The sequence below is a fragment of the Streptomyces sp. NPDC037290 genome, assembly GCF_055603245.1.
On record NZ_JBVJVZ010000010.1, the window covers coordinates 55915 to 112975 of the forward strand.

The 57061-nt window shown below is 71.1% G+C and carries 49 protein-coding genes and 5 tRNA genes; 21 read left to right on the forward strand and 33 right to left on the reverse strand.

The window, feature by feature from the left end; genetic code table 11:
• Nucleotides 1-138 precede the first annotated feature (138 nt).
• The 7 genes from rnc to ACZ7HQ_RS29785 form a co-directional block, all read right to left on the reverse strand.
• The gene (rnc, locus tag ACZ7HQ_RS29755; protein ID WP_470996307.1) at nt 139-996 is read right to left on the reverse strand and encodes a ribonuclease III; all 858 of its coding nucleotides are present in this window, start codon (nt 994-996) and stop codon (nt 139-141) included.
• Between the two features lie 8 nt (nt 997-1004).
• Nucleotides 1005-1178, reverse strand: a complete 174-nt coding sequence (gene rpmF, locus ACZ7HQ_RS29760; RefSeq protein WP_003951102.1) for a 50S ribosomal protein L32 — start codon at nt 1176-1178, stop codon at nt 1005-1007.
• A gap of 2 nt (nt 1179-1180) precedes the next feature.
• The gene (locus ACZ7HQ_RS29765) at nt 1181-1834 is read right to left on the reverse strand and encodes a YceD family protein (RefSeq protein WP_470996310.1); all 654 of its coding nucleotides are present in this window, start codon (nt 1832-1834) and stop codon (nt 1181-1183) included.
• A gap of 128 nt (nt 1835-1962) precedes the next feature.
• Entirely contained in the window at nt 1963-3024 is a 1062-nt protein-coding gene (locus ACZ7HQ_RS29770; RefSeq protein WP_470996312.1) for a cell division initiation protein, read from the reverse strand.
• Nucleotides 3025-3081: 57 nt separating this feature from the next.
• Nucleotides 3082-3561 (reverse strand): pantetheine-phosphate adenylyltransferase, encoded by a 480-nt coding sequence (gene coaD, locus ACZ7HQ_RS29775; protein ID WP_470996975.1) that lies wholly within the window; start codon nt 3559-3561, stop codon nt 3082-3084.
• 26 nt (nt 3562-3587) lie between these two features.
• Nucleotides 3588-4175, reverse strand: a complete 588-nt coding sequence (gene rsmD, locus ACZ7HQ_RS29780; RefSeq protein ID WP_470996314.1) for a 16S rRNA (guanine(966)-N(2))-methyltransferase RsmD — start codon at nt 4173-4175, stop codon at nt 3588-3590.
• Between the two features lie 71 nt (nt 4176-4246).
• Nucleotides 4247-7471: a helicase-related protein gene (locus ACZ7HQ_RS29785; protein WP_470996978.1), complete on the reverse strand. Its 3225-nt coding sequence runs from the start codon at nt 7469-7471 to the stop codon at nt 4247-4249.
• A 169-nt stretch (nt 7472-7640) separates the two neighbouring features.
• Here ACZ7HQ_RS29785 and ACZ7HQ_RS29790 point away from each other — a divergent pair, with 169 nt between their 5' ends.
• Entirely contained in the window at nt 7641-9479 is a 1839-nt protein-coding gene (locus tag ACZ7HQ_RS29790; RefSeq protein ID WP_470996317.1) for an HSP90 family protein, read from the forward strand.
• Between the two features lie 48 nt (nt 9480-9527).
• Nucleotides 9528-12830, forward strand: coding sequence for a tetratricopeptide repeat protein (locus tag ACZ7HQ_RS29795; protein WP_470996320.1), 3303 nt, complete (start codon nt 9528-9530; stop codon nt 12828-12830).
• A 7-nt stretch (nt 12831-12837) separates the two neighbouring features.
• Here the strand turns inward: ACZ7HQ_RS29795 and ACZ7HQ_RS29800 are convergent, their stop codons facing one another.
• Entirely contained in the window at nt 12838-14577 is a 1740-nt protein-coding gene (locus tag ACZ7HQ_RS29800) for a DAK2 domain-containing protein (RefSeq protein ID WP_470996322.1), read from the reverse strand.
• Nucleotides 14578-14831: 254 nt separating this feature from the next.
• Here ACZ7HQ_RS29800 and rpmB point away from each other — a divergent pair, with 254 nt between their 5' ends.
• A complete protein-coding gene (gene rpmB, locus ACZ7HQ_RS29805) occupies nt 14832-15017 on the forward strand; it encodes a 50S ribosomal protein L28 (RefSeq protein WP_009190838.1) in 186 nt (61 codons plus the stop codon).
• A gap of 148 nt (nt 15018-15165) precedes the next feature.
• On the opposite strand, the gene thiD is transcribed toward rpmB, so the two are convergent.
• Both thiD and ACZ7HQ_RS29815 read right to left on the reverse strand, forming a co-directional pair.
• Complete coding sequence (gene thiD / locus ACZ7HQ_RS29810) at nt 15166-15981, reverse strand: bifunctional hydroxymethylpyrimidine kinase/phosphomethylpyrimidine kinase (RefSeq protein ID WP_470996325.1); 816 nt, start codon at nt 15979-15981, stop codon at nt 15166-15168.
• Nucleotides 15978-16943, reverse strand: coding sequence for a thiamine-phosphate kinase (locus ACZ7HQ_RS29815; protein WP_470996328.1), 966 nt, complete (start codon nt 16941-16943; stop codon nt 15978-15980). Before ACZ7HQ_RS29815 ends, thiD begins: the two co-directional genes overlap by 4 nt.
• A gap of 246 nt (nt 16944-17189) precedes the next feature.
• Between ACZ7HQ_RS29815 and ACZ7HQ_RS29820 the strand changes: the two genes are divergently transcribed.
• Nucleotides 17190-17423 (forward strand): Lrp/AsnC family transcriptional regulator, encoded by a 234-nt coding sequence (locus ACZ7HQ_RS29820; protein ID WP_003997603.1) that lies wholly within the window; start codon nt 17190-17192, stop codon nt 17421-17423.
• 20 nt (nt 17424-17443) lie between these two features.
• Nucleotides 17444-17962: a DUF3515 domain-containing protein gene (locus ACZ7HQ_RS29825; RefSeq protein ID WP_470996332.1), complete on the forward strand. Its 519-nt coding sequence runs from the start codon at nt 17444-17446 to the stop codon at nt 17960-17962.
• 10 nt (nt 17963-17972) lie between these two features.
• Here the strand turns inward: ACZ7HQ_RS29825 and ACZ7HQ_RS29830 are convergent, their stop codons facing one another.
• The 3 genes from ACZ7HQ_RS29830 to ACZ7HQ_RS29840 all read right to left on the reverse strand — a co-directional run bounded on the left by ACZ7HQ_RS29830 (nt 17973) and on the right by ACZ7HQ_RS29840 (nt 21012).
• Complete coding sequence (locus ACZ7HQ_RS29830; RefSeq protein WP_470996335.1) at nt 17973-19130, reverse strand: D-alanine--D-alanine ligase family protein; 1158 nt, start codon at nt 19128-19130, stop codon at nt 17973-17975.
• A 104-nt stretch (nt 19131-19234) separates the two neighbouring features.
• Nucleotides 19235-20245 carry an NAD(P)H-dependent glycerol-3-phosphate dehydrogenase gene (locus ACZ7HQ_RS29835; protein ID WP_470996338.1) on the reverse strand — a complete coding sequence of 337 codons (1011 nt, stop codon included), beginning with the start codon at nt 20243-20245 and terminating at the stop codon, nt 19235-19237.
• On the reverse strand, nt 20242-21012 hold the full coding sequence (locus ACZ7HQ_RS29840) for a lysophospholipid acyltransferase family protein (RefSeq protein ID WP_470996341.1): 771 nt from the start codon (nt 21010-21012) through the stop codon (nt 20242-20244). The genes ACZ7HQ_RS29835 and ACZ7HQ_RS29840 overlap by 4 nt, the downstream gene beginning before the upstream one ends.
• Before the next feature lie 153 nt (nt 21013-21165).
• Here ACZ7HQ_RS29840 and cofC point away from each other — a divergent pair, with 153 nt between their 5' ends.
• Nucleotides 21166-21804: a 2-phospho-L-lactate guanylyltransferase gene (gene cofC, locus ACZ7HQ_RS29845; RefSeq protein WP_470996344.1), complete on the forward strand. Its 639-nt coding sequence runs from the start codon at nt 21166-21168 to the stop codon at nt 21802-21804.
• A gap of 77 nt (nt 21805-21881) precedes the next feature.
• A complete protein-coding gene (locus ACZ7HQ_RS29850) occupies nt 21882-22085 on the forward strand; it encodes a hypothetical protein (protein WP_470996349.1) in 204 nt (67 codons plus the stop codon).
• Nucleotides 22086-22168: 83 nt separating this feature from the next.
• Here the strand turns inward: ACZ7HQ_RS29850 and ACZ7HQ_RS29855 are convergent, their stop codons facing one another.
• The 4 genes from ACZ7HQ_RS29855 to leuC all read right to left on the reverse strand — a co-directional run bounded on the left by ACZ7HQ_RS29855 (nt 22169) and on the right by leuC (nt 25482).
• Entirely contained in the window at nt 22169-22819 is a 651-nt protein-coding gene (locus tag ACZ7HQ_RS29855) for an HU family DNA-binding protein (protein WP_470996352.1), read from the reverse strand.
• Between the two features lie 136 nt (nt 22820-22955).
• On the reverse strand, nt 22956-23186 hold the full coding sequence (locus ACZ7HQ_RS29860; RefSeq protein ID WP_470996355.1) for an SCO5555 family protein: 231 nt from the start codon (nt 23184-23186) through the stop codon (nt 22956-22958).
• 272 nt (nt 23187-23458) lie between these two features.
• A complete protein-coding gene (gene leuD, locus ACZ7HQ_RS29865) occupies nt 23459-24052 on the reverse strand; it encodes a 3-isopropylmalate dehydratase small subunit (RefSeq protein ID WP_470996357.1) in 594 nt (197 codons plus the stop codon).
• A 5-nt stretch (nt 24053-24057) separates the two neighbouring features.
• Nucleotides 24058-25482: a 3-isopropylmalate dehydratase large subunit gene (leuC, locus tag ACZ7HQ_RS29870; RefSeq protein ID WP_470996360.1), complete on the reverse strand. Its 1425-nt coding sequence runs from the start codon at nt 25480-25482 to the stop codon at nt 24058-24060.
• Between the two features lie 198 nt (nt 25483-25680).
• Between leuC and ndgR the strand changes: the two genes are divergently transcribed.
• The gene (ndgR, locus tag ACZ7HQ_RS29875) at nt 25681-26397 is read left to right on the forward strand and encodes an IclR family transcriptional regulator NdgR (protein ID WP_365883002.1); all 717 of its coding nucleotides are present in this window, start codon (nt 25681-25683) and stop codon (nt 26395-26397) included.
• Between the two features lie 76 nt (nt 26398-26473).
• On the opposite strand, the gene ACZ7HQ_RS29880 is transcribed toward ndgR, so the two are convergent.
• Entirely contained in the window at nt 26474-26983 is a 510-nt protein-coding gene (locus ACZ7HQ_RS29880; RefSeq protein ID WP_470996363.1) for a DUF4188 domain-containing protein, read from the reverse strand.
• Between the two features lie 81 nt (nt 26984-27064).
• Between ACZ7HQ_RS29880 and ACZ7HQ_RS29885 the strand changes: the two genes are divergently transcribed.
• A complete protein-coding gene (locus ACZ7HQ_RS29885) occupies nt 27065-27709 on the forward strand; it encodes a MerR family transcriptional regulator (protein WP_470996366.1) in 645 nt (214 codons plus the stop codon).
• Nucleotides 27710-27758: 49 nt separating this feature from the next.
• On the opposite strand, the gene ACZ7HQ_RS29890 is transcribed toward ACZ7HQ_RS29885, so the two are convergent.
• From ACZ7HQ_RS29890 to ACZ7HQ_RS29915, 6 genes are all read right to left on the reverse strand, one after another.
• Nucleotides 27759-27831 (reverse strand) — tRNA-Glu (locus tag ACZ7HQ_RS29890).
• Between the two features lie 28 nt (nt 27832-27859).
• Nucleotides 27860-27931 (reverse strand) — tRNA-Gln (locus tag ACZ7HQ_RS29895).
• 21 nt (nt 27932-27952) lie between these two features.
• A tRNA-Glu gene (locus ACZ7HQ_RS29900) sits at nt 27953-28025 on the reverse strand.
• A gap of 29 nt (nt 28026-28054) precedes the next feature.
• Nucleotides 28055-28127 (reverse strand) — tRNA-Glu (locus ACZ7HQ_RS29905).
• A 21-nt stretch (nt 28128-28148) separates the two neighbouring features.
• Nucleotides 28149-28220, reverse strand: a tRNA-Gln gene (locus ACZ7HQ_RS29910).
• 90 nt (nt 28221-28310) lie between these two features.
• Nucleotides 28311-29042, reverse strand: coding sequence for an HAD family hydrolase (locus ACZ7HQ_RS29915; RefSeq protein WP_470996369.1), 732 nt, complete (start codon nt 29040-29042; stop codon nt 28311-28313).
• A 41-nt stretch (nt 29043-29083) separates the two neighbouring features.
• Here ACZ7HQ_RS29915 and ACZ7HQ_RS29920 point away from each other — a divergent pair, with 41 nt between their 5' ends.
• Nucleotides 29084-29368 carry a type II toxin-antitoxin system RelE family toxin gene (locus tag ACZ7HQ_RS29920; protein ID WP_470996371.1) on the forward strand — a complete coding sequence of 95 codons (285 nt, stop codon included), beginning with the start codon at nt 29084-29086 and terminating at the stop codon, nt 29366-29368.
• Between the two features lie 67 nt (nt 29369-29435).
• On the opposite strand, the gene gltX is transcribed toward ACZ7HQ_RS29920, so the two are convergent.
• The 3 genes from gltX to ACZ7HQ_RS29935 all read right to left on the reverse strand — a co-directional run bounded on the left by gltX (nt 29436) and on the right by ACZ7HQ_RS29935 (nt 32414).
• Nucleotides 29436-30920 (reverse strand): glutamate--tRNA ligase, encoded by a 1485-nt coding sequence (gene gltX / locus ACZ7HQ_RS29925; RefSeq protein WP_470996374.1) that lies wholly within the window; start codon nt 30918-30920, stop codon nt 29436-29438.
• A complete protein-coding gene (locus tag ACZ7HQ_RS29930; protein WP_470996376.1) occupies nt 30913-31698 on the reverse strand; it encodes a fumarylacetoacetate hydrolase family protein in 786 nt (261 codons plus the stop codon). The genes gltX and ACZ7HQ_RS29930 overlap by 8 nt, the downstream gene beginning before the upstream one ends.
• Before the next feature lie 521 nt (nt 31699-32219).
• Nucleotides 32220-32414, reverse strand: coding sequence for a hypothetical protein (locus ACZ7HQ_RS29935; RefSeq protein WP_470996379.1), 195 nt, complete (start codon nt 32412-32414; stop codon nt 32220-32222).
• Nucleotides 32415-32982: 568 nt separating this feature from the next.
• Here ACZ7HQ_RS29935 and ACZ7HQ_RS29940 point away from each other — a divergent pair.
• The 10 genes from ACZ7HQ_RS29940 (at nt 32983) to ACZ7HQ_RS29985 (ending at nt 48019) form a co-directional block, all read left to right on the forward strand.
• Nucleotides 32983-36792 (forward strand): sensor histidine kinase, encoded by a 3810-nt coding sequence (locus tag ACZ7HQ_RS29940; protein ID WP_470996381.1) that lies wholly within the window; start codon nt 32983-32985, stop codon nt 36790-36792.
• Nucleotides 36793-36801: 9 nt separating this feature from the next.
• On the forward strand, nt 36802-37215 hold the full coding sequence (locus tag ACZ7HQ_RS29945; RefSeq protein WP_023546525.1) for a roadblock/LC7 domain-containing protein: 414 nt from the start codon (nt 36802-36804) through the stop codon (nt 37213-37215).
• A 112-nt stretch (nt 37216-37327) separates the two neighbouring features.
• Nucleotides 37328-37726 (forward strand): DUF742 domain-containing protein, encoded by a 399-nt coding sequence (locus tag ACZ7HQ_RS29950; RefSeq protein ID WP_009190816.1) that lies wholly within the window; start codon nt 37328-37330, stop codon nt 37724-37726.
• Nucleotides 37707-38282: a GTP-binding protein gene (locus tag ACZ7HQ_RS29955; protein WP_184970470.1), complete on the forward strand. Its 576-nt coding sequence runs from the start codon at nt 37707-37709 to the stop codon at nt 38280-38282. The genes ACZ7HQ_RS29950 and ACZ7HQ_RS29955 overlap by 20 nt, the downstream gene beginning before the upstream one ends.
• Before the next feature lie 389 nt (nt 38283-38671).
• On the forward strand, nt 38672-41887 hold the full coding sequence (locus tag ACZ7HQ_RS29960) for a sensor histidine kinase (RefSeq protein ID WP_470996384.1): 3216 nt from the start codon (nt 38672-38674) through the stop codon (nt 41885-41887).
• A 10-nt stretch (nt 41888-41897) separates the two neighbouring features.
• Nucleotides 41898-42311, forward strand: a complete 414-nt coding sequence (locus ACZ7HQ_RS29965) for a roadblock/LC7 domain-containing protein (protein ID WP_004983065.1) — start codon at nt 41898-41900, stop codon at nt 42309-42311.
• A 97-nt stretch (nt 42312-42408) separates the two neighbouring features.
• Nucleotides 42409-42978, forward strand: a complete 570-nt coding sequence (locus ACZ7HQ_RS29970; protein ID WP_470996387.1) for a DUF742 domain-containing protein — start codon at nt 42409-42411, stop codon at nt 42976-42978.
• Nucleotides 42959-43540 carry a GTP-binding protein gene (locus ACZ7HQ_RS29975; protein WP_026248371.1) on the forward strand — a complete coding sequence of 194 codons (582 nt, stop codon included), beginning with the start codon at nt 42959-42961 and terminating at the stop codon, nt 43538-43540. The genes ACZ7HQ_RS29970 and ACZ7HQ_RS29975 overlap by 20 nt, the downstream gene beginning before the upstream one ends.
• Nucleotides 43541-43813: 273 nt before the next feature.
• Nucleotides 43814-45643, forward strand: coding sequence for a serine/threonine-protein kinase (locus ACZ7HQ_RS29980; protein WP_470996390.1), 1830 nt, complete (start codon nt 43814-43816; stop codon nt 45641-45643).
• 30 nt (nt 45644-45673) lie between these two features.
• Complete coding sequence (locus ACZ7HQ_RS29985) at nt 45674-48019, forward strand: ABC transporter ATP-binding protein/permease (RefSeq protein ID WP_470996393.1); 2346 nt, start codon at nt 45674-45676, stop codon at nt 48017-48019.
• 10 nt (nt 48020-48029) lie between these two features.
• Here ACZ7HQ_RS29985 and ACZ7HQ_RS29990 read toward each other — a convergent pair whose 3' ends face one another.
• Nucleotides 48030-48860, reverse strand: a complete 831-nt coding sequence (locus ACZ7HQ_RS29990; RefSeq protein WP_470996396.1) for a hypothetical protein — start codon at nt 48858-48860, stop codon at nt 48030-48032.
• Between the two features lie 112 nt (nt 48861-48972).
• On the opposite strand from ACZ7HQ_RS29990, the gene ACZ7HQ_RS29995 reads away from it, so the two are divergent.
• Complete coding sequence (locus ACZ7HQ_RS29995) at nt 48973-50367, forward strand: sigma-70 family RNA polymerase sigma factor (protein WP_470996398.1); 1395 nt, start codon at nt 48973-48975, stop codon at nt 50365-50367.
• 27 nt (nt 50368-50394) lie between these two features.
• On the opposite strand, the gene ACZ7HQ_RS30000 is transcribed toward ACZ7HQ_RS29995, so the two are convergent.
• The 5 genes from ACZ7HQ_RS30000 to ACZ7HQ_RS30020 form a co-directional block, all read right to left on the reverse strand.
• Nucleotides 50395-52044: a serine/threonine-protein kinase gene (locus ACZ7HQ_RS30000; protein WP_470996401.1), complete on the reverse strand. Its 1650-nt coding sequence runs from the start codon at nt 52042-52044 to the stop codon at nt 50395-50397.
• A gap of 128 nt (nt 52045-52172) precedes the next feature.
• A complete protein-coding gene (locus tag ACZ7HQ_RS30005) occupies nt 52173-52364 on the reverse strand; it encodes an acyl-CoA carboxylase subunit epsilon (RefSeq protein ID WP_470996406.1) in 192 nt (63 codons plus the stop codon).
• A 57-nt stretch (nt 52365-52421) separates the two neighbouring features.
• Complete coding sequence (locus tag ACZ7HQ_RS30010) at nt 52422-54017, reverse strand: acyl-CoA carboxylase subunit beta (RefSeq protein WP_470996409.1); 1596 nt, start codon at nt 54015-54017, stop codon at nt 52422-52424.
• Between the two features lie 154 nt (nt 54018-54171).
• On the reverse strand, nt 54172-56475 hold the full coding sequence (locus tag ACZ7HQ_RS30015) for a polysaccharide lyase 8 family protein (RefSeq protein WP_470996412.1): 2304 nt from the start codon (nt 56473-56475) through the stop codon (nt 54172-54174).
• Between the two features lie 34 nt (nt 56476-56509).
• Complete coding sequence (locus ACZ7HQ_RS30020) at nt 56510-57025, reverse strand: hypothetical protein (RefSeq protein ID WP_470996414.1); 516 nt, start codon at nt 57023-57025, stop codon at nt 56510-56512.
• Nucleotides 57026-57061: the final 36 nt, after the last annotated feature.

Below are 57061 nucleotides of genomic sequence, written 5' to 3' on the forward strand. Positions count from 1 at the left end.
AACCAAGCGGGGGAGTCCGCCCAGAACGCCTTAAACTGGGGAAAATTGGGATGTGAGACCCCCGGCAGGAGGGGGGGGGGGATCGGACCCCCCCCCTCGCGGGAAAGGGGGGGGCGGGCCCCTCGGTACTGCTGTGGATCAGGCGGGGGCGGAGGACGACTCGCCGTCCTTGACGGCTTCCTTGGCCTCCTCGTCGGCCTGCTGGGCCTCCTTGGCGGCCTTGGCGCGCTCGTCCGCGGCGGCCTTGATGGCGCGCCAGGCGGACTCGGCGGCCTGCTGCTCCGCCTCCTTCTTGCTGCGGCCGGTGCCGGTGCCGTACGAGACGCCTCCGACGCGGGCGGCAGCAGTGAAGGTCTTCTCGTGGTCGGGGCCGGTCTCCGTGACCAGGTACTCGGGCACGCCGAGTCCTTCGGTCGCGGTCAGCTCCTGGAGGCTGGTCTTCCAGTCCAGGCCGGCACCGAGGTTCGAGGACTTCTCGATCAGCGGGTCGAAGAGCCGGTGCACCAGCTCGGACGCCGCGTCGAGGCCCTGATCGAGATAGACCGCGCCGATCACCGCTTCCAGGGTGTCGGCGAGAATGGACGCCTTGTCCCGGCCGCCCGTGCCCTCTTCACCGCGGCCGAGCCGGATGAAGGAGCCCAGGTCGAGGCCACGGCCGACCTCCGCCAGCGCACGCGAGTTGACCACCGCGGCCCGCAGCTTGGCCAGCTGGCCTTCGGGCAGGTCGGGGTGGGTGCGGTACAGCGTGTCCGTCACGACGAGGCCGAGGACGGAGTCACCGAGGAACTCCAGCCGCTCGTTCGTCGGCAGACCGCCGTTCTCGTACGCGTAGGAACGGTGGGTCAGCGCGCGCACCAGAAGGGCGGACTCGAGCTGGTAGCCGAGCCGCCCTTCCAGAAGCGTGTGGGACGAGGCCGTGTTGTCCGCCTTCTTCTTGGCGGGTGCGTCCGCCTTGGCGTCTTCCGCCTTCTTGGGACTGGACACAGTGCCTCTCACCAGCCCGCTCAGACTTCGAGGACCTGGCGCTTGTTGTAGGTGCCGCAAGACGGGCACGCGATGTGCTGCTGCTTGGGCTCGTGGCAGCGCTCGCACGCAACCAGGGTGGGGACCGCAGCCTTCCACTGCGACCGGCGGTGGCGCGTGTTGCTGCGCGACATCTTCCGCTTCGGAACAGCCACGGCTACTTCTCCTGCTTCTCGTCGGCGCGTGCTGACTGAGGCGCGCCGCCGCTCATCTCGTCCTTCTCGCCGTCTTCGAGTGAACCGGCGAGTCCCTGCAAAGCCGCCCAACGGATGTCGACGGCGTCGTGGTGGTGGTCCGGGTCGTCCGCGAGCCGCGCTCCGCACTCGGAGCACAGGCCCGGGCAGTCTTCCTGGCACACCGGCTGCATCGGCAGTGCGAGCACCACCGCATCGCGCAGCAGAGGTTCGAGGTCGAAGAGTCCGTCCTCGAGGAAGAACCTGTCCTCGTCGTCCTCGGCGTCGTCGCCCGGTTCCGCGATCACACGGCCCCGGTCGTCGGCGTCAGGGTACGAGAACAGCTCCTGGAAGTCCGCTTCGAGCTCCAGCCCGACCGGCTCCAGACACCTTACGCACTCCCCCTCGGCCTGTGCACGGGCGGTGCCTGTGACGAGCACCCCTTCCATGACCGACTCGAGCCGGAGTTCGAGCTCCACCGGGGCGCCTTCCGGCACTCCGATGACCCCCTGGATGCCGAGATCGGCGGGAGCGTCGATCGTGCGGGTCAGGCGCTGCAGCGCGCCAGGACGCCGACCCAGCTCGTGCGTGTCGAACACGAGGGGGTTGCGGTGGTCGAGGCGGGCGTTGGAAGCCATTCCTGCTTTCGATCTTCGAACTCGGAGGGCCGCCGCCCGTTGTTCGGGGCAGCGGTGATCGCGGACGTACACGCGACCGAAGAGCCAGGATACTGGACCTTTCGCTCAGGGCCCAATCCGGTTCGTGGCTACAGGCCCCGGCCCTGCTCGTAGGCGCGCAACTGCTCCGCGCTGATCATGCTGGTGTCGAAGAGGCTGGTCTCGTCGAGAGCGTAGCCCTGCTGGGGCTGGTGCTGCTGGGCCTGCTGGGACTGCTGGGGGTCGTAGGCGGCCTGCTGGGGCTCGTAGGAGCCCTGGTAGGCGTAGGGGTCGGCCTGCTGGTAGCCGTACGGGTCCTGCTGGCCGTAGGCGGGCTGCTGCGGGAAGCCGGCGTAGGGGTCGGGCTGCTGCTGGTCGTACGCGTAGGCCGGCTGCGGCTCGTACGACGGCTGCTGCGGCTGCCGGTCCGGGCGCTCGGCCGAGGTGTCCTGCTCGGCCAGGGCCGCGAGGTCGGCGAGGTAGTCGGCGTCGCTGGAGTGCTGGAAGGTCGTGGAGTCGTCGGCGAGGGCGCCGAGGTCGTCCGTGGCGATCCGGCCGTGCAGCTTCTGCCGGCCACGGCCGACGGCGTCCAGGGTCTTGGCCAGTACCGCCTCGAAGGCACCCAGCTTGGCGTCGACGTACTGGTCGGCGTTGTGGCGCAGGGTCTCCGGGTCGTGGCTGCGCTCGGGCGCGTCCTCGTCCTCGTAGCCGTTCTCGTCCAGGCCCGGGCCGGTCCCGAGGAGCTTCTCGCGGCCACGGCCGACGGAGCCGAGCGTCTTGGTGAGGACGACCTCGAAGTTGGCGAGCTTGGAGTCGACGTAGTCGTCGGCCTCGGCGCGGATCTCCTCGGCCTCCGCGCGGGCCTCGGCGAGGATCCGGTCGGCCTCGGCCTGGGAGCGGCGGGCGATCTCGGTGTCGGAGATCAGCGAGCCGCGCTCGGCGTGCGCGTTGCCGATGATCCGCTCGGCCTCCATGCGGGCCTGCTCGACCATCTGCTCACGGTCGCCGATCAGCTCCTGCGCCTGTGCGAGGGAGCCGGGCAGCGCCTGGCGCACCTCTTCGAGCATCGCGAGCAGCTCGGCGCGGTTGACCACGCACGACGCCGACATGGGCATGGACCGGGCGCCGGAGACCGTGGAGACGATCTCGTCGAGCTTCTTCTGCACGTCCACCTGTGCTCGCCACTCTCTACAGCCGGGTTGGAGACGGACGGGACGACTGTAGTCCCATCAGTCCTTGCGCAGACGCTTGTTCAGGGCCTCGAGCACCGGGGACGGCACCAGATGGGAGACGTCGCCACCCCAGGCGGCGACCTCCTTGACCAGGGAGGAGGAGAGGAAGCTGTAGGTGGGGTTGGTGGGCACGAACAGCGTTTCGACGCCGGTGAGGCCGATGTTCATCTGCGCCATCTGCAGCTCGTAGTCGAAGTCGCTGACGGCGCGCAGGCCCTTCACGATGGCGGGGATGTCGCGCTGCTTGCAGAAGTCGACGAGGAGGCCGTGGAAGGCCTCGACCCGGACGTTGGCGTAGTCGGCGGTGACGTCGCGGATCAGCTCGATCCGCTCGTCGATCTCGAACAGGCCCTTCTTGGACTTGTTGATCATCACCGCGACGTAGACCTCGTCGTACAGACGGGAGGCGCGGGCAATGATGTCGAGATGTCCGTTGGTGATCGGGTCGAACGACCCGGGACAGACGGCGCGGCGCACTTGTGATCCCTCGCTCTCCGGTCCGGTCATCGTGCGTCTTCGCACGTAGAGGCGGCGCGACCGTACCAAAACGTTCCCTCGCCGTAACGACGGGACCGGATCGCCTCGAAGCCGTCCGGCCACTGGAATTCGCCGCCTCTGGTGCTGCGCTCCACGGTGACGAGCGCTTGCTCAGCGAGCCAGCCTCCCGAGCGGAGTGTGAGGAGAATCTCCCGAAGATCGTGATCGGTGACAACGTACGGGGGGTCGAGGAAGACGAGGTCGTACGGCTCTTCCGGTGCCGGTTGCCTGATGATCTGTTCCGCTTTGCCCGCCCGCACCTCGGCGCCGGGAAGGCCCAGGTTCTTCACGTTTTCGCGCACGACTCTCGCTGCGCGGGCGTCGGCTTCGACGAGGAGGGTGTGGCCGGCGCCCCGGGAGAGGGCTTCGAGGCCCACGGCACCCGAGCCTGCGTAGAGGTCGAGGACGCGTTCGCCGTCGAGGGGGCCGCCCAACAGGGACTGCCAAGTGGAGAAGAGACCTTCGCGGGCACGGTCCGACGTCGGCCGGGTTCCGGTGCCGGGGGGTACGGAGAGGCGCCGTCCGCCGGCCCGGCCGGCGATCACGCGGGTCATGTGGGGTCCTTCTTCGTGGGCGGCTTTACCGTTCATTGTGGCTGGTCGCGCTCGCGGGGAGGTACTCACCTCTAGCCCTTTTCCAGGTACTGCTCCCGCTCCTCGTCCACCAGCGCGTCCAGGGCCGTGCGCAGGCCCGGAAGGCCGGTCAGGTCCGGATCCGCCGTCACCACCGTCATCGCCTCCTGTCGCGCCTCCGCGATGACCTCCTCGTCCTCGATGACCGCCAGGACGCGCAGGCTGGTGCGGGCGCCGGACTGGGCCTGGCCGAGGACGTCGCCCTCTCGGCGTTGTTCGAGGTCGATGCGGGAGAGTTCGAAGCCGTCGAGGGTGGCGGCGACGGCGTTCAGGCGCTGGCGGGCCGCGCTGGCCTCGGGCATCTCGGAGACCAGGAGGCACAGGCCGGGGGCCGAGCCCCGGCCGACGCGGCCGCGCAGCTGGTGGAGCTGGGAGACGCCGAAGCGGTCGGCGTCCATGATGACCATCACGGTGGCGTTCGGGACGTTCACGCCGACCTCGATGACCGTCGTGGCGACCAGGACGTCCGTCTCGCCGGCCGCGAAGCGGCGCATCACCGCGTCCTTGTCGTCGGGGTTCATACGGCCGTGGAGGACCTCCACCTTCAGACCGCGCAGGGGGCCGCGGCCCAGCTGGTCGGCCACGTCCAGGACCGCCAGCGGCGGGCGCTTCTCCGCCTCGTCCTCGGGGGACTTCCGCTTCCTGGGGTCCTCGTCCTCGTCGCCGATGCGGGGGCAGACGACGTACGCCTGGTGGCCGTTCGCGACCTCCTCGCGGACCCGCTCCCAGGCACGGGTGAGGAAGTGGGGTTTGTCGGCGGCCGGGACGACGTGGCTGGCGATCGGGGAGCGGCCGGCGGGGAGCTGGTCGAGGACGGAGGTCTCCAGGTCGCCGAAGACGGTCATGGCGACCGTGCGCGGGATCGGGGTGGCCGTCATGACCAGCAGGTGCGGGGGCTGTTTGCCCTTGCCGCGCAGGGCGTCGCGCTGCTCGACGCCGAAGCGGTGCTGTTCGTCGACCACGACCAGGCCCAGGTCGTGGAACTGGACCTTGTCCTCGATCAGGGCGTGCGTGCCGATGACGATGCCGGCCTCGCCGGTGACCAGGTCCAGCAGGGCCTGGCGGCGGGCGGCCGCCCCCATGGAGCCGGTGAGCAGGACGACCTTGGTGGCGTGCTCGGCGCCGCCCAGCATGCCTCCCTCGGCCAGCTCGCCCATCATCTCGGTGATGGAGCGGTGGTGCTGCTGGGCGAGGACCTCGGTGGGCGCGAGCATGGCCGCCTGTCCGCCCGCGTCGACCACGGCGAGCATGGCGCGCAGGGCGACCATGGTGTTGTGGGTGACCGTGAAGTGGTCGGTGACGTACGCATGGCTCCGGTGAGCGACGCTGATGCACTGGACCGGCTTTCGCCCCACGTACTCGACTGCGCGGATTCCGCGTCGGAAAGTGCTGTACTCCGGCCGGGGACCCACCCGTTCAGCCTTCCGCGTCAGCCGGAACGGGGCGTAAGCGTCGGGCAGACAGACGGAGACGTTGAACGCGGCCCGCTCGGGGAGAACCTGCGCCCGGCCTCCCAGGGAGCGCACCAGCCATGCGACGTCGTCCGCGAGCCTGCGGGAGGCGGAGCAGAAGGACGCACCGACGCCGCCCGTGTGGACGGTGCCGTCGGTGTCCATAAGCCCTTGGAGCACAGCGAGACGGTTTTTGATCGACGTGTTCTTGAATACGTCGGGAATGAACCTGTCGTGTGATGTCAGGTCCCACAGGCCCAGGTCGCGCAGGGTTCGGATCACTGGGTTCCGAGCCCCGCCGACGCGTCGCGCGAGCTGGATCGTGTAGTCGCAACGGGAGCCCTGCACGGGCACCAGCCGGCATTCCGGCGCCACGGCGGCCGCCACGGCATCGCGGATCTCGTCGTCGGTCGTGGACAGACGCAGGGTGTGGCGGAAGGAGCCGCCTCCTAGGAGAAGGCCGCACAGGTATGGATCCATCGGCAACGCCGAGTCGTCTCCGAGGTCGACGGGGGCCGCGGCCGGGATGTACCACTTCGGGGATCCGTCGGCCTCGAACGTGTCCAGGCGGATCTCCCGAGTCGTCATGACCTTCTGGCTCCGGCCCCGGTGCCCCCCGCAGCTCGTACCGACGATCCAGAGATGCTCGTCATCGCACTCCACGGAACTTCCGTCGGAGAGCACCAAGCGCCAGACGTCCCGTTCTCCCTGCGGGAAGACACCATCGACCAGCGCGACCTCCCCCTCCGGCACGACAACCTCGTGCCCCACGGCCAAGTCCCCCATCCGACGGAAACCGGCCGGTGTGAGCACAAGGGAGTCGAGGGGCTGGGCCTTGCCCGAGCCGACCTCGCCCTGCAGCAGCCGGTGCATCGGGTGCTCGGTCGCGAGGTCGTCGAAGATCTCCTTGGAGACCTTCTGCTGGCCCTCGGTGAGCGTGAAGGGCAGGCGGTCGTCGAAGGCGGTGAGGAGACCGTCGGGCTCGGGGGTGCGGGGGACGGCCGGGAGCTGGGCGTCCGCGTGGCGGCGGCGGGCCAGGGCGACCTGGAGGACGAAGGCCTCGTCCCACTTGAGGCGGGCGCGGGCGTCGGCGATGTCCGCCTTGGTGTGCGGGCGGTGGATCTTGAGGAGGGCCTCGGGGAGCGGGAGAAGACCGCGGCCCTCGCGCAGGGCGGACGGCAGCGGGTCGAGGGCTTCCTGGGCGGTGGGCAGCACCGTCTGGATCGCCTTGCCGATCTTCCAGGACTCCAGTTTGGCCGTGGCCGGGTAGATGGGGATCAGGGCGCCCGCCCAGGTCTCGACCGCCTCCTCGCTGTCGCCGCGCAGCAACTCGTAGGCCGGATGGGCGAGTTGGAGGCGCCGGTTGAAGACCGACACCTTGCCGGCGAACAGCGCGCGGGTGCCGGGCAGCAGCTCCTTGTGGGGCTTGTGGACGCCGTTGCCGAAGAAGACCAGCTGGAGGCGGCCGCTGCCGTCGGTGATCGTGACCTCCAGGCGCTGGCCCTTGCCGCGGGGGGCCTTGGCGGAGGCGAAGGTGTGCAGCCGGGCGTCGGCGACCTGGGCGACCACCGTGACGTGCTCGTCCATGGGGAGGTCGGCGAGGTGGGTGAGCTGGCCGCGCTCCTCGTATCTGCGCGGGTAGTGGTGGAGGAGGTCGCCGACGGTGTGCAGGCCGAGGTGCTCGGCCATCACCTTCGCGGTGGCGGGGCCGAGCACTGACTTCAGTGGCTGCTTCAGTGGTTCTTCCAGTGCGGGCACGAGATCCATTGCACACCACGGCACTGACAACACCGTAATAGGTCTTGGGAAAGTCCTGGTCAGGCCATCTGTTCGGGCTCTAGGATGACGCGCTCCGGCCATCCTTTCCGCGGTCACCGCCCCATCCGGGACCGCCCGACCCCGCGCCGCACCCACTCCCCCCTCCGGCGCAGTGACGATGGACTCCCAGATCTCTCAGGCATCTCAGGCATCCCGGTCACCTCACCCACCTCATACGTTCCAGGTCGACCTGCGCGGTCTGGTGGACCTGCTCTCCCACCACCTCTACTCCAGCCCCAAGGTCTATCTGCGCGAGCTGCTGCAGAACGCGGTGGACGCCGTCACCGCCCGGCGCGCCGTGGAGCCGGACGCCCCGGCGCTGGTCCGGCTGCGTCCCGCGGACGGCGGCCTGCGCGTGGAGGACAGCGGCATCGGGCTCACCGAGGCGGATGTGCACGACCTGCTGGCCACCATCGGGCGCAGCTCCAAGCGCGCCGAGGGCCTGCAGGAGGCCCGTTCCGACTTCCTCGGCCAGTTCGGCATCGGCCTGCTCGCCTGCTTCGTGGTCGCCGAGCGGATCCGGGTGGTCAGCCGCAGCGCCCGTACGCCCGGCGCGCCGCCGGTGGAGTGGACGGCGCGCGACGACGGCTCGTACACGGTGCGCACGCTGCCGGACGCGGAGCGGCCCGAGCCGGGTACGACCGTGTTCCTGACCGCGCGGGCCGGGGCGGCCGAGTGGCTGGCGCCCGACCGGGTCCGCGCCCTCGCCCGCGACTTCGGCTCGCTGCTGCCGTACGACGTCCGGGTGGGCGAGGAGCCTGTCACCGAGCTGCCCGCGCCCTGGGACCGGCCGTATCCGAGTCCCGCGGCCCGCCGGGTCGCGCTGGCCCGGCACTGTCACGAGCTGTTCGGCTTCACTCCGCTGGACTCGATCGGCCTGGACGTGCCGCTGGCCGGCATACGCGGGGTGGCGTACGTGCTGCCGGCGCCGGTGAGCCCCGCCCAGCGGGCGGCCCACCGGGTGCATCTGAAGGGCATGCTGCTGACCGAGCGGGCCGAACAGGTGCTTCCCGACTGGGCGTTCTTCGTGCGCTGCGTACTGGACACCGACAGTCTGCGGCCGACGGCCTCGCGCGAGTCGCTGTACGAGGACGAGACGCTGGCCGCCGTGCGGGAGGCGCTCGGCGAAAGGATCCGCTCGTGGCTCACGAGGCTCGCCGCCGGTGAGCCGGAGCGGCTGACGGCGTTCCTCGCCGTGCACCACCTGGGGGTGAAGTCCCTCGCCCGGCACGACCGCGAGATGCTGCGCACGATGCTGCCCTGGCTGCCGTTCGAGACGACCGACGGGCAGCTGTCCCTGGAGGAGTTCGCGCAGCGGCACCCGGTGGTGCACTTCACGCGGACCGTCGAGGAGTACCGGCAGGTCGCGCCGGTCGCCTCCGCGCAGGGCGTCGGGGTCGTCAACGGCGGCTACACGTACGACAGCGAGCTGGTCGAGGCGCTGCCGTCGGTGCGGCCGGGGACGGTGGTCGCCGAGCTGGACGCGGACACCGTGACCGCGCACCTGGACGCGGTCGACCCGGGCGAGGAACTGGCCCTGTCGGGCTTCCTGGCGGCCGCGCGGGCAAAGCTGGACCCGCTGGACTGTGACGTCGTCCTGCGCGCCTTCCACCCTCTGTCCGTGCCCGCGCTGCACCTGGACGACCGGGCCGCCCGGCACGAACAGGCGCGGGCGGAGGCCGAGGAGCGGGCCGACGACCTGTGGGCGGGCATCCTCGGCTCGCTGCGCGGCAGCGCCCCACGCGCGCGTCTGGTGCTCAACCATCTCAACCCCCTGGTGCGCAGGATCAGTTCGCTCAGGGACCCGGAACTGATCGGCACGGCGACCGAGTCGCTGTACGGGCAGGCACTGCTGATGGCGCAACGCCCGCTGCGGCCCGCCGACTCGGCGCTGCTCAACCGGGCGTTCATCGGTCTGCTGGAGTGGGCGACCCATGGGGAGCACGAGGGGCGATGAGTGAGCACGAGGGGCGATGAGTGAGATCGACGACGAGTGAGATCGACGATGAGTGAGATCACGGACTTCGACGCGCTGCGCCGGGCGATCGCGGAGAACTCCGAGCAGCCGGAGGGCCCGGCCCGCAACGCGCGCGCGGAGCAGCTCCTGGCGGAGGCGGAGCGCCTCGGTGTCCCGCTGGCCGTCGTCGAGGCGCTCGGGCACCAGCTGAAGGTCTACAACTACAGCTCCGAGAAGGACAAGATGTTCGTCCCGTTCGCGCGGCTGCTGCGCATGTGGGACGAACGGCCCGAGGACTTCGACGCGTACGAGGCGCACTCGCTGCACTGGGTCTTCAAGTGGATGTCGGCGGGCATGCTGGACCAGCCGCACATCCCGCTCGCCTCGGTCGAGAGGTGGCTCGGCGAGATGGAGCACCGCTACCGGCTCGCCGGGTACTCCGAACGGGCCGTGCGCGGCGCCGAGTTCAGCGTGGCCGCGCACGTCGGGGACCTGGCGCGCGCGGAGCGGGCGTACGCGGCCTGGCTCGCCGCGGACCGCGACCGGATGGCCGACTGCCACGCCTGCGAACTGCACGGGCAGGGGAACTGGCAGGTGGAACGCGGCCGCGACGAGGAGGCACTCGACCTGTGGCGGCCGGTGCTGGAGGGCGAGTTCGCCTGCGCGCACGAACCGCACAACGTGCTGGCCTCCTCGCTGGTACCGCTGCTGCGCCTGGGCCGCGTGGACGAGGCCCGCGCCCACCACCTGCGGGGCCTGCGCCTCGTCCGCCCGATGGAGTCGATGCGCGCTGCTTACGCCGACCATGTGGAGTTCTGCGCGCTGACCGGCAACGAGGCGCGCGGTCTGGAGCTGCTGGCCGAGCGGCCGGCGTACTTCACGGACACCGGGCATCCGCGCAGCCGGCTGGACTTCCTTGCCGTGGTGGTGCTGTTGATGGACCGGCTGACCGAGCTGGGCCTCGCCGGCCAGCGGGTGCCGGGGCCGGCCGGGCGGACGTGGACCGCGGGGGAACTCGCCGGGCACGCGCGCGTGGAGGCACTGGACCTGGCGGAGCGGTTCGACCGGCGCAACGGCACGTCGTACGTCGGCGACCGGGCACGCGCGCGTATGGCCGGGCGGCCGCTGGCAGACCGTCTGCCGCTGGGCGTGCGCACGGTGCGCACGGCGTCGAGGCCGGCGCCGGTGGCCGAGCCGCCGACGCCGGAGGAGCGGGCCGAGCCCGGCCTGGAGGCCCTGCTCACCGAGGCCCGGCGGCTGTCGGACACCCTGCGGCCGCACGCCCTGGAGGCCTGGGCTGCGGTCGCGCGGGCGGCGCGCGACACGGAGCTGGGGCCGCGCGACCGCGCGGAGATCGCCGACCATGAGGCGATGGCCCGCGGCCCCGAGGGCATCGAGCTGTTCGAACGGGCGGCGGCCCTGTACGCGGAGGCGGGCGACCCCGGCGAGGCGCTGGCGGCACGCGCGCGTGCCGCGCACGTCCGCGCCCTGACGGGCGAGCTGGACGCGGCACTGAACGCGGTCACCGGCCTGTACGACGAGGCCCTCGCCCTGTACGCCGCAGAGGCGACCGGCCTGCGGCAGACGGCGTCGGTACTGATGAGCCGCGCCCGGATCCTGATGCGACACCTGCAGGAGGGGGCGGTGTTCGAGGCACCGCCGGGCGACGGTGCGGCGCCGGACGGTTCTGCAACGGACGGTTCCGTCGCGGGCGGGCCGGGGCCGCGGTCGGGCACTCCGGAGGGAGCCGGGCCCGGCGAGGCCGGATCGGGCAAGGCGACGCCGGTGACTGCCGGGGCCGGCGGGTCCGTGCTGGACGGGACGGTCCTGGAGCCGCCTACGGCCGAGGGAGCGGGGCCCGGCGGGGCCGCGGCGGCGGGGTCCGCTGTGGGCGGGCTTGGGACGGGCGAGGACACACCAGGGGCAGCCGCGCCGGACGGGGCCGTATCGGAAGGGTCCGTTGCCAGCGGGCCTACGTCGGGCGAGGACACAGCACAGGCAGCCGGGCCGGGCGGGGTGGGCGCCGGGGCTGTGGCCGGTGGGCTGGTGGGGGTCGAGCAGGCTGTGCGGGAGGTGCTCGCGCTCGTCGGAGGGCGGGTTGCCGGCGACGTGCGGCTGGCCGCTCGGGCCGCGGAGGCTCGGGCGATGCTCGCCGAACTGGCCGGGCATGCCGGGGACGCCGGGCGGGCCGCGGAGCTGTTCCGGCGGGCCACCGCCGACTATGTGGCCGCCGGGCTCCCGTGGTTCGCGGTCGAGTACGAGGCGCAGGTCGCCGCACTGGCCCACCAGGCCGGTGACCCGGCCGAGGCCGAGCGGGCGCTGCGGTCCGCCCTGGAGCACGGCGGACCGTACCTGGAACCGGTCGGGCGGGCCCAGCTGCATCTGCAGCTCGCCGAGGTGATCGGCGGTCGGGGCGGGATCGGCGAAGCCACCGCGCATGCGCTGGAGGCCGCGCACTGGGCCGACGAGGCCGGCGAGGGCCGCACACTGGGCGCCTGGGCGCGGCAGCAGCTCGGCGGTCTCCTGCTCCGCCAGGGCCGCTGCGCGGAGGCCGCCGAGGTGCTGGAGTCGGCGCTGGCCGACCTGTCCGCCGAGACGCACGGCGACGGTGCCGTCGTCCAGGCGCAGTGGTGGCTCGGCGACTGCCTGAGCGAGCTGGGCGAGCACCGCGCGGCCGCCGAACGCCGGCTGCGGGCGGCCGAGATCGCCCGGCACTGGCCCGAGCAGCAGGACCACGCCACGCTCGCCCACCTCGCCGCCGAGTCCCTGGGCCACGCCGGTCTGCTGGAGGAGGCGGACCAGGCCTACGCGCGCGCGGGCGGCCTGTGGCGGGCGCTGGGCAACGCGCCCTTCCTCGTCCGCTCGTTGCGCGCCCGCGGCTGGCTGGCGCTGCGCGGGGAGGGCGCGGGGGAGCGCGCCCGCGAGCTGATGGCGCAGGCGGTGCGCGCGTGCGAGCGGGCGGTGGAGGCCGCGGCCGACCCGGTGTCCCGGGAACAGCTCACGGAGGAGCTGGCCGCCACTCACCGCCAGTTCGGGGACCTGCTGGCCCAGTGCGCGGCCGAGGACGCGGCGGGGGCCGAAGGCGGTGGCGTCCCGGCCGCCTTCGAGGCGGCACTGGTCCAGCTGGAGCGGGCGGCCGCGCTGTTCGGCACGCTCGGCACGGGCGGGCTGCACGGCCGTACCGGGGCCGAACTCGCCGCGGGCCGGCTGGAGGCCGGCCTCGGGCGTGCCGCGGAGGCGACGGCACGCGCGCGTGCCGTACTCGCCGCCTACGAGGACGCCGACGACGAGGACGAGACCGTCCGGGCACGGCGTGCGGAGGCCGCCCAGCTGCTCGAACCGGGGGTGTGAGGCCGGGTCACTCCACGCCGATGAGCAGGAGCGTCCCCTGCCGGCCGCCCTGGTACACCACCGTGTCCACGGCGAGGTACGACTCCCGTACGCGGGTTTCGAGGTGTTCGGCGATGGTCCCGGGGGCGTCGTCGCCGACGACCAGGGTGACCAGCTCGCCGCCGGCCTGGAGCATGCGGTCCAGGACGGTCGCGGCGGTCGCGGTGACGTCCGGGCCGATCACCGCCACGTCGCCGTCGATCAGCCCGAGCACGTCCCCGGCCTGGCAGATCCCGGCCGTCGTCCAGGACTGGCGTTCGGCGACGACGACTTCGGCGTACCGGGTGGCCCCCGCCGCCGCGGTCATCTGGACGACGTCCTCGTCGAACCGCCGCTCCGGCTCGTGCACGGCGAGCGCGGCGATGCCCTGGACCGCCGAGCGGGTCGGGATCAGGGCCACGCGGATGCCCTCGGTGCGCGCCTGTTCGGCGGCCGCGGCGGCCGTGTGGCGCAGTTCGGCGTCGTTGGGCAGCAGGACGACCTCGCGCGCGTGGGCACGCCGTACCGCCTGCACCAGCTCCCCGCTGGCGGGCGGCTCCCCGGGGCGCGCGAGGACGGTGGTCGCGCCCGCCTCGGTGTACAGGCCGGCCAGCCCCTCGCCCGGTACGACGGCGACGACGGCCCGCTGGGCGCGCTCGCGCGGGGGCCGCTCGCCGCCGGTGTGCACGTCCCCGGCCCCGAAGTGGGTGATCCGGATCCGGTACGGCCGCCCGGCCTCCACGCCCGCCTCCACCGCGGCGCCCGCGTCGTCGACGTGTACGTGGACGTTCCACAGCCCGTCGCCGCCGACCACCACCAGGGAGTCGCCCAGCGCGTCAAGGCGTTCCCTGAGCCGGGCCACGGCCGTGTCCTGGGCCTCCAGGAGGTAGATCACCTCGTAGGCGGGCCCGCCGGCCTCCGCGCCCCCGCCGGCGTCCGCCGCGCAGCCCGCGCCCGGAGCACCCTGCCGCTCCCCCTGCGCCGCGAGGCTCTCCGGCTCCGCCGGCATCTCCTGCCCGGCCGGCCTGGGCGTTCCCGGCCCCACCGCCGTCTCCCGCACCGCCTCCCCCGTGAACGCCTCCACCAGGGCCCCCAGGACCGCCACGAGCCCGCGGCCGCCCGCGTCGACCACTCCGGCCCGCCCGAGCACGGCCAGCTGGGCCGGCGTGGCCGCGAGGGCCGTGCGTGCGCCGTCGTAGGCCGCCCGTGCGACCGTCCCGCAGTCGGCCTCGTCCCCACCGGCGGCCTCGGCGGCCTCCGCGGCGGCCGAGGCGACCGTCAGGACCGTGCCCTCGACCGGGTGGGCGACGGCCTGCCGGGCGGAGTCGGCGGCCCGCCGCAGCGCCAGCCGCAGTCCCGCGCCGTCGGCGTGGGACTCCTCGCCTCCGGGGTCGTGGGCCAGCCCCTGCGCCATCCCCCGCAGCAGCTGCGCCAGGATCGTCCCGGAGTTGCCGCGGGCCCCGATGAGCGCCCCGTGGGCCATCGCGTGCACGGCGTCCGCGAGGGAGGGCTCCCCGGTGCCCGTGCCGTACCCGGCGAACACCGCCTCCACGGCCGTCGCCGCCGATTCGAGGGTGAGGTAGAGATTCGTCCCGGTGTCGCCGTCGGCCACCGGATAGACGTTGATCGCGTCGATCTCCGCACGGGCCCGCCCCAGTGCCCGGAGCGCCAGACCGCACCAGGTGCGCACCGCGAGAGCATCGAAGAATGTCTGCGGCACCTGCGCCACCTGCGCCTCCCTGAGCTGGACGTGGGACGCAGCGTAGACCCCGGAACCGTGTGTACCGGAAGAGGGCCGGGAGCCGGGCCCTGAGCTGCCATGGTAGTTTCGTTGTACGGACGCAGCCGTTGTATGCTGCTCCGGTTGCCCGATCTCGATCGGGCCGTTCCCCTGGCAACGCCACTCAGATCTCAGGTCGTACGATCTCGATCCCGGCATGCCGGGATTAACCGTAAGTGCATCTGAAGTCTTTGGAGTGACCCGTGGCTGCCAACTGCGACGTCTGCGGCAAGGGGCCGGGCTTCGGCAACAACATCTCGTTTTCGCACCGCCGTACGTCCCGCCGCTGGAACCCGAACATCCAGCGTGTGCGTACTGTGGTCGGCGGGACGCCGAAGCGCGTGAACGCTTGCACCTCGTGCATCAAGGCCGGCAAGGTCTCGCGCTGACGCACAGCTAAGCGCGCGGCCACTGCTGGTTCGCTGCACTGAGCCGGTCCATCTTCGGGTGGACCGGCTTTTTGCCGTACCCGCAGACGCGGTCGTACCCGCCGACGCAGGCGGCCCCGCACCCGCGGATCGAGGCGGCCCCGGCCGGTCACACCGCGCTGCGGGACCCCCCGGCGTCCGTCCCGCGCAGGGCCCACCCGTGGTCCACCGGTCCGATGCCCGCGCCCAGCGCGAAGCCGGCCGCGATCGCCCCCGTGACGTACTCCTTGGCCCGTGTGGCGGCCTCCGGCACGCTCAGCCCCTTCGCCAGCCCCGAGGCGATCGCGGAGGCGAGCGTGCAGCCCGTGCCGTGGGTGTGCCGGTTGTCGTGGCGGGGCGCGCGCAGCCAGTGCTCGTCGGAGCCGTCCGTCAGAAGATCGACGGCGTCCCCGGACAGGTGCCCGCCCTTGATCAGCACCCAGCGCGGCCCGTACGACAGCACGGCGGCCGCCGCTCGCCGCAGATCGTCCTCGGACTCGACGCGCACCCCGGTGAGTTGGGCCACCTCGTCGAGGTTCGGGGTCGCCACGGTCGCCGCCGGCAGCAGCCGGGTGCGGACCGCGTCCAGGGCGGTGGCGGCCAGCAGCGGGTCGCCGTGCTTGGAGACGCCCACCGGGTCCACCACGGCCGGGGCGTCCGTGCCGGAGATCAACTCGGCGACCGCCCCGACCAGTTCCGCCGAGGCCAGCATGCCGGTCTTCACGGCCTGCACGCCGATGTCGTCCACGACACTGCGGTACTGCGCCCGGACCGCCTCCACGGGCAGTTCCCACGCGCCCTGCACGCCCAGGGAGTTCTGCGCGGTCACGGCCGTGATCACGCTCATCCCGTGCACGCCGAGCGCCAGCATGGTCTTCAGGTCGGCCTGGATGCCGGCACCGCCGCCGGAGTCCGATCCCGCCACCGTCAGGACGCGCGGGATCATGACTCCATGTCCCCGAAGTGGTCCCAGCCGCCCTTGCTGGTCCAGGGTGCCCCGTCGACGGTCACCTGGGGCAGCGCGGAGGGGTTGAGGACCTCGCCGATGACCTTCCAGCGGGCCGGGAGCTTGGCGTCCGGCGGGAAGGTCGCCACGATGGCGTGGTCCTCTCCCCCGGTCAGCACCCACTGCATCGGGTCGACGCCGACGGCCTGCCCGATGTCGTTCATCTGCGTCGGGATGTCGATCGCGCCGGAGCGGATGTCGATGCGGACCTTGCTGGCCTCGGCGATGTGCCCGAGGTCGGCGATCAGGCCGTCGCTCACGTCGCACATCGCGGTCGCGCCGAGCGCGGCGGCCGCCGGGCCCGCGTGGTACGGCGGCTCGGGGCGCCGGTGGGCCTCGACGAAGGCGCGCGGGGAGCGGAAACCGCGGGAGAGCACCGCGTAGCCGGCCGCGGACCAGCCCAGCCAGCCCGTGACGGCCACCAGGTCGCCGGGCTGGGCGCCGGCCCGGGTGACGGGCTCCTGGTTGCGCAGATCGCCGAGCGCGGTGATCGACACCATGATCGTGTCGCCGCGTACGACGTCCCCGCCGACCACGGAGGCACCCGCGACCTGGCACTCGTCGCGCAGGCCGTCCATCAGCTCGCTCGGCCAGGTCACCGGCAGTTCGGCGGGCACGACCAGGCCGAGCAGCAGGGCGGTCGGTACGGCGCCCATCGCGGCGATGTCGGCGAGGTTCTGCGCCGCCGCCTTGCGGCCGACGTCGTAGGCCGTGGACCAGTCGCGGCGGAAGTGCCGGCCCTCCAGCAGGATGTCGGTGCTCGCCACCACCCGCCGGTCGGGTGCGGCCACCACCGCGGCGTCGTCGCCGGGGCCGATCCGGACCGCCGGGGTGGTGGTGAGACGGGAGGTGAGCTCCCTGATGAGCCCGAACTCCCCGAGCTCACCAACAGTGCCCTTCATTGCCCTTGCTCCCCTTCTCTGCCTTGCCGTGCCCACTCGCGCGTCATCAGTGTCCCCGATACGGTCGAGGTGACCGTCGGCACGGTCCGGATGACCGTCGCGACGGTCGGATGACCGTCAACTTCCGTCGTGCCTGCACCCTGGCGCGCAAGCCCGGTTCCCGCAGGTCTCCCCGCGGGGAGCGGCAACGCGATACCGTGGCGTTCCTTTTCCCCACATGATCCTCGTGGCCGCCCTGGAGGTTCCGTGGTACAGGCGTACATCCTGATCCAGACGGAGGTCGGCAAGGCGTCGACCGTCGCCGAGACGATCAGCAAGATCCCTGGAGTGATCCAGGCCGAGGACGTGACGGGTCCGTACGACGTCATCGTGCGCGCCCAGGCCGACACGGTCGACGACCTCGGTCGCATGGTGGTCGCCAAGGTCCAGCAGGTGGACGGCATCACCCGCACCCTGACCTGTCCGGTCGTGCATCTGTAGCCCCCGTCTACCCTTGGCCGGTGAATGTTTTCCGTCACCGGCCCTTCGGCCTGCTCGCGCCCGCGCTGCTGATCGCGGTCGCGGGCTGCTCATCGGCGGACGGCGGCGCCACGGTGGCGGCTCCCAGCCCCGACGCGAGGACGGCGAAGGTGTGCCGGGAGCTGCACCGGGTGCTGCCGCAGAAGCTCGACGGACGAAGCCGCAACGACCCCGAACCCCGGTCCGCCTTCACGGCGGGCTGGGGAAACCCGGCGATCATACTGCGCTGCGGTGTCGTACGGCCGCCGAAGATGGTCGATCCCAGGGTGGCCGAGGGCAGTGACCCGGACGCGGTCGCGGGCGGGGTCGACGGCGTCGACTGGCTGATGGAGAAGCAGGGCGCCGGCACCTGGCGGTTCACCACGGCGAACCGCGTGGCCTATGTGCAGGTGAGCCTGCCCGAGGGGATGTCCGCACAGGAGGAGGGCACCGGGATCCTGACGCACCTGGCCCCGGCCGTGAAGAAGGCGATCCCCGAGGGGATCGCCTCCATGAAGTGAGCGTGTCCGCTCAGCGCAGCCCGGTCGAGCGGCGCAGCGCGGCCTGCACCAGGCGGTCGATCAGCTCGGGGTAGCTGACGCCGCTGGCCTGCCACATCTGCGGGTACATCGAGATCGGCGTGAAACCGGGCAGGGTGTTGACCTCGTTGATCACGAACTCGCCGTCCTCGGTGAGGAAGAAGTCCGCGCGGACCAGGCCCTCGCAGGAGACCGCCTCGAACGCCTGCACCGCCAGCTCCCGCACCTCGGCGGTCTGCTCCTCGGTGAGCGGCGCCGGGACGATGCCGGGCGTGGAGTCGATGTACTTCGCCTCGAAGTCGTAGTACGCGTGCGCGTCCGGCGGCGGGATCTCGGCCGGCACGGAGGCGCGCGGCCCGTCCTCGAACTCCAGCACCCCGCACTCGATCTCGCGGCCCCGCACGGCGGCCTCGACCAGGATCTTCGGGTCGTGGGCCTGCGCGGTGGCGATCGCCTCGTCCAGGCCGGACAGGTCGTCGACCTTGGTGATGCCGATCGACGAACCGGCACGCGCGGGCTTCACGAACAGCGGCCAGCCGTGCTCGCCGGCGAAGTCGACGATCCTCTTGCGGGCGGCGGACTCGTCCTGCTGCCACTCGCGGGGGCGGATCACCACGTAGGGGCCGACGGCGAGCCCGTAGGAGGTGAAGATCCGCTTCATGTACTCCTTGTCCTGGCCGACGGCCGAGGCGAGCACACCGGCGCCCACGTACGGCACCCCGGACAGCTCCAGGAGGCCCTGCAGGGTGCCGTCCTCGCCGTAGGGGCCGTGCAGCACCGGGAAGACCACGTCGACCTCGCCGAGCGCCTTGGGTACCGAGCCGGGCTCGCTGTAGACGACCTCGCGGTTCGCGGGGTCGACGGGGAGCACCACGCCGCCCTCGCGCGACTCCGCGAGATCCTCGACCTCGGGGGTGCGGCGGTCGGTGATGGCCATCCGCTCCGGCTCGTCGGCCGTCAGCGCCCAACGGCCGTCCCGGGTGATGCCGATCGGCAGGACGTCGTACTTGTTCCGGTCGATGGCCTTGAGGACGGCGCCGGCGGTGACCACGGAGATCCCGTGTTCGGAGCTGCGCCCGCCGAACACGACGGCCACGCGCGGCTTGCGCGACGGCTGCTCAGGGCTCTGGGGAAGGTTCTCGGTGCTCATATCGCGTTGAGAGTACCCGCTGGTATCCCCCGAGTCAGCGCCCGCTTCGCCGCCGTGACTCCGTGTCCCCCGGGCGGTCGCTCAGCGTCGCACGGGAGGGGGGGTCAGCGCCGTTCGGGCTTGGCGCTGCGCGACATCAGCTCCTTGAGGGCGACCACCGGCGGCTTGCCCTCGTGCACGATGTCCACGACCGTCTCGGTCAGGGGCATCTCCACTCCGTGCCGGCGGGCCAGATCCGCCACCGACTCGCAGGACTTGACGCCCTCGGCGGTCTGCCGGGTGACCGCGATGGTCTCCTGCAGGGTCATGCCCTTGCCGAGATTGGTGCCGAAGGTGTGGTTGCGGGACAGCGGCGAGGAGCACGTGGCCACCAGGTCGCCGAGGCCGGCGAGTCCGGAGAAGGTCAGCGGGTCGGCGCCGAGTGCCATGCCGAGCCGGGTGGTCTCGGCGAGACCGCGCGTGATGAGCGAGCCCTTGGCGTTGTCGCCGAGCCCCATGCCGTCGGCGATGCCGACCGCGAGGCCGATGACGTTCTTGACCGCGCCGCCCAGTTCGCAGCCGACGACGTCGGTGTTGGTGTACGGCCGGAAGTACGGCGTGTGGCAGGCGGCCTGGAGGCGCTGGGCGACGGTCTCGTCGGTGCAGGCGACGACGGCAGCGGCGGGCATGCGGGCGGCGATCTCACGGGCCAGGTTGGGCCCGGTGACGACCGCGATGCGTTCCGCGCCCACCTTGGCCACGTCCTCGATGACCTCGCTCATCCGCATGGCGGAGCCGAGTTCGACGCCCTTCATCAGGGAGACGAGCACGGTGTCCGGGGCGAGCAGCGGGGTCCACTCGGCGAGGTTGGCGCGCAGGGTCTGGGAGGGGACGGCGAGGACGGTGAAGTCCGCGTCCCGCAGGGCCTCGGCCGGGTCGGAGGTGGCGCGCAGGTTCTCCGGGAGTTCCACGCCGGGCAGGTAGTCGGGGTTGGTCCGGGTGGAGTTGACGGCCTCGGCCAGCTCCGGGCGCCGGGCCCACAGGGTCACCTCGCAGCCCGCGTCGGCGAGGACCATCCCGAAGGCGGTGCCCCATGAGCCGGTGCCCATGACCGCCGCCTTGACCGCCTTGCTCACTTGCCCTGCCCTTCCGGTTCCTTGCGCTGTGCCTGTGCCTGGGTGCGGCGCCGCTGTTCGATCCGCTCGCGGCGCGGGTCGTAGGGCGTCTCGGGCGCCTTCTCGCCGCGGATCTCCTCCAGGTGGCGGGTGATGGCCGCCATGATGACCTCGGTGGCCTCCTTCAGCAGGTCCGGGGTCATCTCCTTGTCGTAGAAGCGGGAGAGGTCCACGGGCGGGCCGGCCAGCACGTGGTGGGTCTTGCGCGGGAAGAGGTTCGGCTTCTTGGCGTACGGCGGCAGCAGTTCGTTGGCGCCCCACTGCGCGACGGGGATGACCGGGCACCTGGTCTGCAGGGCCACGCGGGCGGCGCCCGTCTTGCCGGTCATGGGCCAGCCGTTCGGGTCGCGGGTGAGGGTGCCCTCGGGGTAGAAGGCGACGCACTCGCCGCGCTCCACGGCGTCGATCGCGGCGCGGAAGGCGCTGAGTGCGTCGGTGGACTCGCGGTAGACGGGGATCTGCCCGGTGCCGCGCATGGCGGCGCCGACGAATCCCTTCTTGAAAAGCCCGCTCTTCGCCAGGAATCGCGGAACCCGTCCGGTGTTGTACTGATAGTGCGCGTATGCGAAGGGGTCCACGTGGGAATTGTGGTTCACCGCGGTGATAAATCCGCCCTCGGCCGGAATGTGCTCCATTCCACGCCAGTCCCGCTTGATCAGAACCACCAGCGGCGGTTTGCAGATCACCGCGGCGAAGCGATACCAGAAGCCGATTCTGCGGCGGGGCACAAGGACACCTTCCTCTAGGGCAGCCATCCGGGCGGGGGGCCGCACAAGTGTCGCCCGGGGCCGCCGGTCTGTCGAGAACACCGTACGCCCCGCCACCCGCGGCACCGGATGACCCGGGGACAATGATCGCGACGAGAGAGGGACGGTACGCCGGTGCAGTGGAGCTTGGTGATCCCCCTGAAGCCCTTGACCCGGGCCAAGAGCAGGCTCGCGGACACCGCCGCCGACGGAGTGCGGCCTGGGCTGGCGCTCGCGTTCGCGCAGGACACGGTGGCCGCGGCGCTGGCGTGTCCGGCCGTGGCGGATGTGTCGGTCGTCACGGACGACGAGCTGGCCGCGCGCGAGCTGGCCGCGCTGGGTGCGCGCATCGTCCCGGACACACCGGCGAGCGGCCTGAACGCCGCTCTGGCGCACGGCGCGGCCGTCGTCCGCGGCATGCGCCCGCGCACACCTGTCGCGGCGCTGAACGCCGACCTGCCGGCACTGCGGCCGGCGGAACTCGCCGTCGTGCTGGGCGCGGCCGCGGACTTTTCGCGTGCGTTTCTCGCGGATGCGGCCGAGCTGGGCACGACGTTGCTGGCCGCGGGGCCGGACCAGGAATTGCAGCCGGAGTTCGGTGTGAATTCCCGTTCCCGCCATCGCGCGTCCGGGGCGGCGGAACTCCAGCCGGCGGGCGTGAACTCGGTACGGCAGGACGTGGACACCGGGGATGACCTGCGCGCGGCGCTCGCTCTGGGGGTCGGACCGTATACGGCGGCCGTTTCGGCGGGTTTGCTGATCCCGGGGTCGTGAGGGCGCCGGTGCGGGGGACGGGCGGGCCCAAGCCCTGCGGCGAAGCCCGGAACCACGGTCACCAGTAGGCTGCTGCCATGCAGGCCACGGCATACACCTACGACCCCGACACCCGCAGCGGACAGGTGCTTCTCGACGACGGGACGCCGGTCCCCTTCGACGCCGCCGCGTTCACCGCCGGAGGTCTCCGGCTGCTGCGGCCCGGTCAGCGCGTGCGGATCGAGACCGAGGGCCGGGGCGACGCCCTGCGCATCACCCTCGTAACCCTCCAAACCCTGTAACTGCCCTTACACACGCCGCGGGCCGGGCTCCCGAGGGAGTCCGGCCCGGCGCGTGAGTGCCCTGGCGTGGTGCCCTGGCGTCCTTACGACGTCGCCTTGCGGGCGGTGGCCTTCTTGGCGGTGGTCTTGCGTGCCGTCGACTTCTTGGCCGGGGCCTTCTTCGCGGTGACCTTCTTCGCCGGGGCCTTCTTGGCAGTGGCCTTCTTGGCGGTGGTCTTCTTCGCGGCGGTGGTCTTGGCGGTCGCCGTGGTCTTCTTGGCGGGCGCCTTCTTCGCCGTCGTCTTCTTGGCGGCGGCCGTGGTCTTCTTCGCCGTCGTCTTCTTCGCCGTGGCCTTCTTCGCGGCGGCAGCCTTGGTGGTCTTCTTCGCGGCGGCCTTCTTGACCGTCGCCGCGGCGCCCCCGGTCAGGCTGCCCTTGGGCGCCTTCTTGACCGAGACCTCGCCACCGCGCGGCAGCTTCTTCGAGCCGCTCACCAGGTCCTTGAAGCCCTGACCGGCGCGGAAGCGCGGCACGGAGGTCTTCTTGACCCGAACCCGCTCGCCCGTCTGGGGGTTGCGGGCGTAACGGGCGGGGCGGTCCACCTTCTCGAAGGACCCGAAGCCGGTGACCGAGACCCGCTCGCCCGCGACGACCGCGCGGACGATGGCGTCCAGGACATGATCGACAGCCTCGGCGGCCTGCTGGCGGCCACCCACCTTGTCGGCAATCGCTTCTACGAGCTGCGCCTTGTTCACGTCTTCCCCTTCGGAGACATCGCCAGAACGAAAGTGTTCAAGCTTTTTCGCACGTTAGGCAGATATATACCGCAAATCAAACACGAAACGGGCTTATCACCCTTGTGCCGCAACGGACTCGGTGGTCCCGGGCTGTTCAGTGGTCCTCGCCGGGGATCCGACCCTCGTCGAGGTCCGTATTGAACTGCTCGAGCCGCCTTGCCGCAGCGGCGAGATCGTGCTTGGCCGCGGCCGTAATGACCAGCAGCTTCCGGGTCAGCGCCATCCGTACGCCCTCCGGGACTTGCAGTGCGCGCACCCTTGAGTGCGCTTCCTTGAGCTGGTTCGCGACCGCCGTATAGAGCTGGAGTTGGCCGTCGTGTTCCATGCACAGATTGTGCCATCTGGGGCGAGTTGTCGCCTGCCCAGGGGGCAACTGCCGCCTCAAACGGCCTTCCAGGCGCGTGCGCAGGACGCGATACCAGCACTCACGTACCCGGGCAACACCCTTCGTAACGTGGGAAGTTGAGAGCGGGGCAAGAAGCGGGCGGGACGGTTCGGGCCCGGACATGGCCGTACCCCCGATCGTGGCGATCGGGGGTACGGAGGGGGTGTTGGGTGGCCGGATCTCGACCGCTCGGGGGCGCCGGCCGACGCGGATCAGGCCTGGAGCGTCCTCGGCTTGTACGACGGACGCTTGCCCTCGTACGCGGCGATGTCGGCCTCGTTCTGCAGCGTGATGGAGATGTCGTCCAGGCCGTTCAGGAGGCGCCAGCGGGAGTTCTCGTCCAGCTCGAAGGAGGCAGTGATGCCCTCGGCGCGGACCTCACGCGCCTCAAGGTCCACAGTGACCTCAGCAGTGGGGTCCTGTTCCGTCAGCGCCCACAGCGCGTCCACGGTCTTCTGGTCCAGCACGACCGTGAGCAGGCCGTTCTTCAGCGAGTTGCCCCGGAAGATGTCCGCGAAGCGGGAGGAGATCACGGCCTTGAAGCCGTAGTTCTGCAGCGCCCAGACGGCGTGCTCACGGGAGGAGCCGGTGCCGAAGTCGGGGCCGGCGACCAGGACCGTGGCGCCCTGCCGCTCGGGGCGGTTGAGCACGAACTCCGGGTCCTTGCGCCAGGCCTCGAACAGCCCGTCCTCGAAGCCGTCCCGGGTCACCTTCTTGAGCCAGTGAGCAGGGATGATCTGGTCGGTGTCGACGTTGCTGCGGCGCAGCGGGACGGCCCGGCCGGTGTGGGTGGTGAAGGCTTCCATGATTCTCAGACTCCAGCGGGCGTGCGGTCGTCGGTCAGGTCGGCCGGGGAGGCCAGGTGGCCCAGGACGGCGGTGGCCGCCGCGACCTGCGGCGACACCAGGTGCGTACGACCGCCCTTGCCCTGCCGGCCCTCGAAGTTGCGGTTGGAGGTGGAGGCGGAGCGCTCACCCGGGGCCAGCTGGTCGGGGTTCATGCCGAGGCACATCGAACAGCCCGCGTGCCGCCATTCGGCGCCGGCCTCCTTGAAGACCACGTCCAGGCCCTCGGAGACGGCCTGCAGACCCACCCGCGCGGAGCCCGGGACGACCAGCATCCGTACGCCGTCGGCGACTTTGCGGTCCCGCAGCAGATCCGCGGCGGCGCGCAGGTCCTCGATGCGACCGTTGGTGCAGGAGCCTACGAAGACGGTGTCCACCTTGATGGAGCGCAGCGGCTGGCCGGCCTCCAACCCCATGTATTCCAGGGCCTTTTCGGCGGCGAGGCGCTCCGAAGCGTCTTCGTACGAAGCCGGGTCGGGGACGGACGCCGAAAGCGGCGCGCCCTGGCCGGGGTTGGTGCCCCAGGTGACGAACGGGGACAGCTCGTCGGCCTTGATCACGACCTCGGCGTCGAACTCGGCGTCGTCGTCGGTGCGCAGCGTCTTCCAGTACTCGACGGCCGCGTCCCAGTCGGCACCCTCGGGGGCGTGCGGACGGCCCTTGAGGTACGCGAAGGTGGTCTCGTCGGGGGCGATCATGCCCGCGCGGGCGCCGGCCTCGATCGACATGTTGCAGATGGTCATCCGGGCCTCCATCGAGAGCTTCTCGATGGCGGAGCCGCGGTACTCCAGGATGTAGCCCTGGCCGCCGCCGGTGCCGATCCGGGCGATGATCGCCAGGATCAGGTCCTTGGCGGTGACGCCCTCGGGCAGCTCGCCCTCGACGGTGATCGCCATGGTCTTCGGACGGGCCAGCGGCAGCGTCTGGGTGGCCAGGACGTGCTCGACCTGGGAGGTGCCGATACCGAACGCCAGCGCGCCGAAGGCGCCGTGCGTGGAGGTGTGGGAGTCACCGCAGACCACGGTCGTACCCGGCTGGGTCAGACCCAGCTGCGGGCCGACGACGTGCACGACGCCCTGCTCGACGTCGCCCAGCGGGTGCAGCCGGACGCCGAACTCGGCGCAGTTCTTGCGCAGCGTCTCCAGCTGGACCCGGGAGACCGGGTCCGCGATGGGCTTGTCGATGTCGAGGGTCGGGGTGTTGTGGTCCTCGGTGGCGATGGTGAGGTCGAGGCGGCGCACCTGCCGGCCGTTCTTGCGCAGCCCGTCGAAGGCCTGCGGGCTGGTCACCTCGTGCAGCAGGTGCAGATCGATGAAGAGGAGGTCGGGCTCGCCCTCGGCGCGCCGGACGACGTGGTCGTCCCAGACCTTCTCCGCGAGTGTCCTACCCATCGCTTTCCCTCCGGCCGGCAAGCGTGCACCGGCCCAACTAGAGATCTTGAGGAGGAGACGCCCGCGCCCCAGGTGTCGTGATTCCGGGCGTCCACCACCGGGCCCGTTTGGTCTGCGGGCCGCTGTGTGATTCCAGGGTGGCGCGTTCCACGGAAAATTGAACTTGCGTTTCACAGAGTGAGACGTGAGTATCGTTGCATGGACAACAGTAGCGGCGTCGGCGTTCTGGACAAGGCGGCCCTCGTCCTGAGCGCTCTGGAGTCCGGTCCGGCCACCCTCGCGGGTCTGGTCGGCGCGACCGGACTGGCACGACCCACGGCTCACCGCCTGGCCGTGGCTTTGGAACACCACCGCATGGTGGCTCGCGACATGCAGGGCCGTTTCATCCTCGGCCCGCGCCTCGCCGAGCTCGCGGCGGCGGCGGGCGAGGACCGCCTGCTCGCGACGGCGGGCCCGGTGCTCACCCACCTCCGCGATGTCACCGGCGAGAGCGCACAGCTCTACCGGCGCCAGGGTGACATGCGCATCTGCGTGGCCGCGGCGGAACGCCTGTCCGGCCTGCGGGACACCGTCCCGGTCGGTTCCACGCTGACGATGAAGGCCGGCTCCTCGGCGCAGATCCTGATGGCGTGGGAGGAGCCCGAGCGTCTGCACCGCGGCCTGCAGGGCGCCCGCTTCACGGCGACGGCCCTGTCGGGCGTACGGCGGCGCGGCTGGGCCCAGTCCATCGGCGAGCGCGAGCCGGGCGTCGCGTCCGTCTCCGCGCCCGTACGCGGCCCCTCCAACCGTGTCGTGGCCGCCGTCTCGGTCTCCGGCCCCATCGAGCGCCTCACGCGCCACCCGGGCCGTATGCACGCCCAGGCGGTCATCGACGCCGCCACCCGCCTCTCCGAGGCCCTGCGCCGCTCCGGCTGAACCCCGCTCACGGAAACGCCGAGGAGGGCCTGCCCCAACGCCGCGGCAGGCCCTCCTCGCTCCCCCCTCCCCCCGGTCAGCCGGTCTTCTCGCCCGCCGGCGCCTTCTGCGACCGGTGGGCGAACCGGTCCTTGGCGTACCGTCCCCGCTTCTCCAGCGGAATCTGCCCGTGCGCGGCCGCGAGGCCGAACGCCGGCATGTCGCCGTAGATCGCCTCGTACGAGCCCTCCGGCACGACGTACGTCTCGTGCCAGATCCCGACCTGCCCGCGCAGCTTCCCGCTGCGCTCCTTGCGGTTGAGCACGGCCCACGCCTTGTGGTGGAACGCGTCCGGCGCGGTCGCGTAGGCGTAGAGCTTGTCCTTGGACTCCCAGTACTGCACGACGTAGTACGTACGCGGCGACGCCGTCAGCATGACCTTGGAGCGCAGCCCCCGTGCGGGGTCCTTCTCCAGCTCCCGCAGTATGCGGAACATCGCGAGCATCACCGGCAGCCACAGGTGCACCGCCCGGAAGCGGTTGATGCGCATGCCGATCAGCAGGACGACGACCTCGCCCTCTGCGCCGGCGGTCGTACGGGTCACCATGAGTTCCCCCTCGTCGGTGAGCGGTGCTATCCAACACCCCGATGCTTGGATAGTGCCGTTATCCAAGAAGGAGCGCAAGACATGCGGCTCGCCGAACTGAGCAGACGCAGCGGTGTGGCCACCGCTACGATCAAGTACTACCTGCGCGAAGGCCTGTTGCCGCCCGGCCGCCAGATCAACACGACGACGGCCGAGTACGACGAGGAGCACCTGCGCCGGCTGCGGCTGGTGCGCGCGATGATCCAGGTCGGCCGGATCCCGGTCGCCACGGTCCGGGAGGTGCTGGGGCACGTCGACGACGAGTCCCTGGGCCGCACCATGCGGCTGGGCGCGGCACTGTGGGCACTGCCGCAGGTGCCGGAGCCGGACGAGGACGACGACTACGTGCGGGCGGCGCACCGGGAGGTGGACGAGCTGCTGGAGACGCTGGGCTGGTCGAACGCGAAGCTGCTGACGTCCATCTCCCCCGCCTACCGCTCCCTGGTGGTGGCGGTGGCCGCGTTCCGCCGGCTCGGTTACGACTGGGGAGCCGAACTGCTCGTCGCCTATGCCCGGTTGATGCACGAGGCGGCGAAACTCGACCTGGACTTCGTGGAGACGCATCCGTCGGAGGCGGAGAAGGTCGAGACGGCGGTGCTCGGGGCGGTCATCACCGAGCCGATGCTGCAGGCGCTGCGCCGGCTCGCACAGGAGGAGGAGTCCGCACGGCGCTACGGCTTCGAGTAGCACCCGGACACGACGAAGGCCCTTCGCTTCGGCGGAGGGCCTTCTGCTGTACCCCCGACCGGATTCGAACCGGCGCTACCGCCTTGAGAGGGCGGCGTGCTAGGCCGCTACACAACGGGGGCGTGGACACTGCGTTTCCGCAGGTCCGAGCTGGTCTACCTGGACTCGAACCAAGACTAACTGAACCAGAATCAGTCGTGCTGCCAATTACACCATAGACCAATGATGGTTTAGACCAGTCAGTACCCCCGACCGGATTCGAACCGGCGCTACCGCCTTGAGAGGGCGGCGTGCTAGGCCGCTACACAACGGGGGCCCTAGCGATCCCGACAAGATCAGGATCAGTACCCCCGACCGGATTCGAACCGGCGCTACTGCCTTGAGAGGGCAGCGTGCTAGGCCGCTACACAACGGGGGCTTTGCAGATAAGCTCTGCGAGCTGGCCTACCTGGACTCGAACCAAGACTAACTGAACCAGAATCAGTCGTGCTGCCAATTACACCATAGGCCACTGGAACTCAAGCCCCTGCGGGGTTCTCGTTCTAGCTTGCTCCTTGGGGTTCCGGCCTTCCGGCCCGCTCCCCTCGGCGCAGGAAGAACATTACCCGAAGGTGGACGGGGCTCCAAAACGGGTATCCGCGCGGACGAGCGCCGGGAGTTCGGCGAGGGTGGAGATCCGGTGCGCGAGGACCTCCCCGGCGGCCCGTACGGACGCCGTCCCGCGGTCGATCCACACGGACAGCAGCCCGGCCTCCGCCGCACCCCGCCCGTCGATCTCCGGGTGGTCGCCGACGTACGCCACCTGGTGCGGAGGCAGGCCCAGCGCCTCGCAGGCCGCGAGGAAGGCGCCGGGCTCCGGCTTGGAGACGCCCAGCTCCGCGGCGCACAGCACGGCCTCGAAGCGGTCGAGGAGACCGAGGGTGCGCAGCTTGTGCTCCTGGACCGTGAGGCTGGAGTTGGACAGCACCGCGTGCCGGTGGGTGGCGGAGAGGGCCTCCAGGGCGGGCAGGACGTCCGGGAAGAGGCTCCAGGCGGCCTCGTAGTGGACCAGGTAGCGCGCGAACCAGGCGTCGGCCTCGCCGTCGGTCAGCTCCCGGCCCGTGAAGACCCGGGTGCGGTCGCGGCGCTGTGTGACGAAGTCGACCTCACCGGCGGAGAAGCGGGCCCACTGGGCGTCGGTGATCTCCCGCCACCGCAGCAGGGCCTGCTCCGGGCTGTCGTACCCGGCGAGCAGCCCTTCCGCCGCCAGATGCGCCCGCATGCCCGCGCGGTCGGCGGTCGTGTAGTCGAACAGGGTGTCGTCCACGTCCCAGACCACGGCTCTGATCGTCATGACACCGACGGTACCGCCGAACGGCTGGCAGACTGGTCGGCATGAGCGTGTACCGCGTCCAGTTCACCGTCGAGGCCCGTGCGACGTTCGACGCCCTGCCCGCTGAGCGCCGGGCCCAGCTGGAGACGGCCGTTCGCCTACTGGCCCGCGATCCGTTCCGGAAGACCTCGACCGCGCCGCTCGGTCCGGACGAGAACCTGCGCAAGGCCTACGTGGCCCCCGGCGCCGTGCTGGAGTACATGGTGGCCGGCGCGATCATGGTCGTCGTCGTGCTGGAGATCTTCGACGAGAGCGCCTACCTGGTCGACGAGGCCGACGCACAGTGACCAACGCGTCAGGGGCGGCACCCGGAACACTCCGGATGCCGCCCCTGACGCATGTGCCGGACAGACCCTAGGCGCTCAGCTTGGCCAGCGCCGCGTCGATGCGGGCCAGCGTCTTCTCCTTGCCCAGGACTTCCAGGGACTCGAAGAGCGGCAGGCCGACGGTGCGGCCGGTGACGGCGACGCGGACCGGGGCCTGGGCCTTGCCGAGCTTGAGGCCGTGGGCCTCGCCGGCGGCCAGGACCGCTTCCTTCAGGGACTCGGCGGAGCTCCAGTCGGCCGAGTCCAGCTTCTCGCGGGCCGTGCGCAGGAGGGCGTCGCTGCCCTCCTTCATCGCCTTCGTCCACGACGCCTCGTCCACGGCGGGTTCGGCGAGGAACAGGAAGTCGACGTTGTCCGTGATCTCCGAGAGGACCTTCAGGCGGGTCTGGGCGTGCGGCGCGATCGCCTGCCACTTGGCCTCGTCGAAGTCCTCCGGCGCCCAGGGGGCGAAGGGGGCCCTCAGCCACGGGCGGCAGCGCTCGGTGAACTCCTTCACCTCCAGCATGCGGATGTGGTCGCCGTTGATCGCCTCGCACTTCTTCAGGTCGAAGCGCGCCGGGTTGGGGTTGACGTCGGAGATGTCGAAGGCCGCGACCATCTCGTCGATCGTGAAGATGTCCTGGTCCGCGGAGAGCGACCAGCCCAGCAGGGACAGGTAGTTGAGCAGGCCCTCGGGCAGGAAGCCCTGCTCGCGGTAGAGGTTGAGGGACGACTGCGGGTCGCGCTTGGACAGCTTCTTGTTGCCCTCGCCCATGACGTACGGCAGGTGGCCGAAGGCCGGGGTCCGCTTGGCGATGCCCAGCTCGGTCAGCGCCTTGTAGAGGGCGATCTGGCGCGGGGTGGAGGAGAGCAGGTCCTCGCCGCGCAGGACGTGGGTGATCTCCATCAGGGCGTCGTCGACCGGGTTGACCAGCGTGTACAGCGGGGCGCCGTTCGCGCGGACGATGCCGTAGTCCGGCACGTTCTCCGGCGTGAAGGTCAACTCGCCGCGGACCAGGTCGGTGAAGGTGATCGTCTCGTCGGGCATGCGGAAGCGGACGATCGGGGTGCGGCCCTGGGCCTTGTACTCCTCGACCTGCGCGGCGGACAGGTCGCGGCAGTGGCCGTCGTAGCCGGAGGGCCTGCCGGCGGCGCGGGCGGCCTCGCGGCGGGTGTCCAGCTCCTCCTGGGAGCAGTAGCAGCGGTAGGCGTACCCGCCCTCCAGGAGCTTCTGGGCGACGTCGGCGTAGAGGTCCATCCGCTGCGACTGGCGGTACGGCGCGTGCGGGCCGCCGACCTCGGGGCCCTCGTCCCAGTCGAAGCCGAGCCAGCGCATCGCGTCGAGCAGCTGGTTGTACGACTCCTCCGAGTCGCGGGCCGCGTCGGTGTCCTCGATGCGGAACACCAGGGTGCCCTGGTGGTGCCGGGCGAACGCCCAGTTGAACAGGGCGGTGCGGACCAGGCCCACGTGCGGGTTACCGGTGGGCGAGGGGCAGAAACGGACGCGTACGGGGGAGCCGGGTGCGCTAGCCACGCTTGACAACCTTGTTGGTGAGAGTGCCGATGCCTTCGATGGTGACGGCGACCTCGTCGCCGACGTGCAGGGGGCCGACCCCCGCGGGGGTGCCGGTGAGGATGACGTCGCCGGGGAGCAGGGTCATGGCCTCGGAGATGTTGACGACCAGGTCCTCGATGCGGTGGATCATCTCGCTGGTGCGGCCGAGCTGGCGCTGCTGGCCGTTGACCGTGAGCTGGATGGTCAGGTCGTTCGCGCGCTCCAGGTCCAGGTCCGTCTCCACCCAGGGGCCGAGCGGGCAGGAGGTGTCGAAGCCCTTGGCCCGGGCCCACTGCTTCTCGCGCTTCTGCACGTCGCGGGCGGTGACGTCGTTGGCGCAGGTGTAGCCGAAGATCACGTCCTTGACGCGCTCGCGGGGGACCTCGCGGCACATGCGGCCGATCACGACGGCCAGCTCGGCCTCGTGGTGCAGCTCCTCGGAGAACGGCGGGTACTGGATGTCGTCGCCGGGGCCGATCACCGAGGTGGAGGGCTTGAAGAAGGCGAAGGGGGTGTCCGGCACCTCGTTGCCCAGTTCGCGCGCGTGCTCGCCGTAGTTGCGGCCGAACGCCACGACCTTGTTGGGGAGCACCGGCGGGAGCAGCCTCACCTTGCTCAGCGGCACCTTCGTACCGGACAGCTCGTGGTCCGCGAACGGGATGCCCTTGATGATGTCGAGGACGAGTTCGTCCTGCTTGTCGCCCTCGACCGCGCCGAAGGCGACGTTCCCGTCGATGGAGAACCTGGCGATGCGCACGGGATCCTTGCGCCCCTCACTGAGAACCGGCTTACTGACGCCCCAGGTTAACCGGTCGGGCGGCCCGGTGTTCGGCCGGTGCGGTGTGGCGGCCCCGCTTTTCCGGTGCGGGAATGACGTGGACCGGAATTCCCGGTTACCGGCTGTTCGGCGCGCGGGGAATTTCGAACGCGGCGCAGGTGGCGGGTCATTTCCACCGGGAGGGCGTGGCCGTGCGAGGCGGGCGCGGGGGCGGGGGCACGCGGGGTGGACGCCCGGGGGCCGGGCGTGCACGAGGCCGGTCCCCCGGCCGGGCGGCGTGGGGGCCAGCGGCGGGAGCGCGTCCTCCCGTGGCTTTCGGATCGCTCCCGCAGGGCGCCGGAATCCGGTCCTCCGCTGCCCCCGGCCCGATATCCGGCGAGAGCGTCACCGATATCCGCCGCGGTGTCCGGGTGTCGTGCGCCGCGCCCCGGGAAAGAGCGCCGTACGAATGGAACAGGCTTCGGAATTCAGCAGGAAAGGCGGGCCGGGAAGCCGGTCGGCTACGCTCCGGCCGGGGCCGCCGCGCCGACGGGGACGTCCACCAGGACCGTGCGCCGCGGGTTCGCGGTCTGGGCGGGGAGTTCGACGGAGTGCTCCGGCAGGTCGGCCGTCTGCAGTTCGCCGGCGTCCTTCAGATGCGCCAGGGTCGTGCGTCGCGGATTGGCGATCTTGTGGAACATCATCGTCGTCTTCACGGTTGTACGAGTCCTGGTTCTGTGTCGGCTGACAGATGCGTCGCTCTTGTAAAGCGTCAGGCTAAACATCCAATTCCCTGCCGCAGGCGCCAATCCCCCACGATTCACGTGTGAGTTTGCTCACGACGTCGCGGACAAATCGGTCAAACCTGACCCGCAACATGCCCCAGCGAAACGGACATTGACCCCCTGAAGCCACCATTCCGCTCCTGATCATGGCGACTGGGACACCCGGCACCAGGCGCCAACTCGCAGAGAAACGCCCGTTATGTCCAGGATCGGCTTCCACGGCTCGTAACCCGGCACTCACAGCCCGTCACGGAGGTCACAGCTCGGGACACGGCCCTTGTTGGAGATCCGGCACTGTGCTGGAATTCCACGGACCGCCGCGGAGATCGAGCCGGCGCACAGGGCGCGACGCAGCGCCGAGCGGCGGTGAGATCAGGGGGGAGCCAGCGCCGGTCACTCAAGACCACCCGGAGGGCGTTTTCAGGGCGCTCTCCACAACGCCGACACCGTGTCCCTCCGTTCACGCGGAGGGGTGCCTGGTCCAGAGGTTGCGACGCTAGTGCAGGGACGTTTCAAGAGGGATGGCAGCGCTTCGGCGGAGCCGGAGTCGCACGACGGGACTGGCCCCATGAAGGGCAGCTCCTCGCCCCAGCACGCCCAGAACCCGGGCCAGGCCCCGTCCGGGGACGGCGGTGAGCGCAGCGGCCGCCCCGGCCTGTCGGCCGCCCAGGGCGGCGGTGGCTCCGGGACCACTCCCACGCCCGCCGTGAAGCCCGCGAAGGGCGGCCCCACCGGCCCCGGCTCGCGCATGGCCCTGCGCAACTGGCGCATCTCCACGCGCTTGGTGTCGCTGCTGGCGCTCCCGGTCATCGCGGCCACCTCGCTGGGCGCGCTGCGCATCAGCGAGAACATGGACGACATCCAGCAGCTCGACAACATGAAGCTGCTGACGGACATGACCAAGCAGGCCACGGAGCTGGCCCAGGCCCTGCAGGACGAGCGCGACCAGTCCGCCGGCCCCCTGGCCCACGGCCTGACGCAGAACGACTACACGGTCAAGGGCTACGAGGAGAAGACCGACCGGGCCCGCGACAACTTCCTCAACGCCTCCGAGCAGATCGACGCGGCCAGCAAGAACGGCAACCTCCAGGGCGTGCGCGACGCACTCGTCGGCCTCGCCAACCAGCTGGACGACCTGGCCCAGATCCGCAAGACCGCCTACACGTCGCAGGGCAACTCGACCCAGACGGTCGAGGCCTACCACCGGCTGATCACCCAGCTGATCAGCCTGTCCTCGGACATGGCCGAGGCGTCCAGCAACCCGGAGATGATCTCGCGCACCCGCGCCCTGGCGGCCTTCTCCACCGCCAAGGAGTACGCCTCCGTGCAGCGCGCCACGATCGCCGCCGCGCTTCCCGCGACCACGGACAAGAAGGGCGACCTCTCCGAGAACGACCGCCTGTACGGCCAGTCCGCGTACGCGAGCGAGAACTCCGAGATCGCGATCTTCCGGAAGATCTACGCCAACAACAACGCCGAGGAACTCCTCAAGCCGATCGACGAGGGCAACCCGACGATCGAGGCCGCGGACACCTACGCCAAGCGCGTCTTCGACCGCGACGGCGGCATCCAGAGGGTGGACGCCCGGTCGTACAAGGACTGGGTGGACGACAGCTCCACCAAGATCGACCAGATGAAGAAGATCGAGCACACGCTGCTCGAGGAGATGGAGCAGAAGGCCCGCGAGCTCAAGAGCGCCACCCAGCAGGACGCCATCATCTCCGGTGCGCTGATCCTGCTCGTGCTCGGTGTGTCGCTGGTCGGCGCGTTCGTCGTGGCCCGCTCCATGATCCGCTCGCTGCGCAGGCTGCAGGAGACCGCCACCACGGTCGCCCAGGAACGCCTGCCCGAGCTGGTCAAGCAGCTGTCGGAGTCCGACCCGCAGGACGTGGACACCTCCGTGGAGTCGGTCGGTGTGCACTCCCGGGACGAGATCGGCCAGGTGGCCGCGGCCTTCGACGACGTGCACCGCGAGGCGGTCCGCCTCGCCGCCGAGCAGGCCCTGCTGCGGGGCAACGTCAACGCGATGTTCACCAACCTCTCGCGCCGCTCCCAGGGTCTGATCCAGCGCCAGCTGTCGCTCATCTCCGAGCTGGAGTCCCGCGAGGCCGACCCGGACCAGCTGTCCTCGCTGTTCAAGCTGGACCACCTCGCCACGCGTATGCGCCGTAACGGTGAGAACCTCCTCGTCCTCGCGGGTGAGGAGCCCGGCCGCCGCTGGACCCGTCCGGTCCCGCTGGTCGACGTGCTCCGTGCCGCCGCGTCCGAGGTGGAGCAGTACGAGCGCATCGAGCTGGCCGCGGTCCCGACGACCGAGGTCGCGGGCCGGGTCGTCAACGACCTCGTGCACCTGCTCGCCGAGCTGCTCGAGAACGCGACCTCCTTCTCCTCGCCGCAGACCAAGGTCAAGGTCACCGGTCACGCGCTGCCCGACGGCCGCGTCCTGATCGAGATCCACGACACCGGTATCGGCCTCTCCCCCGAGGACCTCGCGGCGATCAACGAGCGGCTCGCCTCGCCGCCCACCGTGGACGTCTCGGTCTCCCGCCGCATGGGTCTGTTCGTGGTCGGTCGTCTGTCGCAGCGGCACGGCATCCGCATCCAGCTGCGCCCGTCCGACTCCGGTGGTACGACCGCGCTGGTCATGCTGCCGGTGGACGTCGCCCAGGGCGGCAAGAAGCCCGCTCCGGGCAAGCCCGGCGGTCCCGGCGCGACCGGTGGTCCCGCCGCCGCGCAGGCAGCCGCGGGTGCGGCCGCGGCGCGGCGCGCGAACGGCAACAACGGCCAGGGCGGTGCCCTCGGCAGCGCTCCGGCCGGTGGCGGTCTGCTCGGTGCCGGTCCCGCTCCGCGCGGCCAGGTCGGCGCCGGCCACGGTCCCCGGGCCGCGCTGCCCGGCACGGACCAGGGCGGCCGTCCCGGTGCGCGGGGTGCCCAGGGCGGTCCCGGTGCGCCGGGTGCTCCCGGCGGCCCGCAGCAGGGCCGGCCGGCGCCCACGGGTGCCGGTACGGGCGGCTTCGGCGGTCAGGTGCCGGGTGCTGGGCAGGGCCTGCAGGCCGCGAACGCGGGTGGCTCGCAGCAGGACGCCTTCGGCGGCCGCGGCCCGCAGCGGCCCGGCGCCGGCTCCGACCAGGGCCGCCAGCCCCAGCTGCCGCCGCGCGGCGGTCCGCGGGCCGAGCTGCCCGGCGGTGACCGCCAGCAGCGCACCCCGGACTGGGGCGACACCCAGACTCCGCTGTCGCGTGCCTCGCTGGACGCCCCGCGCGGCCACGACGAGCAGGACCCCACGCACACCGCGCGCATGCCGCGCGTCGACGACCGGCAGGGCCCGGGCTCCACCTCGGAGATACCCCGGATCGACGCTCAGGGCCCGGCCGCCACCGGCGAGTTCCCGCGCCCGGAGCTGAACGGCCTGGGCGGCCCCCAGAACACGGGTCAGTTCGCCCGCCCGGAGAACCCGCAGCAGACCGGCCAGTTCGCGCGTCCCGACGCCCCGCAGCAAACCGGTCAGTTCGCCCGTCCCGACGCCCCCCAGCTGCCCGGCCGGTTCGACCGTGCCGGTGAGCAGCAGGGCTCCGGTCCGTTCGTCCGCCCCGACGTCTTCGGCACGCCGGCTGCGCGTCCGGACGAGACCGCGCACAACACGGGCCAGAACACCGGCCAGTTCGCGGCTCCGCAGGGCTTCGACGGTGGCTACGACGGCAGCTCCACCGGGCGGCACGCGCTGCCCGCCCAGAACCCTGCTCACACCGGTCAGTTCGAGCGCCCGCAGCCGGCCGGCCGGGACGACTTCGGCGCCCCGCGTCCGCCGGCCCAGCAGCAGCGTCCGGCGCACCGTGAACCGGAGGCACTGCCGCCGGCCACCGGACCGGGCGACGGCCGTACCCCGCTGTACGACACGCTGGAGACCAACTGGTTCCACGGCGGTCCGCAGGCGGAGAACGCGCCCGCGCCGCAGCAGCCGCAGGCACCCGCCCCGGCTCCGCAGCGCCCCGCGGCCGGCAACGCCGCCGCCACCGGTTCCTGGCGCACCTCGCCGAACGACGAACTCGTCCGGCAGGCCGAACGTGTCCGGCAGCCCGCCGCGGGTGGGGTCACCACCTCCGGCCTGCCGCGCCGGGTGCCCCGGGCGAACCTCGTCCCGGGCACCGCCCAGCAGCAACAGCACCAAGCCGGTCCGCAGGTCTCGCGTGCGCCTGACGACGTACGCGGGCGGCTGACCAATCTCCGTCGGGGTATCGCTCAGGGCCGTCAGGCCGGCAGCGGCCAGACCGGCAGCTACCCGAGCCCCACTCACCAGCAGGAGCGTTAGTTGAGTCCGATGAGCCAGGCGGCACAGAACCTGAACTGGTTGATCACCAACTTCGTGGACAACACCCCCGGGGTGTCGCACACGGTGGTGGTCTCCGCCGACGGCCTTCTGCTGGCGATGTCCGAAGGCTTCCCGCGGGACCGCGCAGACCAGCTGGCGGCCGTCGCGTCCGGGCTGACCTCCCTCACGGCCGGGGCGTCCCGGATCTTCGAGGGCGGCACCGTGGCACAGACGGTCGTCGAGATGGAGCGCGGCTTCCTCTTCCTCATGTCCGTCTCGGACGGGTCGTCCCTCGCGGTCCTGGCCCACCCCGAGTGCGACATCGGTCTCGTCGGCTACGAGATGGCACTGCTCGTCGACCGCGCGGGGGCGGTACTCACCCCGGACCTGCGCGCCGAACTCCAGGGCAGTCTGCTCCACTGACCGCCCCCGGCACCACCCACCTCACGAAAACACCGTCCGGCCGCCACAATCCCCCCACCGGCCCCGTCAGACGGCTTGACTGACCGACTTGCTGTCCCGCCCGGAGGATTCGATGACCCCGCCCACCGCCCATCATGATCCGTACGCGGAGCCGTACGGGGACGAGGGCGACCAGCCGCTGGTCCGTCCGTACGCGATGACCGGCGGCCGGACCCGGCCGCGCTACCAGCTCGCGATCGAGGCGCTGATCAGCACCACGGCCGACCCGGCAGCGCTCATGGGACTGCTCCCGGAGCACCAGCGCATCTGCCATCTGTGCCGCGAGGTCAAGTCGGTCGCGGAGGTCTCCGCGCTGCTGGCCATGCCGCTCGGAGTGGCCCGGATCCTGGTCGCCGACCTCGCCGAGGCCGGCCTGGTCGCCATCCACCAGCCGGGTGGCGACGAGAACAACGGCGGCGCACCTGACGTGACGCTGCTCGAAAGGGTGCTCAGTGGACTTCGCAAGCTCTGACGCGGGCCGGGCCACCACCTCCGCGAAGATCGTGGTGGCGGGCGGCTTCGGCGTGGGCAAGACCACGTTCGTCGGCGCCGTCTCGGAGATCAACCCGCTGCGCACAGAGGCCGTCATGACGTCCGCTTCGGCCGGCATCGACGACCTCACCCACACCGGAGACAAGACCACCACCACGGTGGCCATGGACTTCGGCCGTATCACCCTCGACCAGGACCTGATCCTGTACCTGTTCGGTACACCGGGCCAGGACCGGTTCTGGTTCATGTGGGACGACCTGGTACGCGGTGCGATCGGCGCGGTGGTGCTCGTGGACACCCGGCGCCTGGCCGACTGCTTCCCCGCGGTCGACTACTTCGAGAACTCCGGTCTGCCGTTCGTCGTCGCCCTCAACGGCTTCGACGGCCAGCAGCCCTACGCCCCCGAAGAGGTGCGTGAGGCGTTGCAGATCGGACCGGACACCCCGATCATCACGACCGACGCCCGGCACCGCGCCGACGCCAAGAGCGCGCTGATCACGCTGGTGGAACACGCCCTGATGGCACGCCTGAAGTAGCACACGCGTACGCACCCAAGTGTGACGGCACATATGGCAGTTGCTGTAAACGATCCGGAGCCGACTGTGGCCTTTGACACGGTCGGCTCCGGTGTTCATAACAGTTCGGCAGAGGAATCCCCCGGCTCCACCACGCGACGCGGTCGCGCAGTACCGCTGCGCTCACAAACGCCCCGCCTTTTGGCGGGGCTCGCTCTTTATGACCGTTTTATCTAGGGCTTACAAGAGGGTCGCTCCGGGGTTTCCGCTGTTTGGAAGAGCACTGGTCCACGTGCTGGAATGCCTGAACTGCCCAATAGTCAAAGACGTACTACGTGGTCGATGGCGAACCGGGCTCTGAGAGACTGCGGCACGACGTAGGTGCCGACCGCCGAGAGGTTGTTGGTCGAGTGAGGCGAAGCAAGAACGGTCCCGAGCCGTCGGCGCGGGGCAACTTCACCCCGCCGCCGCGCGCTGCGGCGCCCACCCCTGTGCCCGGTACGGAACCGGCGGCGGCTCCCACGCCGAGCGGCGGCCGTTTCTCGCCGCGCAACTGGCGCGTGCCGACCAGGCTGAACGCGATCCTGCTGATACCCGTGGCGGTCGGCCTCGTCATGGGCGGCTTCCAGGTGAAGAGCTCGATCGACACCTGGCAGCAGGCACGCGACGCCGAGAACACCGCCCGTCTGGTGCGTGCCGCGCTCTCCTACGCCGACGCCCTCGAGAACGAGCGTGACGTCACCGCGGCGCCCCTGCTGCTGAAGAAGACCGACAGCAAGAGCAAGGCGACCGTCGCCGACGCCCGCAAGGCCACCGACGACGCCGCCGACGTCTTCGACCAGGCCGCGCAGAACATGCCGCAGAAGTCGGGCCTGGTGCGCCGGATGAAGCTGTTCCGCGCGGTCGAGCCCAAGCTCGCGCAGCTCCGGCAGGTCGCGTACACCTCCAAGATGACCGGCGTACAGACCGAAGAGCACTACGTCGACTTCGCCCACCCCCTGATGGAGTTCGCCAACGAGCTCGGTCTGGGCACCGGCAACATCACCTCCTACGGCCGTACCGTCTACGCCATCTCGCTGACCAAGGCGGCACTGTCGCTGGAGCGGTCCATCGGCACGCACCTGCTGGTCAAGCCCGGCCCGGACGCCCCCAACCTGGCGACCCAGCGGGTGTCCCTGTCCTCGTACGCCTACCTCGAGCGCATCGCCGTGGAGGAGTACAAGGGCGGTGGCACCGAGGCCGACGCGCAGAAGCTGAAGGACGAGCAGGCGCAGATCGAGTCGCAGGGCGCCGCGATGGCCGCGGCGGCCAAGCAGCAGAACCCGAACTACGTCCCGCCGCCGTCCGACCCGACCAAGATGGTGGCGCAGCTGGCCACCATGAAGGACACCAGCCTCCTCACCCGCCAGACCCTTGCCGCGGGCGGCATCACGGCCGACAACTGGTACGCGGTCAACACGCTGAAGTACAAGGCCTACCGCCAGATCGAGTCGGACATGGCCGACAAGGCCGTGAACGAGGCCTCCGACATCGCCGACAACGCCAAGACCTCGGCGTTCATCACCGGTGGCGTCGTCGTGGTCGCCCTCCTGCTCGCCTTCATCCTGGCCGGCGCGGTGGCCCGCCAGATGAGCCGCTCGATGCGCCAGCTGCGCAACGCCGCCTTCGGCATCGCCGAGCAGCGGCTGCCGATGCTGGTCGACCAGCTCTCCCGCACCGACCCCGGCCGGGTCGACACCCGGGTCGCGCCGATCCCGATCACCACCAAGGACGAGATCGGCGAGGTCGCCCGCGCCTTCGACCAGGTCCACCGCGAGGCGGTCCGGCTCGCCTCCGAGCAGGCCCTGCTGCGGGGCAACATCAACGCGATCTTCACCAACCTCTCGCGCCGCAACCAGTCGCTGATCGAGGGCCAGCTGACCCTGATCACCGACCTGGAGAACAACGAGGCCGACCCGGACCAGCTGGAGAACCTCTTCCGCCTGGACCACCTCGCGACCCGTATGCGCCGCAACGGCGAGAACCTCCTGGTCCTCGCGGGCGAGGAGCCCGGCCGCCGCTGGGACCAGCCGGTCCCGCTGGTCGACGTGCTGCGCGCCGCCTCCTCCGAGGTGGAGCAGTACGAGCGCATCGAGCTCTCCGGCGTCCCGGAGGCCGAGATCCACGGCCGCGCGGTCACCGACCTCGTGCACCTGCTCGCCGAGCTCCTGGAGAACGCCACCACGTTCTCCTCGCCGCAGACCAAGGTCCGCGTCACCGCGACCCGTCTCCCCGACGGCCGCGTCATGATCGAGATCCACGACAAGGGCATCGGCCTGACGGCCGAGGACTTCGCGGACATCAACCACAAGCTGGCCAACCCGCCGACCGTGGACGCCGCGATCTCGCAGCGCATGGGCCTGTTCGTGGTCGGCCGGCTGTCCGACCGGCACGGCATCCGCGTCCAGCTGCGCCCCTCGGGCGAGCAGGCCGGCACGACCTCCCTGGTCATGCTGCCGGACGCGATCACGCACGGCGGTGGCGGCGAGGCCCCGCTGGACCGCGAGGAGTTCACGGTCTCCCAGATCATCCCGGAGCAGCAGTTCCAGGGTGAGAGCTTCAGCCAGGCGCAGCCGATGCGCACCGCCGCCGAGCTGGGCTTCGACGACAGCCGGTACACGGAGGTCCCCGACGACATCCGTGAGCTGGACCCCGTCGGCCGTTCGCTGATGCGCGAGGAGCGCCGGGCGGCCCTGGAGGCTCAGACACACGGCCAGCACGGCACCGAGCCGCAGCAGGAGTCCGCCGAGGCCTCCGGGTACGGCGACCCGCTGTTCGACGGCCCGCAGGCCTACCAGGAGCAGCGGGCGTCGTACCAGGAGCAGGCCTACCAGGAGCAGCCGCAGCAGACGTACGAGGAGCAGACGTACGCCGAGCCGCAGCAGGCCTCGTTCAACGAGCAGCCGTACGACGAGCAGTACTACGCGCCGAACGGCGGTTACCCGGACCCCGCGTATGCGGAACCGGCCCCGGCCCCGGCCCCGTCCCCGTCCTACCAGGACGACTGGCCGCAGCAGCCGCAGCAGGACGGCTACCGGAACGGGTATCCGGACCATTACGCTCCGGAAACGGAATCCTCGCAGGCCGCTGACGTGAGTGAGCGGAACCGCGTAGGCTTCGACCGTCCGGGACCGGCCTCTCCCGCCGCCCACAAGCTGACCGACGCCGGGCTGCCCCGCCGTGGATCCGCCGCGAGCGGCTCCAACGGCTCGAGCGCCTCCAACGGCACGGCGCGCGTGCAGCAGGAAGCGCCGGCTCCCGCACCGGGGAACTCTCCGGCGGCAGGCGGCGACAGCGACTGGCGTTCGGCGAACGACGAGCGCTGGCAGCAGGCCTCGCAGCTCCGGAAGCCCAAAGCAGGCGGGGTCACCGCCTCCGGCCTGCCGCGGCGGGTGCCCAAGGCCAACCTGGTCCAGGGCTCCGCCGAAACCACCCCCCAGGGGGGCCCACAGGTCTCCCGCGCCCCGGAGGACGTCCGGGGCAGGCTGAGCAACCTGCGTCGGGGCGTCCAGCGCGGACGCAGCGCAGGCAGTGAAACGAACGGCCAGGGCTTCGGTCCTGACAGCACCTACAACCAGGAGCGTTAGTGTGAGCCCGATGAGCCAGGCGGCACAGAACCTGAACTGGTTGATCACCAACTTCGTGGACAACACCCCGGGGGTGTCCCACACGGTGGTGGTCTCCGCCGACGGACTCCTTCTGGCGATGTCCGAAGGCTTCCCCCGCGACCGCGCCGACCAGCTCGCGGCCGTCGCCTCCGGTCTGACGTCTCTGACGGCAGGCGCCTCCCGGATCTTCGAGGGGGGCAGCGTGAATCAGACGGTTGTGGAGATGGAGCGGGGATTCCTCTTCATCATGTCCATCTCCGACGGTTCGTCGCTCGCCGTCCTGGCCCACCCGGAGGCGGACATCGGCCTCATCGGGTACGAGATGGCCCTTCTGGTGGACCGCGCGGGCACGGTCCTCACCCCGGATCTCCGCGCGGAGCTCCAGGGAAGCCTTCTCAACTAGTTATCGGACGATGCGTATTCGCGTCCCGGGGCCGTAAGGTTTCGGGACGCGGCTCCACACGGATGGGTGCCCGGCGCAGTCGGAGGAGGAGAAGAGAGTGGCAACACCCCCAGGCGGTTCGTCTTCGGGCAACTGGTCGTACGGCCCTGCCCAGGGCCGGGGCGACGGTTCCGCGAACCCGTACAACTTCCCCTCCGCGCCCGGTCACCGGCAGCCGTACGCCCCGCAGGGCCCCGGCCCCTCGCCGTACGACCAGCCGCCCGCCCCGCGCATCCAGCCGGTGCAGCCGCAGCGCCGCCCCGAGCCGGCGCCCGCGGCCGCATCGAACAACCCCTTGGTGCGTCCGTACGCCATGACCGGCGGCCGGACCCGCCCGCGCTACCAGCTCGCCATCGAGGCACTGGTGCACACCACCGCCGCTCCGCACCAGATGCAGGGCCAGCTGCCCGAGCATCAGCGGATCTGCAACCTGTGCCGGGAGATCAAGTCGGTAGCCGAAATCTCCGCGCTCCTGACGATCCCCCTCGGCGTGGCCAGGATCCTCGTCGCCGACTTGGCGGAGGCGGGCCTGGTCGCCATCCATCAGCCCGGCGGCGACGAGAACGCCGGTGGCCAGCCAGACGTGACACTGCTCGAAAGGGTGCTCAGTGGACTTCGCAAGCTCTAGCGGCGGTCCTTCCCGCTCCACCACCTCCGCGAAGATCGTGGTGGCGGGCGGCTTCGGCGTGGGCAAGACCACGTTCGTCGGCGCCGTCTCGGAGATCAACCCGCTGCGCACAGAGGCCGTCATGACGTCCGCTTCGGCCGGCATCGACGACCTCACCCACACCGGAGACAAGACGACGACCACCGTCGCCATGGACTTCGGCCGTATCACCCTCGACCAGGACCTGATCCTGTACCTGTTCGGCACCCCCGGCCAGGACCGGTTCTGGTTCATGTGGGACGACCTGGTACGCGGCGCGATCGGCGCGATCGTCCTCGTGGACACCCGGCGCCTCGCCGACTGCTTCCCCGCGGTCGACTACTTCGAGAACTCCGGCCTGCCGTTCGTCATCGCCCTCAACGGCTTCGACGGCAACCAGCCGTACAACCCGGACGAGGTCCGCGAGGCCCTGCAGATCGGCCCCGACACCCCGATCATCACCACGGACGCCCGCCACCGCGCGGACGCCAAGTCGGCGCTGATCACCCTGGTGGAGCACGCGCTGATGGCACGCCTGCGGTAGCCGACCCCCACCTTTCCAAGGGGCCCTTTCCTCCCGGAGAGGGCCCCTTTGCCGTAGCGCCGCGGACGGACGGGGATGCGGCTGGACGCATGAACACTCCGCCCTCTACGGCGTGCGCGACCCAGGATCGCCCGGCGTTCGGCTAGGCGTACCGTATGACGACTGATCACTTCTCGGTGTCCGATGGGCATCCGCCCGCCGAGGGTCCCGCAGGCAGATCTCATGACGCCCTGTGCAGCCGTCCGACGGCCGGGCCGGTGGAGGGTGGGCCTGGTGGGGAAGCATGATGCCGACGATCGGTTGATCGCGGGGCGCTACCGGTTGGTGCGCTACCTCGGCGGGGGCGGCATGGGCCGTGTGTGGCTCGCCCATGACGAGGAACTGGCGTGCCAGGTGGCGGTCAAGGAGATCGCCGTGCCGCTGGACCTCCCGGCGGAGGAGCTGAAGGCCCGCGTCGCCAGAGCCCGGCGCGAGGCCCGCCACGCCGCTCTGCTGCGCGGGAATCCCCATGTACTGACGGTGTACGACTGCGTCGTCGACGCCGGCCTGCCGTGGATCGTCATGGAGCACGTACCCGGAGCACGCGACCTGGAGGCCGTCATCCGCGACAGCGGGCCGTTGACCCCCAGTGACACGGCGACAGTCGGCGTCGCCCTGCTCGACGCTCTGAAGGCGGGGCACCAGGTGGGCGTCCTGCATCGGGACGTCAAGCCTTCCAACGTCCTGCTCACCCTCCTCGAACCGCACGCCCCCGGCTCTGCCGGGCTCGGCAGGATCCTGCTCGGCGACTACGGCATCTCGCTCCAACGCAACGCCGGCGAACCACGGCTCACCGCTGTGTCGGGAATCGTCGGAACCCCCGGCTATCTCGCTCCGGAACGTGCGCGCGGTGCGGAGCCGACACCGGAGTCGGACCTGTTCTCCCTCGGCGCCACGCTCTACTACGCGGTCGAGGGGCACGGCCCCTTCGACCGCAGTTCCTACGTGGCCACGCTCACCGCACTGCTCACCGAGGACCCCACACCTCCCCGTCGGGCCGGTGACCTGGCACCCGTGCTGCTGAAGCTCCTCGCCAAAGACCCGGACCACCGGCTGTCCGCCGACGACGCAGCCCCCCTCCTGCGCGAACTCGCCACCGAGACCGCCCGGGACGCAGAGGACGCGCGGCAGACCGTCACAGGGCTGCCGAGAACACCTCCCCCTCCGCCTGCGCCACCCTCACCGCCACCGCAGCCTCCCCATGGAAAAATCCTCCGCGTCATCGCCGTGGCCGCCGGCGCGTCGCTCGTCGCCGGAGTGGGAATCTGGGCGCTGGTGGCCGGTCTCGGCGGCTCCCGCAAGCCCCCCTTGCACCCGAATCCCACCGGCCCGGTCATGCCCTACGGAGAATCCGTCGGGCTGTCTCAGGAACTGCGTCCCGGTAATTGCGTGAACGCTGTGTGGGTGAAGAAGAAACTCGAAGGTCCACCCCCGAACCTGGGACTGACGGATTGCACGGCGTCCGCCCATGACGGCCAGGTGCTCGATGTCGATCCGGCGAGCTCCCTCAGCGACGCCCAGAAAAACGGCGGCAGTCGCTGCAGAACGCTACTGGCCAATACCGTGAGCGCGATGGCCGACGCGCAACCCTATGCACTCCCCCCAAGCAAAGAGGGCTGGGACAGCGGTGTGCACGCCACCGCCTGCCTGATCTTCGACAAGACCGTCCAGCTCTCGAGCAACGTCGGGCGGTTCCGGAAGGTCGGCGACGGCTCGTACTTTGACACCGGCGCAGTGGGCGACTGCTGGACCACCAAAGGCGACAATTACTACCTTTCCACATGCGATGCGCCGCACGATGCGCAAGTCGCCGGGTACGTCGATCCACCCGCGGGGATGACATATCAAGCGGCCAGCGATGCCGCGGATTCTCTCTGCGAGAACAAGTACGGCTCGAGCTATTCGAATGAGGACTACGACGTCGTGGGATTCATCGGATCGGAGGAGGACTACTGGAAGAACGGTTTCCGGCACATTGAATGCGAGGTCGAGCGGAACGACGGATCGAAAATGACCTCGAGCGTCGTCACCCAACCACCTTCCACCCAGCCCAGGTCCGGGTAGTCGCTGTCGGTCAGAGGTAGAATTCTGCTCATGGGAGCGCGGCCCGGGGTGCCGCCGGCGCCCGAACTCCTTCTCGAGACCGACACGGGTCCCATGGTGATGAGCCCGAGCCGGCGCTACCGCGTCGGGCGGGATCCGGACTGCGAGATCACCATCGAAGACGCCCGGGTCTCCTGGCACCACGCCGTGCTGCGCGCCGATGACGACCACTGGACGCTCGTGGACGAAGGCAGCAAGAACGGCACGTACATCGAGGGCCGTCGGGTGCAGGCGTGCAGTGTCGGGCCCGGCTGCGTCCTCCACTTCGGCAATCCGGCCGGACCGTGTGCCGTTCTCACCTGCCGCGACCGGGAGCCTTTGGCCGAGGAGCGACGAAAGGGGCCGTCCTCCGTGCTGGAGCCCTCGACGACGGGAACCTTCCGCACGCCGACGACGGTACTGCCCCGGCCGAAGCGGACGGTGCGTATCGGCCGTGAGAAGAACAACGACCTCGTCGTCGAGGACGACCTGACCGTCTCGCGCCACCACGCCGAACTGCGCATCCAGGCCGACGGGACGTACGAGATCGTTGATCTGGCCAGCCACAACGGCACGTTCCTCAACGGTCGTCCGGTCCACTACGCCGTGATCGCCGACGGAGACATCGTGGGCATCGGCCGCTCCGCGTTCTGCCTGATCGGCGACGAGTTGCGGGAGTACGTCGACACCGGTGAGGTGTCCCTCTCAGCGCACGACCTGACGGTCACGGTCGACGGCGGCCACAAACCGCTGATCTCCGGGATCTCCTTCACCGTCGGCGCGAAATGCCTGCTCGCGGTGGTCGGCCCGAGTGGCGCGGGCAAGACCACTCTGCTGAACGCGCTGACCGGCCTCCGCCCGGCCGACCGCGGGACCGTGCTGTACGACGGCCGTGACCTGTACCGCGACTACGCAGAGCTGCGCCAGCGCATCGGTCTGGTCCCCCAGGACGACATCCTGCACACCCAGCTGGCCCTGCGCCGGGCCCTCCTCTACGCCGCCGAACTGCGCTTTCCCCAAGACGCCGCCCCCGCCGAACGGGAGGCCCGGGTCGACGAGGTCATTCGGGAGCTCGGCCTGCAGGAACACACCGAGCAGCCCATCCACTGCCTGTCGGGCGGTCAGCGCAAGCGGGTGAGCGTGGCCTTGGAGCTGCTGACCAAGCCGTCGCTGCTCTTCCTCGACGAGCCGAACGCCGGACTCGATCCGGGTATGGACCGGTCGGTCATGGCCATGCTGCGGGGCCTGGCCGACGACCGGCGGACGGTCGTCCTGGTCACTCACAGTGTGCTCAGCCTGCGGCTGTGTGACCGGGTGCTGGTCCTCGCCCCTGGCGGCAGGACCGCCTACTACGGACCGCCCGGGGATGCCCTGGAGTTCTTCGGCTTCACCGACTGGCCGGAGGCGTTCGAAGCCTTCGAGGCCGATCGCGACCGGGACTGGGCGGGAGAGTACCGGCGCTCGCCGCTGCACCGGCAGTACATCGAGGCCGTCGGCGCACGGCGACCCGCTCAGCAGTCTCCGCGAGGCGTGGCGGGGCCGCTCCCGCGGCGCCAGACCTGGACGGCGCAACTGGGGACGCTGGTGCGGCGGTACGTGGCCGCGCTCAGGGCGGACAGGGCCTTCGTCGCCATCATGATCGCGCTGCCGTTCGTGATGGGTCTGCTGACCCGCTCGCTCACCGGGGGCGCCCGGCTGACGCTCGTGTCAGCGACGCGCACGCTGCTCCTCCTCTGCGTCAGTGCCGTTCTGACCGGGGCCGCCAACGCGGTACGCGAACTGGTCAAGGAGCGCGCCATCTATCGGCGAGAACGGACCGTGGGGCTGTTCAGATCCGCCTATGTGATGTCCAAGGTCATCGTCCTGGGCACCATCACGGTGCTGCAGGCCGTGGTGCTCACCCTGGTGGCGCTGGCCGGCATCGGCCTGAACGCACCCGGTGGTCATGGGGTGTTCATGGCGCCACTGCCGGAGATCACGCTCGCCGTGGCGCTGCTGGCCTTCACCGCCATGATGTTCGGCCTGCTCATCTCCGCGCTGGTGAACAAGGAGGAGGTGACCATGCCGTTGCTGGTCCTCCTCGCCATCGTCCAGGTCGTGTTCTGCGGCGCCCTGTTGCCGCTTTCCGGGGCTCGCGGGATCGTGGCCTGGCTGGTCCCCTCGCGCTGGGCACTGGCCGCCATGGCCTCGACCGTCGACCTCGCCCGGATCGACCCCAGCACGGCCGACGCCCTCTTCCACCACACCGCGAGCGCGTGGCTGCGGAGCATGGGGATACTCGTCGTCTTCTCGGCCGCGCTCGGCTACGCCGTCACACGACTTCTGCGCCGCCACGAACCCACGGTCATGCGCCGATGACATGCGGCATTCAGCGTTCGAGGCGTTTGAGGACGGCTCGGCTGTAGAAGGCGGCGACGACGGCCCACACGAAAGCCGCCGAGGCCACGATGAGCGCGACGATCTCGACCGTGGTCGTCCCCGTTCCGCTGCCCGTGCTCGTGCCCTCTCCCTCCTCCGGGTAGGCGCCGCTCCCGGAGGTGGTGGGCGCGGCGCTGGGCGGGGCCGCGGAGGTTGCGGAGGCACCGAGCGCGGTGAACGTTCCGCACAGCGCCGGGGCGGTGGCGTCCTGGGTCTGCGTGGAGTCGTCCTCGCTGGTGCCGAGGGCGTCGTCGTACCGGCCGTGACCGTCGTAGTCGATCCCATGGACGACGAGGACCGCCTTGCCCGACGCCAGCTGGGCCACCGTGTCCCGGTCGAGTGTCACCGTTCGCGCGTAGGCGAAATCGCTTCCCGAGGGGAAGCGGTCCGCGGTGAACGCCCGAGCTGCGCCGGTGTCTCCCCGCACCGTCAGCGACGTCATGATCACACCGTAGGCGGGGGCACCGTCGGTGGCGCTGATCGCCGTCTGGTGGTTGTGCTGCCGCGCCATCGAGGCATCGGGGCACCTGCCTTGGCCGTGGACGTGGATGTGCAGGGCGTGCCAGCTGTTGACCAGGCCGGCGGTCGTGACCGTGACCTGCGCCTGGGTGCCGTTGACCTGCAGCGTGGCCAGACCCGAGCCGTTGACCCGATTGGTGGGGACCGGCCCCAGGACGGCCTGGTACCGCCGGACGTCGTCCCGCTGTGCGACGGTGGCCCCGGGTGCCGCGGTGAACGCCACGGCCGCGAACGCCGCGGCGGTGCAGAGCGCTCTTCTCACGCTGTCTCCTCGCTGTCCCGAGTCCGCGACGGAAAGTAGGCGATCCTTTACAGAGGGTCATACATTCATAACATGACATGCCAAGACGGCTCATTTCGGTGGTGATCGCCTCATGCCAGGGATGGCGCCCGGTGAGCGCAGCGGCTCCGGCCCGGACGAGGAGCTGCTGCTGGCCATGTACGCCGAGCACCACGGGGCCTTGCTGAACGACGCCTTGGATCTCACCTCGGGCGACCGGCAGCGGGCGGAGGCGCTGGTGCAGGAGACGCTCCTGCGGGCGTGGCGCGACCCCGAGGCCTTCGATCCGAAGCGGGAGTCCGCCCGTGCGTGGCTGCGCTCGGTCCTGCACGGCCTGGCCACCGACACGGGAGCGGCGGCCCGCACGGGGAAGCCCGTCCCTGCACCTGCCGAGCAGCTCACCCCGGAGCGGGAACGCGGCCGGTCCGTGCAGAGCCGCCGCGTGGCCGAGGCCGTGCGTGCCCTCGTCCCCACCCATCGCGCCGCGCTCGTGGAGACGCACTACCGCGGCGGGAGCCTGGCCGAGACCGCTGAGGCGCTCGGCGTTCCCGTCGGCACGGTGAAGGCCCGTCTCTATCACGCGCTGACGACGCTGCGCACCCAGCTGTCCGAGCCGGGCACCAGCCTCGGCCCCGCTCCCGCGGACGGTACGACGGCCGCGCGCGGGGAAACGGCGGCCGGGTCCTTCGCCCCGGACGAGGCTGAAGAGGCCGACGAGAGGCGCACCCGCACCTCAGGCTTCGACCCCGCTCGGCTCTCGCTGGGCGCATCCGTGCTCGGCAAGCTGTCACCGGACGACGAACGAGAGCTGGCCGCCCACCTCGCGAGCTGCGCCGACTGCCGTGCGGAACGTGACGCACTGGCCGCGCTCGTCCCCGTGCTCGACACCATCAGCGAGACGGACGTGGTCTCGGGGCCCGGGGCCCCTGCCGCGGCCGGGCCCGGCGGCACCGTGTCGGGTGCACCCGAGGGCCCCGGGCGGGCCGGGCCCGGTGAGGACGACGAGACGCGGCCCGGCCGGGCCGCGGTCGACGAGCTGCTTCGGCGGGCTCGCGACCGGCAGCGCGCCGAGCGGCGACGGTGGTGTGCCGCCGCGGTCCTCGGGGCGGTACTCGTCGCTGCGCTGGCCGGGCTGACCGTGTCACGGTTGTCGGCCCCCGGCAGCACGTCCCGGATCGGTAGGGCGGGCACCCGGTCCTTCAGCTACTCCGACCGTGTCACGGGCGTGAGCGCCACGGTGACCACCGCCCCCACGCCCTGGGGCAGTGAAGTACGGCTCAAGGTCTCCGGGCTTCCCGCCGCAACGCCCTGCAAGCTGGTCGCCGTCGGCCTGGAGGGCAGCCAGGAGGTCGCCGCCACCTGGCTCGCGGGCAACGGCACCGACACCGTCCCGGTCCCCGGCGCGTTCTCGAAGGGCGTGGACATGATCGCCCGCTTCGACATCAGGACGAGTACGGATCAGACACTGCTGTCCGTCCAGAGGAGCTGATCTCTGCCCGGCCGCGGTACCGGGCGCTCAGTGGTTGCGTGACCACCACTGATACAGCGCCGGCAACGGGGAGCCGCTGACGATGCTGAGGGTCGCCCGGCGGTCGTCGGACCAGGCCAGCGCCGGGGCGCCTCGGTCGGTGAAGCAGTACAGCGTCCCGGAGGCGACCGTGCTGCCGGGCGGCCAGTTCTGCGCCACGGGCCCGGGGCCTGTGCAGGGGCCCCTCCCGGCCCGGGCGGTCCGCGCGGCGACGGCCTGGTCCAGCGAGTCCGGACCGTCGAACCTGTAGAGGTTCGCCGTGGTCGGCTCGCCGCGCGAGCTGCCGGTACCGACCGGGCAGTGCACGGCGGCGAGGACCGCGCTGTCCTTCGTCTCGACGCTCTGCATCGGCTGGCAGTCATGGACGAAGTGCGCGGCCTGCTGCAGTCGTTGCTCGACCGGGCTGAACGTCTCGTCGGTGTCGTCGTCCGGCGGAAGGGCCGTGGTGAACAGGGCCGACAGGGTGTCCGGGGCAGGCCCCGGTGTGGAGTTGCCCGAGGAGGCCGGGGGGACGGTCGTCGGCGGCGCGGGCGCGTGCGAGGACCGCAGGCCGAAGGCGAGCAGTCCGGCCAGTCCGAAGCACAGCACCCCGACCACCGCGCCGGCGATCGGCAGCGCCTCACGGCTGAGCAGCGGCTTCCGGAGACGGGGCAGCGGTGACTCGCCGTCATCCCGGTGCCCGTCGTCATCCGGGTCCGTGCCGTCGTCCGTGGTGCGCCGCCACTCGGTGTGGCGCTCCGTCACGCGGCCCAGGTGCGCTACGAGCTCGCCTGCCGTCGGGTAGCGCTCGTCGGGCCGTTTCGCCATGCCCTTGGCGACGATGTCGTCCAGTTCCCTCGGGAGCCCGGGGGCGGCCTCCGAGACACGAGGGGGCGGCACCTCGATATGGGCATGGCACTGGGCGGCGAACTCGTGCCCGGGGAACGGCGTACGACCGGTCAGGCACTCATAGAGCACGCAGGCCAGCGAGTAGACGTCGATACGCGTGTCCGTGCCGATGCCCAGGAAGCGCTCCGGAGCCATGTACTCCGCGGTTCCGACCGCCTGGGTGGGCGCCGTGAGGGTCGTACCGGTTCCGGAGCGGGCGATACCGAAGTCAGCCAGGTAGACGAAGGGGCCGCCGTGGTGTCTCGGACTGAGCAGGATGTTCGACGGCTTGACGTCCCGGTGCGTCACCTTGGCCGCGTGAGCGGCGTCGAGGGCCTCGGCGACCTGCGTGAGGATGTCCGTCGTCCCGGTCAGTGTCAGGGGGCCACGGTCGCGCAGTCTGCTGCGCAGGTCCTCGCCCTCGACCAGCCGCATGTCGAGGTAGAGAAGGCCCTCGATCTCGCCGTAGCGGTGGATGGGGATGATGTGCGGCTCGTTGAGCCGCGCCACGATCCGCGACTCGCGCTGGAAGCGGTGACAGAACTGCTTGTCGAGCCGCACCTCGGGGGAAAGGATCTTGAGGGCGACCTCTCGGTCCTGGCTCAGGTCGTAGGCCCGGTAGACCTGCCCCATGCCGCCCTCGCCGAGGATCTCGCACAGGACGTAGTCGCCGAGTCTGTCGAAGCCCGCGAAGCTGCGCGGTCCCGAACGGTCGCCCGAGGATTCCTCGACGGCCGGGAAACGACGCTCGTCCGACTCCCCGTCGTGCATGATCGGAGCCTCCCAGCTCCGTCGCCGCAGCTCCATCTGATTCTACGTCGGCACCCGGCGGCGGCCGCAAACCGGCCGTGGCCCCGCTCTCCCTCAGGAGACGGGGCCACGGCCGGACGACGCGGGATTCAGTGCCAGCTGTGCGGCGCCCGGAATCCCGGCTCGCGCTCCAGGCGGCGCCAGCCGGCCTTGGCGCGGCCTCGGTGGGTGGGGGCCGAAGACGTCTGGGCGGCTGCGCGGGCCAGGAGGACGGCCGTGATGGCGGCGACTTCCTCGGGCTCGGCGTGGCCCTTCTCGACGCGGATGTCGGGAGTGCTCATGGGTGTCAGTCTCCGTGAGAGAGAGGTCCGCGGGGTTGCCGCGGCGGGTCCGCCCGGTTACTGCGGGGGGTTGCCGTGCTTGCGGGAGGGCAGGTCGGCGTGCTTGGACTGGAGCATCGCCAGGGACTTCGCCAGGACCTCGCGGGTCTCGGACGGGTCGATGACGTCGTCCACCAGGCCCCGCTCGGCCGCGTAGTACGGGTGCATCAGCTCGGACTTGTACTCCTTGACCATCCGCGCCCGCATGGCGTCGGGGTCCTCCGCCCCGGCGATCTGGCGGCGGAAGATCACGTTGGCCGCGCCCTCGGCGCCCATGACGGCGATCTCGTTCGTGGGCCAGGCGTAGGTGAGGTCGGCGCCGATCGACTGGGAGTCCATGACGATGTAAGCACCTCCGTACGCCTTGCGCAGGATGAGCGAAATCCTCGGCACGGTCGCGTTGCAGTAGGCGTACAGCAGCTTCGCGCCGTGGCGGATGATTCCGCCGTGCTCCTGGTCGACACCGGGGAGGAAGCCCGGCACGTCCAGGAAGGTGACGATCGGGATATTGAAAGCGTCACACATCTGGACAAAGCGCGCAGCTTTTTCACTCGCCTCGATGTCCAGGACGCCGGCCAGCACCTGCGGCTGGTTGGCGACGATGCCGACCACCTGGCCGTCCAGGCGGGCCAGTGCGCAGATGATGTTGCGCGCCCAGCGCTCGTGGACCTCCACGTACTCGCCGTCGTCGACGATCTCCTCGATGACCTTGGCCATGTCGTACGGCCGGTTGCCGTCGGCCGGGACCAGGTCGAGCAGCACGTCGCTGCGGCGGTCGACGGGGTCGGAGGAGTCCACCCGCGGCGGGTTCTCCCGGTTGTTCTGCGGGAGGAGCGACAACAGGTACCGCACCTCGGCGATGCAGGTCTCCTCGTCGTCGTAGGCGAAGTGGCAGACGCCGGAGGTCTCCGCGTGGACGTCGGCGCCGCCGAGGCCGTTCTGGGTGATCTCCTCGCCGGTGACCGCCTTGACCACGTCCGGGCCGGTGATGAACATCTGGGAGGTCTCGCGGACCATGAAGACGAAGTCCGTCAGGGCCGGGGAGTAGGCCGCACCGCCGGCGCACGGGCCCAGCATCACCGAGATCTGCGGGATGACACCCGACGCCTTGGTGTTGCGCTGGAAGATGCCGCCGTAACCGGCGAGCGCGCTGACACCCTCCTGGATACGGGCTCCCGCGCCGTCGTTCAGGGAGACCAGGGGCGCACCGGCCGCGATGGCCATGTCCATGATCTTGTGGATCTTGGTGGCGTGGGCCTCGCCCAGCGCGCCGCCGAAGATGCGGAAGTCGTGCGCGTAGACGAAGACCGTGCGGCCCTCGACCGTGCCCCAGCCGGTGATGACACCGTCGGTGTACGGCTTCTTGGCCTCCAGGCCGAAGCCGGTCGCCCGGTGCCGGCGCAGCTGCTCGACCTCCTGGAAGGACCCCGGGTCCAGGAGCAGCTCGATCCGCTCCCGCGCGGTCAGCTTGCCCTTGGCGTGCTGCGCCTCGGTCGCCTTCTCGCTCGGGCCCGCCACGGCCTGGGCACGAATCTCGTGCAGCTCGGCGACCCGTCCGCGTGCGTCCGTCGGCTCGCCGGTCGGCTCACCCGTCGTCTCTTCCAAAACGGTCATGTAGCGACCTTACGAAGGATGCCAAGGAAAGCGAGCCGTCGACTCCGTACAGTCTCCGGCCCGTTTTCCTGGTACCAGTGAACAGAACCATGGCCGCTTGCAGCGCTTCCGACTGCTCACAGGGCATCGGCGTTGTAGGGAGGCCACAAAGGCGTCACCTGAGAGCCACCTCACATTCGTGGGTGGCAGATGCCATCCCCGGAGTGACACGGAGCCTCAGACGGCGGTCGGCGGCGAGGACCTCCACGCCCTCGCCGGCCCGGTTCACCGCCCGCACCGGACGGTCCCAGACGATCTCCAGCGGCGTTCCCGTGCGGGGTGGCTCGCTCACCGCGAGGGTGGCCGTAGGGCCCCGGCGCACGATGAGCACGCTCGCGCCCGCCGAGACGGCCAGGTCCCCCACCGTACCGGCCGTCCAGAAGTTCACCGCGGTCAGCCCGAGGTGGGGCACGGCGACGGCCTGGCGGCCGGTGTCGTTGGCGAGGAGGGACAGCCAGTGCCGGTCGGCGGCCCGGGCGGCCGTCTCGGCACGGGAGGCGCCGGGCAGCAGGACGTAGGCGTAGCCGGCGCCGGCCGGGTCGGTGCCGTGGTCCAGCCACAGGGTCTGCCACCGCCGGGTGCGCCGCTCGTCTGTGCCGCCGGTGTTGATGCCGGACCAGGAGCCGGTGCGGTCCTCGCGCAGGGTGTGCAGTTCGCCCCCGCAGGGCAGGATCCAGCCACCGTGTTCCGCGAGGTGGGCCCAGTTCCGGCCGCGTACGAGGCTCTGGGTGCCGTGCTCCCCCAGGTTGCGGTTGTCCACGACCGTCTCGACCGGGACGCCGTCGGCGCAGCTGATCCCGGCGCCGAGGCAGACCACGGCGTCGTCGAGGAAGAGCCAGGACTTGCGGGCCTCAAGGGTGGAGCCGAGGCCCAACAGGTGCTGGCCGACGACCCCGTACCGGCCGTCCGTCGCCCCGCCCACCCAGCGCACGTCCGGTCGGGGTTCGCCCCACTCGCCGCCGGCGCGGTCGGCGAGCCGCCGGGTGGAGACGGTGGTGCCGGGCAGCCGGTACCAGTCGACGGTCGGCCAGAACCAGTCCGTGTACTGGTCGGAGCGCCCCGTCGGCCACCAGTACAGCATCCCGGAGCCGGTGTGCCAGCCGCGCGGGTTCTCGCCGTTGCCGCACTCGTAGTGGGCGATGCGGTCACTGGCCATGGAGAGGGCGGCGGTGAACCGGGGCCCGCGGTGGACGGCACGGTCCATGTCCGGAAAGAGCCGGTGGCCGAGGGGTTCCGGGGCCGGCGGGACGGGCGAGTCCACGACGGCGCGCAGGCGCACGAGTTCGGCGACGTCGAACTGTCCCGCCGTCAGGACGTCAGTGACGGTGTCCCGTTCGATCCACCCCTTCACCATGCCGTACCACCGCTGCCGCTCCTCCTCCCCCGCGCCGGCCGCGAGCAGGACGACGGCGGCGACGAGCGCCTGCCCGTGGAAGTGGTCGCTGCGCATCAGCCGCAGGTCGTCGGCGCGCAGACAGCCCCGGCTGATGGCGCGGCCGTTGACGCAGTCCATGACCAGCCCGTCATGGACGAGGGGCGCGAAGGCGCGCTCGACGCTGTCGAGGACGTTCCTCCGGGCGGGGTCGGTGACCTCCCACGGCGAACCGGCCAGCAGGGCGAACAGCCGCCCGAGGCCGTCGAGCAGGACCTGGCCGTACGTCCCCGAGTAGGCGACCCGGGTGTGCTGGACGAAGGAGCCGTCGGCGTGGAGCCCGTCGCCCCGGGCGACGTACGGGAACACCGGCGAGAGCGCGTCCCGGGCGAGGGCGATCCGGGCGGCGTCCCGGCCGAGGACGCCGCGCAGGGCGACGGAGCGGCACAGGTCGACACGGTTGGCGCCGGTGGAGGTGCCGGAGTAGTCGGTGAGCAGGGCGTCCGGGACGAAGTGGTCCACGGCCGCGCACGCGGCGGCGACCCGGTCGGGGCCGAGCCGTTCGTAGAGGGCGGCCGTGATGTCCATGAGCGGCCGCGGGCTGCCGATCTGCCACTCCCACCAGTTGCCGTACGGGCGGGTGGAGGGGTTGTAGACGGTGGTGGAGAGGTGGTCGAGGCCGCGCAGTACGCCGCCGAGGAGCTCGGGGTCGCCGGTGGCACCGGTGCCGGGCTGGACGTACGCCTGTGCCATGGTCCACAGCCGGCCGTGGCTGAAGGTGATGCCGGCCGGCGGGTCGAAGGGGTGACCGGGCCAGAGGGAGCCCGCGGCCGGGGTCATGGTGGCCGCGAACTGACGTGCCCGAGTGCCGAGTTGGGCGAGCCGGGAGGCGTACGGCTCGGCGCCCGGATCGTAGCCCGCCCCGAGGGCGAGGCTGAGCCACCGGCGGCGCAGGGTGTCGTAGGGGTCGCCGTCGGCCCGGGCGCCGGACGCCAGGACCGGGACGAGGGCGGCGGCCAGCAGCAGCGCACGTCGGGTCGTCCGCACCGGACCGGTCACCGCCCTCTTCCCGCCGTGCGGCTCAGCAGCCGCCGCAGTTGTAGTAGAGGGCGTCCCAGTGGTTGCCCTCGTCGGCGTAGATGTTGCCGGAACCGGACCGCCACTGCGGGTAGCCGTCGCCGCGCAGGCCGATGTAGCTGAAGTTGTTCTTGATGTACGAGGTCACACAGGTGTTCTTGCCGTAGTCGAGCTTGTAGCCGTTCCAGTGCGAGTAGGTGCCGGAGGCGTGGCCGGCCTCGGTGCCGCCGGTGATGTTGAGGGCGCAGCCACTGGCCCGCTTCAGGGTCTGGGCACCCTGGGCGGTGGCGAGGTTGAGCTGCTCGAAGGACGTACAGGTGGAGTTGTTCCGGTCGGCGCAGTTGCCGGAGGACGACCAGGTGATGCCGGCCTGCCGGAACATCGACTCGGCGGTGGCCTGACTGATCTTGGTGACGGCGAAGGCGTCACCGGCGGTGCCGACGACGGCGACACCGGAGGCGACGACGAGGGCGAGCGCGGTCAGGACGGAGCGGAGCCTCATCGCTTTCGCGAGCTTCATGGGGACCTTTCCTGCGGACGGGCCGGGCTTGCGGGG

What these genes read in the sequence shown, in the direction of transcription:
- ACZ7HQ_RS29765 (WP_470996310.1), bottom strand. Translation starts at nt 1,834, where the DNA reads ATGGCTTCCAACGCCCGCCTCGACCACCGCAACCCCCTCGTGTTCGAC.
- rsmD (WP_470996314.1), bottom strand. Translation starts at nt 4,175, where the DNA reads ATGACCCGCGTGATCGCCGGCCGGGCCGGCGGACGGCGCCTCTCCGTA.
- ACZ7HQ_RS29785 (WP_470996978.1), bottom strand. Translation starts at nt 7,471, where the DNA reads ATGGATCTCGTGCCCGCACTGGAAGAACCACTGAAGCAGCCACTGAAG.
- ACZ7HQ_RS29790 (WP_470996317.1), top strand. Translation starts at nt 7,641, where the DNA reads ATGGACTCCCAGATCTCTCAGGCATCTCAGGCATCCCGGTCACCTCAC.
- ACZ7HQ_RS29795 (WP_470996320.1), top strand. Translation starts at nt 9,528, where the DNA reads ATGAGTGAGATCACGGACTTCGACGCGCTGCGCCGGGCGATCGCGGAG.
- thiD (WP_470996325.1), bottom strand. Translation starts at nt 15,981, where the DNA reads ATGATCCCGCGCGTCCTGACGGTGGCGGGATCGGACTCCGGCGGCGGT.
- ACZ7HQ_RS29815 (WP_470996328.1), bottom strand. Translation starts at nt 16,943, where the DNA reads ATGAAGGGCACTGTTGGTGAGCTCGGGGAGTTCGGGCTCATCAGGGAG.
- ACZ7HQ_RS29830 (WP_470996335.1), bottom strand. Translation starts at nt 19,130, where the DNA reads ATGAGCACCGAGAACCTTCCCCAGAGCCCTGAGCAGCCGTCGCGCAAG.
- ACZ7HQ_RS29850 (WP_470996349.1), top strand. Translation starts at nt 21,882, where the DNA reads ATGCAGGCCACGGCATACACCTACGACCCCGACACCCGCAGCGGACAG.
- ACZ7HQ_RS29860 (WP_470996355.1), bottom strand. Translation starts at nt 23,186, where the DNA reads ATGGAACACGACGGCCAACTCCAGCTCTATACGGCGGTCGCGAACCAG.
- leuD (WP_470996357.1), bottom strand. Translation starts at nt 24,052, where the DNA reads ATGGAAGCCTTCACCACCCACACCGGCCGGGCCGTCCCGCTGCGCCGC.
- leuC (WP_470996360.1), bottom strand. Translation starts at nt 25,482, where the DNA reads ATGGGTAGGACACTCGCGGAGAAGGTCTGGGACGACCACGTCGTCCGG.
- ndgR (WP_365883002.1), top strand. Translation starts at nt 25,681, where the DNA reads ATGGACAACAGTAGCGGCGTCGGCGTTCTGGACAAGGCGGCCCTCGTC.
- ACZ7HQ_RS29880 (WP_470996363.1), bottom strand. Translation starts at nt 26,983, where the DNA reads ATGGTGACCCGTACGACCGCCGGCGCAGAGGGCGAGGTCGTCGTCCTG.
- ACZ7HQ_RS29885 (WP_470996366.1), top strand. Translation starts at nt 27,065, where the DNA reads ATGCGGCTCGCCGAACTGAGCAGACGCAGCGGTGTGGCCACCGCTACG.
- ACZ7HQ_RS29915 (WP_470996369.1), bottom strand. Translation starts at nt 29,042, where the DNA reads ATGACGATCAGAGCCGTGGTCTGGGACGTGGACGACACCCTGTTCGAC.
- ACZ7HQ_RS29920 (WP_470996371.1), top strand. Translation starts at nt 29,084, where the DNA reads ATGAGCGTGTACCGCGTCCAGTTCACCGTCGAGGCCCGTGCGACGTTC.
- ACZ7HQ_RS29945 (WP_023546525.1), top strand. Translation starts at nt 36,802, where the DNA reads ATGAGCCAGGCGGCACAGAACCTGAACTGGTTGATCACCAACTTCGTG.
- ACZ7HQ_RS29950 (WP_009190816.1), top strand. Translation starts at nt 37,328, where the DNA reads ATGACCCCGCCCACCGCCCATCATGATCCGTACGCGGAGCCGTACGGG.
- ACZ7HQ_RS29965 (WP_004983065.1), top strand. Translation starts at nt 41,898, where the DNA reads ATGAGCCAGGCGGCACAGAACCTGAACTGGTTGATCACCAACTTCGTG.
- ACZ7HQ_RS29985 (WP_470996393.1), top strand. Translation starts at nt 45,674, where the DNA reads ATGGGAGCGCGGCCCGGGGTGCCGCCGGCGCCCGAACTCCTTCTCGAG.
- ACZ7HQ_RS29995 (WP_470996398.1), top strand. Translation starts at nt 48,973, where the DNA reads ATGCCAGGGATGGCGCCCGGTGAGCGCAGCGGCTCCGGCCCGGACGAG.
- ACZ7HQ_RS30000 (WP_470996401.1), bottom strand. Translation starts at nt 52,044, where the DNA reads ATGCACGACGGGGAGTCGGACGAGCGTCGTTTCCCGGCCGTCGAGGAA.
- ACZ7HQ_RS30005 (WP_470996406.1), bottom strand. Translation starts at nt 52,364, where the DNA reads ATGAGCACTCCCGACATCCGCGTCGAGAAGGGCCACGCCGAGCCCGAG.
- ACZ7HQ_RS30010 (WP_470996409.1), bottom strand. Translation starts at nt 54,017, where the DNA reads ATGACCGTTTTGGAAGAGACGACGGGTGAGCCGACCGGCGAGCCGACG.
- ACZ7HQ_RS30020 (WP_470996414.1), bottom strand. Translation starts at nt 57,025, where the DNA reads ATGAAGCTCGCGAAAGCGATGAGGCTCCGCTCCGTCCTGACCGCGCTC.